The organism is Moraxella sp. 179-F 1C4 NHS (assembly GCF_045370505.1).
Classification (GTDB): Bacteria; Pseudomonadota; Gammaproteobacteria; order Pseudomonadales; family Moraxellaceae; genus Faucicola; species Faucicola tetraodonis.
Map to the genome: position 1 here is coordinate 57672 of NZ_JBIQEC010000005.1, position 57671 is coordinate 115342.

Sequence of the window (57671 nt, forward strand, 5' to 3'; positions counted from 1 at the left end):
TGCGTCGCTTAACAATGCAGGCTCAGCGATTGTGACAAACACGGTGACTGCCAGTGGCTTACCCGCTACAGGCTCTGCCATTACCGGTGTTGCGGTAAGTGCTGATAATGCCAGTGGTACAGCAGCGACAGGACAAGCTGGCGCTAAAGCTTCGATTGACATTTTTGTGAAAGATACCACCAAAATCACCATTGTCGATGCGACAGGCAATACGATTTTAGATGGTGATCAAGCACGCGGTAGTTACCAATTGACAGGTCAAGCGCCGTTTCAGGTAAATATCGACAAAGCCAGCAACGTGAGCTTAGATTTGAACAAACAACCGATTAAATTAAGCAATTATGCCCAAAACGATAAAGCCAATTTTACGTTAAAACCTTAACAGCTTATCACTTTAAAAATACGCTAAACCATTCGTTATAACAGTTATAATAATAGGAACGCCTATGTCAGCGCATAACCCCATCAAACGTAAACTCACCAAAAAAATCTACGTCGGTAATGTCGCAGTAGGCGGTGACGCCCCCATTAGTGTGCAAAGTATGACCAATACCGATACTTGTGATGTGGCAGCGACGGTTGCGCAAATCAATCGCTGTGTCGATGCCGGTGCGGATTTGATGCGCGTCTCAACGCCAACGATGGAAAGTGTAAAAGCCTTTGCCGAAATCAAAAGACAAGTTTCTGTGCCCCTAGTGGCAGACGTTCATTTTGATTATAAAATTGCACTGGCGGTGGCTGATGCAGGTGCAGACTGCTTACGTATCAACCCAGGTAATATCGGCAATGAACAAAAAGTGCGTGAAGTGATTGCCGCCGCCAAACATCATGGGATTAGTATGCGTATTGGCGTAAACGCGGGGTCACTAGAAAAAGATATCCAAAAAAAATATGGTGAACCCACGGGTGAAGCCATGCTTGAATCGGCGATGCGCCATATTGATATTTTAGATCGTAATAACTTTGATCAATTCAAAATCTCAGTCAAAGCCAGTAATGTGTTTTTAACCATGGATGCGTATCGGTTGATTTCTGCACAAGTTGACAATCCACTGCATCTAGGTGTGACAGAAGCGGGGGTATACCGCACCGGTACCGTGAAGTCTGCGATCGCCTTAGGCGGACTACTGCTAGAAGGTATTGGCGATACCATGCGTATTTCGCTAGCCGCTGAGCCAGAAGAAGAAATTAAAATCGGTTTTGATATCTTAAAATCACTGGGTATCCGTAGTAATGGGGTGAATTTTATCGCCTGCCCTAGCTGTTCACGCCAAGAGTTTGATGTGATTCGGGTGATGATGGACTTAGAAAAACGCCTAGAGGATATCCGTGAGCCAATGGATGTGTCGGTGATTGGCTGTAAAGTCAATGGTCCAGGGGAAGCCAAAGAATCGGATATCGGCGTGGTGGGTGCTAGTCCAAATAGCCTTGTGTACAAAAATGGGGAAAAATCACATTTGATTGATACCACCAAGCTTGCTGATGAGATTGAAGCCATGGTACGTCAAAAAGTGGCTGAGCGTGAAGCGCAGCGCGCCAATGAAATTTTACGGGTTAAATAATTTTTGTGTCGTTTATTTTTTTAGTTTGCATTTTTTGGGAAATTGACCATGTTAAAATCCATTAAAGGTTTTAATGATATCTTACATATTGAGACAGAATCTACGCGCCCATCGAGTGAGTGGCGCCAACTTGAAAGCAGCCTTATCGATGTGCTCAATCAATTTGGCTTTGAGCAAATTCGCATTCCCATCGTTGAAGAAACCCAGCTATTTGCCCGCGCGATTGGCGATGCCACTGACATTGTCGAAAAGGAAATGTATAGTTTTTATGACAAATCCAACCCACCTACCGCATTGACGCTACGCCCTGAAGGCACGGCAGGCGCGGTACGTGCCGTGGTGGAGCATAACTTATTGCGGGGTGACAATCCAAAACTTTGGTACATCGGTCCTATGTTTCGCTATGAACAACCGCAAAAAGGCCGTTATCGTCAGTTTCACCAATTAGGGGTTGAGAGTTTTGGCAGTGAGTTGGCGGATGCCGATGCTGAGCTCATTATCATGACCTACCAAATGTGGCAAAAATTGGGCATTTTAGACGTGGTTCAACTTGAGATTAATAGCTTGGGTGAGATAGACGAACGACTGGCGTATCGCCAAGCCTTGGTGGATTTTTTAACCGATAAAAAATCTCAATTGGATGAAGATAGTCAGCGCCGCTTAACCACCAACCCACTACGCATTTTGGATAGTAAAGATAAAAACACCCAACAAATTTTAGAGAATGCCCCAAAGCTTGCTGACTTTTTGGGGACAGCGAGCCAGCAGCATTTTGAAGCCTTACAACACTATCTTAAGGCGGTAGGCATCAATTTTGTGATAAATCCAAAACTGGTACGCGGTTTAGATTATTACAATAAAACTGTATTTGAATGGACGACTGACCAGTTGGGTAGCCAAGCCACGGTATGTGCTGGGGGTCGTTATGATGGGCTTATTGGACAAATCAAAGCCATTGGCAGTGATAAACCAGCCGCTTCCGAGCCTGCTGTAGGTTTTGCCATGGGGCTTGAGCGTTTGCTGTTACTCATGCAAAAGGTGCATCCATTTAAGGCAACGCCGGCCTGTGATGTATTTGTGGTCGCCCATCCTGATGTTTACACCGATGCGATCAAATTTGCCCATGAGCTGCGTACGCGACGTTCAAATCTTCGCGTGAAAATGGCAAGTGCCACGAGCTTAAAAGCACAAATGAAGAAAGCCGACAAATCAGGTGCGCAACTGTCAGTGATCATCGCGCAAGATGAAGTCGCCAACCAGCAAATTACCATCAAAAAAATGGCAACTGGTGACCAAATTACGGTCGCGAGTGACACGCTCTTTAGCGAAAATCCAGATTTTATCTAATCTATCTGATTGAGCCAAATTTGATGGTTAACTTATATCAGTAATTTTTTGAAAGGCTTTATGTAATGGTTAAAGACGTACAACCTAAGCTAGTAAATGATGAACAGCAATCCTTAGGCGCGCTTAAACAATATGGTGGCTATATTTTATCCGCTATTATATTGGTATTAGCGGGTTATTTTGGCTGGACTTACTGGCAAAAGCATGGCGGCAATATAGATACCGCAGCGGCGAACGATTTTGCCAAAATTCAAAGCGACCAAAACAACATTGAGACCCTAACCACCCAAGCTGCCAGCGATACCAAAGCACAAGCGCAACTGACTACGGCGCAAACCAATTTGGACAAAGACTTGGGCGAATTTGTGGCTAACCATGATAATTCGGTTTATACATGGCAAGCCTTGATGCTGCAAGCCAAACAACAAACCGATAAAAATGATTTAAAAGCGGCGGCGGCAACGCTACAAAAAGCATCTCAGTTAACGCTTAAGGATGATGGGTTAAAAGCCATTGCCATTTTGCGCCAAGCACAGGTGCTATTGTCAGACAATCAAGCGGATGCGGCACAAAAACGCTTGCAAAGCCCCTTACCCGCTGCCTTTGAAGCCAGTAAACTTGAGATTTTGGGGGACATTGCCAACCAACAAGGCGATAAAAAAGCGGCTGCTACTCATTACCAAAAGGCTTGGCAATTGATTGAGCAACGTAATCAAAACAACCCAAACCCACAAGACCGTGCATTGCTGCGTATCAAAATGGAAAGCCTAGGCCTAAGCGTCAAACAACCTGATTTAACAGGCGGCGTACTCGCTAAACCTACGCAAGCACCTACCCAAGCTGAAAATACTGCCCCTGCTGCAGCAACCGCATCTGCGCCTGCTGTTGCCTCAAGCATAAAATAGGTGCAAATTAGGTAAAAAATCTTAACCTGACAAAACTTTTAACTGACAACATTTTAAACTTCACCATACGTTACGAGATAAACAATGACTACCATAACAACAACAAAATCGACGCCTTTATCGACAAACTTAATGAAACCTGCCGTATTTGCAACCGCCTTGGTGGTAGCGATGACCTTGACAGGTTGTGATAAATTTAAAAAATCTGACAATGTCCATAAACCTGCCGCACTTGTGAAACTCGCTAGCAGTCAAAATGTGATTTCCCCGCTATTTAGTCAAGGCAGCAATGCAAAAATTAGCCAACGCTTTGGCAATTTGCGCAACAAAACTACCATCAGCCAGCAACCTACCGCGTTTCGCGTGGCATATGACAACAATGGCTATGTCAATGCGTTAGCAGACGGTAGCGTGCAAGCGTTTGATGGGCAAGGTAAAGCGCTTTGGAGCATCAAGCTCAAACAAGGCCTAATGTCAGGGGTAGCGCTAGATGAACAATCTCGCGTAGCCGTGGTTAGTGACAGCAAAGGGGTCATCATTGCGTTAGACAGAATGACTGGCAAAGTTATTTGGAAAACGCCGTTGGACACCGCAACCCTATCCCCTGCGCTAATCAGCCAAAACCGTGTCATCACCCTTGGCAATGATGGTAAAATTAGTGCACTGTCGCTAGAGTCTGGCGCGCCTATTTGGACTTTTAATACCCAAAATCCAAATTTAAGCGTTCGCGGTAGTGCCACGCCGATTTTATTCAATCGCAATACAGTGCTGGTGTCGACAGCCGATGGTCGTATCCATGCTTTAAACATCGATAATGGCGTACCCATTTGGTCAAAACGTTTTGGTATTAGCAAAGGCAGTAGTGATATGGAAAAAATTTCTGATGTGGACGCCACTCCCGTACTAGATGGCAATATGTTGTATGTAGTGTCTTATAGCGGTCAGTTAGTCGCTGCGGATATGGCTTCCCAGCAGCTTAGTTTTGTCAAAGAGTTGGCGAGCCTAAAATCAGTCGGCACAGATGCTAGCCAAGTTTACGCCACTTCGCTTGATGGCGAATTGGTAGCGATGGATAAAATGACAGGCACGGTTAATTGGCAAACCGATAATTTGTCTTATCGTGGTTTGAGTAACGCGGTGAGTATCGGTAACTATGTGGTGGTTGGTGATGCCATGGGTTATTTGCATGTATATGACCGCACTTCAGGGGCACTGGTTGACAGAAAACAAGCCAAATCCGACGTGGCAGTATTACAGTTTATCAATAACCGTTTGATTGCCCAAAGCGCAAATGGCGCATTTAGTGTTTGGCAAGTAAATCGTTAATTGTTAAACTGTTCAGGCATTTAGCAGTTTTGGTGATTGGGTTAGCAGCCCAGACTGATAAAAGTGTGAGTTTAAATGACAACCCAGCATTGCAGCGCGATGTTGGGTTTGTTAAGTTATAGAAATAATGAATTTTTCAAGCTTGTTTAAAATCTTGCTTGTTGAAAATCTTGCTTTTTGAAAATTTTGGAAATTAAATTTATGAAACCAGTTGTTGCCTTGATTGGCCGTCCGAACGTTGGCAAGTCCACCCTATTTAATCAGTTGACCCGCAGTCGTCAAGCCTTGGTTGCTGATTTGGCAGGTCTTACCCGCGACCGTCAATATGGCGATGCAACCTTTGAAGAAAAATCCTTTATCGTCATCGATACCGGTGGTATTGGCGAAGTGGATGAAGGTGACGGCACCATTGATGACTATATGTCGCACCAATCGCATACCGCTATCCATGAAGCCGATATCATTGTATTTGTGGTTGATAGCCGCGCAGGTATCACGGGCGCCGATGAAGTCATTGCCAAACAACTTCACACCTTAGGCAAGCCGGTGTTTTTAGCCGCCAATAAAATGGATGGCGTCCATGAAGCGGCGATTCATGAATTTTATGCGTTAGGTTTTGGCGAGCCATTTCCCATGGCAGCCAGTCACGGACGTGGGGTCGGCAATTTATTAGAAGCCGTCACTGCCAATATGCCCACCGATGACCAAGAAGAACAAGCACCTGATGGCTTACGTATCGCCATCATTGGCAGACCCAACGTGGGCAAATCGACGCTTGTCAATCGCTTGCTTGGTGAAGAACGCGTGGTGGTTTTTGATATGCCAGGTACCACGCGCGATAGTATCTATATCCCTTATGAGCGTGACAATAGACATTATGTGTTGATTGATACTGCGGGTGTGCGTCGCCGTGGACGTATTGACGAAAAAGTTGAAAAATTTTCTGTGGTAAAAACCTTGCAAGCCATCAAAGATGCCCACGTAGTCATCGTGGTCATTGATGCGCAAGAAGGCATTACCGATCAGGATTTGAACTTATTAGGCTACGCCTTAGAAGCAGGTCGCGCGATGGTGCTTGCCATCAATAAATGGGACGGGCTTGACCAAGACCAAAAGAATTTTGTCAAAATTGAAATGGATCGACGTTTTAACTTTATCCCTTATGTAAAAGTGCATTTAATCTCTGCACTTCACGGAACGGGTGTTGGCAATCTTTACCCATCGATTCACCGTGCCTATGATGCGGCAATGTTTGATATTTCTACCAGTCGCTTGACCCAAATTCTGCAAGATGCGGTCACTGCACATCAGCCCCCTATGGTAGGCGGGCGACGGATTAAACTTCGATTTGCGCATTTGGGCGGTCATAATCCACCGATTATTGTGATTCATGGCAATCAGACCAGCCAAGTGCCAAACAGTTATCGTCGCTACCTAGAAAACGAATTTCGCAAGGTATTTAAGCTTGAAGGCACCCCGATTCGGGTTGAATTTAAACAAAACGCCAATCCTTATGCAGGTCGCACCAATACCATGACGGATGCGCAAAAAGAACGTAAACGTCGAGAGGTGCAAAAATTCAAAAAACGCGGCAAAAAACGTTAAGGTGATGTTAATTGGCGTTTTAAGGGATGAGTGAATGGTACAGAAGACTTTAGGTTATCAAATTGGGGTAAAGCGTATCGTTGCAATACCTTTTTTATTGGTTTTATTTATTTGCCTTGCGATTTATACCTTAGTCGACTTGACCCAAACGGTGCAATATGAAATCCAACAGGCCAGTAAGATTAATTATCTACTTGCCCAGTCTACTGCAAGTAATCCTAACAGTGTGACAACCGCTAGCATTGACACACTATTAAGCGAGATGCCGCAGTACGAAAGCATTGTTTTTTTTCCATTTGACCAGCAGCAGCATCCGACCACCCATCCGATTAAAGTAACAGAGGTTTTTTTTGAGCGCTATTACGGATTGAGTGAACCTGTTAAAATTAATTTATTGACATTCAAGCCCCATCAAGACAACACTAAAGTAGAGCAGCTGATTGGTTATAGCAATATCACCCTTGACCTACAAACCATTCGCCAGCAATGGTTTTGGCAACATTTGCCGTTAGTACTGGTGTTATCATTTATTGCGCTGTTCAATTTGTGGTTTGTGTTGCAAAAGGTGCAAAATTTAACCCATCGCTTACCAAAACTTGAAAATTTAAGCCATCACATTTTGCAAGATGAATTTTTAGCGGCAGAGGCGTATAAGCTGCCAAAAAGTAATGAGGCTTGGGTATTTGAAAAAGCCTTGGTGTATTTGCTCAACAAGCACAAGGCGCAAATTGCCCAAATCAACACCCTGCGCCAAGAAAAAAATGACCTTGAAGAAACCCAAATTAAGCAGCTTGAGCACAATTCAAAATTTGAAAATATTTTGATTCATGAGTTCAAATCCTCTGTAAGTCGTATCGAATCGGGTCTACAGCTATTACACAATCAATATATCAGCGCTGAGCAAAAAGATGCCGTTGAAATTATTACTTTGGGTAAAGATGATTTAAATGCTAAGCTGGATCAAATCATCCAAATTAACCGTATCGATAAAGGTCAAACAGGGGTCAGCGCCTACCAATTTAGTCCAACGGGGTTAATCACCCAAATTGTCAATGATTATCAGCCTCTGGCTGCCGAGAAAAATATTACCTTGACAGCAAAGCCCTATCATGCCGACTATGTCCTAGAAGGCGATGTTCAAAAAATCACCCTAATTATTAATTCATTGCTAGAAAACGCGATTAAATTTACCGATAAAGGCAGCATAACAATCACCTCGCAGTTGCAACATTTACAAACGCAAGTACGATGGACGCTGCAGATTGAAGACACTGGCATAGGCATTGCAAAGGAATATTTAGAGCTAATTTTTGAACCTTTTTTCCAAATTAATCCTGAAGTAAAACATTCCTCATCAACTAATTCTGCAGGATTATTTTTGGTGAAAAAACTGTTAGCACTGATGAAAGGCAGCATCACAGTTACTAGCGAACCTGATGTGGGTAGCAATTTTCAGGTATCGTTATTGCTAAAAGATTGGAAACACAACTATGAACGCAATTTATTGCTAAATAAACATATTGTCGCTTGGTATCACTATGAGGATTTATTCGAAACGGCCAAACGCATGGAAAATGCGGGTGCTAAAGTTGAGACGTTTACCAGTAGCGAACTTCTTGAAGATTATTTGTTATTTCATACGGTGGATGCGTTATTTATCTCGCGAAATATCGATTATCAAGCGATGTTAGACTTCGTCAGCAAATTTCGTGAGCGTGAAAATAAAGCCAGGGTCACCATTATCTGCGTTTATGACACCAAAGCGTTAAATCCGCATACCATTGAATTACTAAAAATAGCTGGGGTGGATTATTTTGTGAAAAAAGAAGTAATAGACGATACACTTGATCAATATATTAAAGAGCTGTCCCATATTTTGAGTTAAAATTTGAGTTAAAAAAACCCTTCGTTTCATGTGAAGGGTTTTTTGTGATTTTTCTTTGTAATTTAGAATAAACCTTTAAAGAACACAACGATGTGTTGCCACATACGTTTAAAAATTCCTGCTTCTTGAACTTGGGTTTCAGCGACCAATGGGACAGACGCCACAGGTTTACCATTAAGCATAGCCACCAGCTTACCCACTTCTTGACCTTGCGCTAACGGCGCTTTGACATCGGCTGGCAAATTGACCACGGTGCTGATTTTTTCTTGATCCAGTTTTGGCACTAGTACTTGTAAATTGCCTTTAGTGATGACGTTGACTTTATCGACAGCACCGAAGTTGACTGGCACGCTGCCGTAGCTTTTTTGGGCAGGGGCGGCAATTTTAGTAGCAAAGTTACTAAATCCCCAGTTGAGTAAGTTGCGCGATTGGTCTGCGCGCTCTTGAGCGCTTTTAGTACCCATAATCACTGAAATCAGACGCATATCACCGCGTTTACTCGATGCTACTAGGCAGTAACCTGCTTCGTCGGTATGCCCTGTTTTTAGACCGTCTACCGTTGGATCGGTGAACAACAGCGCGTTGCGGTTACCTTGGGTGATGCCATTATAAGTAAATTGTTTTTGGCTATAGATGGGATAATATTTTTTACTGTTCTTGATAATCGCTTGGGCAAGTTTCGCCAAATCTTCGGCAGATGCTTGATGGCCTTCTTGTGGCATACCGGTCGCATTCATAAAATGGGTATGGGTCATGCCAATTTTTTTGGCTTCTTCATTCATCAAATCTGCAAACGTGGTTTCGCTACCGCCAATGTGCTGTGCCATCGCTTTTGACGCATCATTACCCGATTGGATAATAATACCTTTTAACATATCAATCACAGGGGCGGTTGTGTTGACAGGGACATACATACAAGACTCTTCACTTGAGCCTTTACACCAAGCTTCTGGGGTCATGAGGATGGGTTCGTTTTCTTTTAATGCCCCTGATAGCAGCCGCTGCTCAATGATGTAACTGGTCATCATCTTGGTCAATGATGCGGGTGGGAATGGCTGCGCGGCATTTTTTTGAGCCAATACCGTGCCTGTATCATAGTCAATTAAGATAAAAGCAGAATTGTCTAGTTCAGGCTGTTGTATGGCGGCATTTGCCTGTACAGTTGTGGCAAAAAAACTGGCGGCGACAAAAGTGCCGACCATCAGACGTTGGGTGTATTGCGGTATTACGATTGCTTTCATCTCACTCACTCTTGGCTCAAATCAAATGCGGCCTGTTGGGTTGGCCGCTTGGTAAAACAAATTGCCTATATTAGCAAAAAAAATCGTAATTCAACACTGTATTCGGTCTAAAAATCAACGATTAATCATAAATAAAACCCCCTAAATCAGTTAGGGGGTTGATAGCACGGCTTGAGTTAAACTAGTATTTACTGTTGGCAAGGTCTTTGCATAGTTCAAGATTCTCCGCTTTTGGATAACTGAGTGTCCATTGGCGGGTTTCATTCAAAATTTGCTTGTAATCTTGCTGAGAGGATAAGTACTGCACCGCTAAACGAGGATCGCTGATGGTCGGCATTAATTTTTTTAGCTCGACATTATAAGCAGTGTTAAACGCTGTTTGTTGCGATTTATTCAGCATGGGTGGGCAGATTTCTGACAACACTTGTAATACCGCAACCTCTTCTTTGGTGGTCGATAATTCTGACATATCGATTGCGATAGTATCGTTATTTTTATCTTCAGCGATACCACTCACGGTGACGCCCATTAACAGCATGCCTATCATAGCTTGACTGATTTTGCCCAGTTTAATCATACGGTGTCCTAACGTTATCTAAGTAAAATACAGCCCATATCATACTAAATAATCAAAAAAAATATAGCGAATAATCACCCTATATAGTCAGTATTTTGTGAACAAGTAAAAATTTTTGAAACAGTGTAGCAATATACTGCTAGATAAAAACTTTCATATCATCATGCCGCGGTTTAGTTTAATAGCTCAATCGCTTGAATTTGCAACATACTATCCGCTATCTGGCTAAAATGAACATCGACATTTTGATAACGCATGACAAATGTGCTATTAAGCGCTTGTTGTCGATACGCAGGTCTGGGGTCTTGGGCAATGAGTTGCTCGATGGTTTGCCAATCTGTTTGATTCAGCTGACTTTTTATTGCAATATTGGATAAATCGTGCAATAAATCTGGATGCCAATGCACAGACTTGATGACGGGTTTTTGGGCGGCATACCCAGCAATCGCATCATCGATACTATCGCTATAAGGCAAATACGGTTTGATATCAATGACGGGTGTGCCATCTACCATATCACCGCCGATGATATGCAGCCTCAAGCCCGCCTCACTGTTTTCAATATGCGAAAATTTGACCACTGACAATCCAATATTTGCCGGTCGATACATACTTCGACTGGCAAAAACCCCTATTTTTTGGTTGCCGCCAAGTCTAGGTGGACGAACCGTTGGCTGAAAATTTGACTGATTGGTATTGACTCGATTTTGATGAAATTGCCATATAATCCAAAGATGACTAAATTGGGCAATGCCTTCAAAAGCACTGAGCACATTGTAGGGCGGCAACATGCTGATAGTAGCGTTGATATCCACAAGATTGGGCTGGCGAGGTGTGCCAAACTTTTGTTTAAGTGGGGAGTTCACAATGCCGATAATCGGCAGGGTAATTTGTTGTGGTAACATAATGGGTCGTTAAAATATGATATTTTAAACTATGATTATGCCATTTTTTTACGCCCAAATTCGACTAATTCATTAAAAATTTGCTATCATATCGCCCCAGAATGTCAATATTAACCCGCTTTTTTATTCTTTATCCAGTTTTATTTTTATTTATGACCAATACAAGGTTGGGCGCTATGTCAAAATTTTATGAAGAAACCGTTACCTCTGTGCATCATTGGAATGACACATTATTTACCCTAAAAACCACCCGTAATGCAGGTTTACGTTTTAGGAATGGTGAATTTGCCATGATTGGTCTGGAAGTCAATGGAAAACCTTTGATGCGTGCCTATTCAATTGCCAGCACCAACTATGATGAAGAGCTCGAATTTTATTCTATCAAAGTCCAAGATGGTCCTTTGACGTCGATTTTACAGCATATCAAAGTGGGTGATAAATTATTGGTAAGTAAAAAACCGACCGGCACCCTGGTGCTTGATGACCTAAACCCTGGCAAGCATTTGTATATGCTAGCAACGGGTACAGGCTTGGCACCATTTCTGTCACTTGCCCGTGACCCAGAAGTGTATGAGCGTTTTGAGAAAGTTATCGTGGTGCATGGCGTACGCTATGTGAGTGAGCTAGGCTACCGTGAGATGTTTGAAAAAGACTTGTTTGAAGATGAGCTACTGGGTGAATACGTTAAAGATAAACTTATCTATTATCCCACGGTCACGCGTGAGCCGTTTCGCAATGAAGGGCGTATGACTGATTTAATGAAATCAGGCAAGTTGTTCCAAGACATCGGATTACCACCCATCAATCCAAGCGATGACCGCGCGATGATTTGCGGTAGCCCATCTATGAATAAAGACGTGGCGTCACTACTCGATGAATTTGGTCTTAAACCATCACCTCGTATGGGTGGTACGGGTGATTATGTGGTTGAACGTGCCTTTGTCGAGCAATAAAAGTTGAACAGTAAAAGTTAAACCGTAAAATCATAAAAAAAGCCCTACTTGGGCTTTTTTTATAACTCAAAATTAGTAGCTATACTCTAACATCAAATTACCACCCGCATCTTTATCATCGCTGATGCTATCTTTTTTACCCCAAACACCCAGTTTTACCGAGGTTTTGTCATTGTATTTATGTTTCCAATCGGCTTCGACAATATCCAAATCTTGCTTGGATGGAAAAGCTGAATTAATCACTTGATTAGACTGATTCACTTTGGCGTTGGCGTATTTTAACCCGAACTGGTTGTTAGCGTTAATATTACCTGATAGCCCCACACTAATGATTTCACCATCCCCACCAATCGGATGACCTAGCGGCAAGCCTTTTTGATAATAACCATCTGTATATATTGAGTGACGATAAATAATATTAGTTTTGTCTAAATCAACATAAGTATTTGCCCATTCTGCATGCCAGAGCCAAGGTTGCTGCAACAGCGGGATCGCACCTTTTAACCCCGCCAAATAAGCGTGTTTACTGGGCAAACCACCTGCTTCATCTTCCCCAATAAATTCGCCATACACACTCACCGGCAGGTTTACCAAGGGTTTTAAATTTAGCTGTGCATCAATGCCTGCGATTTGGTTTGAAGGATCTTCATCTTCGCCGCCATTATCATATTTACCGATTAAAGCCTTACCCAAAGACTTTAGGCTTTCAGACTTATTATCGCCACCCCACATCAAGGAACGCGATGCGCCGATTTGAAACGCTTCATGCGGCTGAAAACTTGCTCGCATGCCAATCAATTTGGTGTGAGGCTCTGCTTTATAGTCTTGTAATTGCCCAGCCGTTATTTGGTAATTAAAATTACCCAGTTTTGATAATACAGGAAAATTAATGGGGCTATTATTGGCACGCTGCATTAAAAACCCCGTGACAGGTCTAGCCGCATCACTGCGAATTAAACTGCCATCAACCCCGTTGCCCCACCATACCGGAATACTACCAAAGGCAAGGCGATGATTGCCTAATTTGGTACCGATATAGCTGCCATCGAGATTAGATAATTTGCTAGGTTCATCATCTTCGACATTTAAGGTGCCTTGAATTTTATAATCAATGTTCTCACCTGCATGACTATGAGAAATACTAACACCCAAAGGCGTCACCGTATTGCCTTCTGTATTAAATCCGCTAAACACAGCGCGCTCGTCACCATTGACATTGCTCACTATTTGTAGCTTGGATACATCGTTGGCTTCAAGCTTTTGCTTAACTTGACTAATTAACAGTTTGTCATTGTCTGATTTGGGCTGCGCTTGAATTAAGGCGGTCTCTATGGCTTCTGAACTAATCGGCCAGGTTGATATATCAACATTTACAACGCCATTGATTTTTAACATCTCAAGTGTTTGGCGTAGCTCACTATCAATTTGAACCAATTGACCTGCATGACTTAATTGCGACAGTCCAAGTAGTACACCCAATGAGAGATATTTAACCGTTTTATTTGTCATATGAGACTCGCAGTTTATGTATTGGCATTAAATAGAGTGGTTAGTACATCAACAGTGGTATTAGCAATCGTTTGCATTTCATTTGTTGTCAATGTCGGGTGGATTAAAAACATCAAGCTTGTTTCCCCTAATTCTTTAGCAACTGCCAATCGCGCGTTGGGACGTGATGGATGATTGTCAAATGCTTTTTCTAAATAAATTTCTGAACAAGAGCCAGAGAAACAAGGAATTTTTTTCTCATTAAGCGCATTTAAAATACTATCTCGATTGATATTCTCTGGCAAGTTTTCCGGTCTCACGTACACATAGTATTTATAATACGCATGGACAGAATCGCCACCCATGACTTGGTGAAATTCTATATCTGGTAGGCGTAAAAATTGTTGCTCACCTGCGAACTGTGTTAGAGCTTCACGCAAAATTTTGGCATTTTGTGTACGAATCTTGGTCCACTCGGCCATTTTTTTAAGCTGAATACGACCAATCACCGCTTGCATTTCCATCATGCGCCAATTGGTGCCAAAGCTGTCATGTAACCAGCGAAAACCCGGTGGATGTTGTTTATGATAAATACTATCGTAGTTTTTACCGTGGTCTTTATACTCCCACATTTTTTGCCATAAGGCTTTGTCATTGGTCGTGACCATGCCACCTTCGCCGCCTGTGGTCATGATTTTATCTTGACAAAAACTCCAAGCACCAACGTGACCAATACTGCCCACTGGTTTACCTTTGTACTTGGCGCCATGCGCTTGCGCACAGTCTTCGATGACCCATAGGTTATGCTGCTTGGCAAGTGCCATAATCGCATCCATATCGCAAGGCCAGCCAGCTAGATGCACGCAAATGATGGCTTTGGTCTTGTCGGTAATATGTGGGGCAATCGTACGCGCTGAGATATTGCCGGTATCAGCTTCGACATCTGCAAATACCGGCGTCGCGCCAGTATTGACAACCGTTGAGACACTGGCGATAAAACTGCGGGGCGTAACAATCACTTCGTCACCCTCGCCAATACCCATGGCTTGTAACGCAATATCGAGTGCCAATGTGCCATTTGCCAGTGCCACTGCATAGTCTGTCCCTGCCCATGAGGCAAATTCTTTTTCAAACTCTCGACATTCTGTACCCGTCCAGTAGTTGACTTTGTTGGACAGTAGGACTTGTGAAACGGCATCGGCTTCTTCTTGGGTAAAGCTAGGCCAAGGGGAAAATTGGGTGTTTAGCATAATTTATTCCTGATAGATTACATTTCAAACAATTTCACATTAATACCAATCTTTTTCCCATCTATAATTATATATGCTGCTTCGTTAGGGTTATTAGTCGTTAGTGCACGAAGTTTTTTTAACAGCTCAAGAGGATAAGTTTTTTCTGATATATTAATGTTTTGAATTTTTTGCAAATCCTTCTTATTGTGACTTGTTCCACTAGTGACTTGCTTATTTCTAATTGGATTGAGCGTTAATAAACTTTCAAGATTTTTATAAAATAATTCCTCTTCAAGCTTTAATGCTTGTCTATACAACTCATTCGCTGTAACTGTGGAGGCAACTTCTAATTCTTCTTGTGCAATAATATCTCCCCCATCTAGTTCTTCACTCATAAAATGCAAAGTTGCCCCATATTTACTCTCATCTAAAATAGCCCAACTAGGTGTATGCCATCCTTTATTAAATGGTAAATAAGCTGGATGCAAATTTAAAAATCCTACTTTTGGCAAGTTTATCAGCTCATTTTTTATAATATAAGGAAAATGTATACCAAATATGTAATCAACGTCAAATTTCATTAGTTCAGACAAACGTTTCGGTTCTTTGATACTTTCATTTGTAAAAATATGTTCCTCATTAAGCTTACTTATACTGATTAATTCTTGGCTATGTGAAGCATTTTTACCTTCTGCAACAATTAAAAAATTCGGCTCATAACCTTTACTTATTAGAAAATTCAAGATATTAACAGAAATTTGTCTATCTCCTGCAAATCCATATTTCACGATTCATCTCCTACACCAATAGATTCTTTAAAATTTTGAGGAAAAGAAATAAAACTTTTAAAAGGCATAAATATAAATTCCTGCTCTAAGTCCTCAATTGAACCTTCAAGTTTCTCAAATTGTAAAAACCAATCTTCCAAATGAAATATATAATCTATCACTTGTTTAATGTCATAACTAAAATTCGCAGGCTGAGATAAAAGTTTGTTTAACTCTTCATATATAGTCTTATTAGCATGATAAATATGTTTTGCGTGATGATAGTTAGGGCAAATTTTGTACTTTTGATAAGCAACTTCAGCTCTTTGAATATTGTTAATTAGATTATGTAGCACTATTACCTCGAAAATTCTCTACAGTTACATGATTGTCTGCATTAATATCCTCTGCTTTAACTACCTTTCCAATAGTTTTCAAGAGGATTTTCATATCTAACCAAAATGATTGATGCTCAACATACCAGGTGTCAAGCTTGAACTTATCTTCCCAACTTAAACTATTGCGACCATTGACCTGGGCATAACCTGTCACCCCTGGACGCACGTTATGACGCTTGGCTTGTTCAGCGCTATATAAAGGTAAATATTCCATGAGTAAAGGTCTAGGACCAACCAAACTCATATCCCCTTTGAGCACATTCCAAAGCTCTGGCAACTCATCAAGGCTACTGGCACGCAGTTTTTTACCAAATTCTGTCAAGCGTTCGCTATCTGGCAGCGCGTTACCTTCTTTATCCGTCGCATCTTTCATGGTGCGAAATTTAATCATCTCAAACGGCTTGCCATGCAAGCCTGGACGAGTTTGACGAAATAGCACAGGCGAGCCCAGTTCCTTTTTGACTTTATACGCCGTAATAGCGAGTACTGGCGATAGCACCACAAGGGCAGAAGTAGAAGCAGCGATATCAAAGGCACGTTTTAGCATTTATACTCCTAAAATTTTTAGTAGTCGCTCATTGACTTTTCGAGCATCAAATTTTTCTTGGGCTATTTTATAACTTAGTTCACCCATTACTTGAATTTGCTCTGGATTTTCGATGAAATAAATCATTTTCTCGGCTAAGGCCTGCGGATTCCACTTTGGCACCAGAAAACCATTAACACCATCAACCACTGTCTCTCGACAACCAGGCACATCTGTGGTGATCACTGCTCGCCCCACCGCCATCGCCTCTTGGGTACTGCGTGGCACACCTTCACGGTATGATGGCAACACAAATACATGACTATCAGCAATCCAATCTACGACATTCGTCACTTGCCCTGGATAATCAATCACTCCAGTCGCTACCAATTCCTGCACTTGCTCGGAATGTAACGCCCCTGGATTATCGGCATCTATATTACCAAGTACGGTAAATTTGGCTTTTGGATATTGTTGTTTGACGATTTTTGCCGCTTCGATAAAGTCAAAAATACCTTTTTCTTTGAGCAGACGACCGATAAATAGAAAGTTGGTTTCGTGGTTTTTTAGATTAACAGGCTGATGTGGATAGTCTGCTAATTTTAGCCCAATTCCACCCAATACCTCATAATGTTGAACAGGAATACTGTGTGCGTATAGTAAATCCTTAACATCATCCGGATTGAGGAAAATAATGTTATCGGCGAATGGTAAAGCCAGTTTAAATAAAGCGACTTGTACTCGTTGCACGATTTTGGCTTTTTTTGAGTAGCCTTCTGGCTGCTCGGTAAAGGCAAAACCCAAGCCTTCTATCATAGCGATTTTTTTAGGTACTTTGGCAAGTTTAGCAGCGAGTGTGCCATAGATGACAGGTTTGATAAAATAGCTAAAGACGACATCGGGCTGAATTTTTTTGATTTTTCGATAAAGGCTTAGGGTGTTAGATAAATCCTCATAAGGGTCAAGACCGCCACGACTCAGTTTATAAAATACAGGGATCGCACCTAATAATGAAATTTTAGTAAGTTCTTTTTCATCACTATCTGAAGTGAAGGCGTAAACTTTACAGCCTCTATCAATTAAAGATAAAATTAAATCTTTACGAAAGGTGTAAAGACTAGAGGCAACAGTACCAATAATAATAATTTTCATTTAATCCCCTGTTGTCTTTTCAAATTCAAAATATAAAAAAAGCTGATGTAAATAGCAAAATAATTATACATACGTAGTCTTACGGCTGTACCTAAATTGTCATTACCAATTAACCACACGCTGCCATAAATTACAAAAAATATTAACAAAAATCGTATAAAACTGTCTGCCATTCTAATATTTTTAATTACATATTTCAGCATAATAAAAAAAGGGAAAGTTTCGACTAAAAGCAAAACTATAGCCAAGGGGTTAGTAATATATAAACCAAAAAGCTGTCCTAATGCACTTAAAATAAAATTAGGGATAAACATTACGGGATTAGAGAAGTCTAAACCTAATGTAGAGCCACCGCTATCTTCATCGAAAACAGAACGATATTCTGTTAAGCTTTCAAAAATACCAATATAATTAGCTATAAATAATGCAAAAAAGTATAAAATAGCAAATAAAAAAATACGTTTTTTTGTGAGCTTAATCTTCCATAAAACTAAAGCCAGTAAAAATGCGAAACCTAGATAAGGACGCAAAGCCAATAAAAAAACACCTATTGAAACTGCAAGGATATAAAAATATGAAAAGGAAATAAAGTTTGAACTTCTTAAACATTTTTTCACAATTAAGCACCCCACTAAAAAGGAGAGCACCATAAATACATCACGGTAAATATCGAGTGTATAGAAAAAAAGTGTAGGATAGATTAAACACAGCAGAACACTATAAAGATAATATTTTTGACTTTTTTGGAAATTAAGACCAGACAATTTAGCCACTAAAAAAGGAATTATAAATAAATTTATAAACAAAAATAAATAGGAAATTCCATCACGAGAATAGAGACCAAGATCATTAAAAAACCTTAGAATGACAGGCCAAAAATTTACTGCCAAATCAGTATAACCTAAAGCATATTCATGATAATAATCTGCGTCGTTACCGCCACCTAGACCTAAAGAGATATAATCATTTTTTATTAAAAAATAAAAAAAAACCTTTAAAAAAACCAAGTAAATAACACACAAAAACAAAGCTTTATTTGATACTCTTTTTAAAATATTATTTATCATATAGATATATCCATTTCTCAATTATTTTTTCTAATGAAAAATTTTTCTCTATATGACATAAGTTTTTTATAATATTTTTATTTTTTTCTTCCTGAGAGAGGTTTAAGGCGTAATACATTTTTTCTGCTAATACATTTGAGTTTGATGGAGGCACTAAGAATTGATCATTATTTAAAACTTCAGCAACTCCTCCACAATCTGTAGCAACGACTAAAGTCTTGCATGCCATCGCCTCAGCAACAACTAAGCCAAATCCTTCGTACTTAGATGATAATACAAATAAATCTGCAGCACTCATTAAATTTGGGATATCATTGCGTCTTCCTAGTAAATGAATATCTTGCTTTAAATCCAATTCATCAATAATTTTTTCAATTTCTGAACGTAGTTCCCCATCCCCAGCAATAATTAATTTGATATCTCCAATACTCTTATTTTTTAAAATTTTAACAGCGTGCAATAAGTTTGGGTAATCCTTCTGGTCACTAAAACGTCCTACTGCTAGAATCAAATAAGAATTTGTATTTAGATTAAGTTCATTCAGAATTTTATTTTTGGCTTCTGAGTTATAAAAAAACCTACTCAGATCTATTCCATTATATGTTGTGATGATATCTGAGTCTGGTACTGCTTTTTTTTCGATAAATGCCTGTACTGCTTCATTACTAACATTAGTAGTTAAATTAGCTAGATTATGTGTAAATCTGTACGCAAGCATTCTCGATCCCCCACCTTCATCACTATTATGTGCAGTACAAATAAGTTTCTTTATAGAGGTAGTGATTCGAACAAGGCGCGTAAAGATATTAGCATGTACCATATGCGAATGAACAACATCTGGTTCAAAATTTTTAATTATTTTAGAAAGTTTAATATAGGCAAGAGGAAATAACTGTAAACTATTTAAATTAATTTTGATTAATTCAATTTCTTGGTAACGAGGCTTTGTTAAAATATCTCCAGTTAGATAAGCAATTTTAACATCATTCCCTTTTTCATACATTTTATCTGCTAAATCACAAACTACACGTTCCGCGCCACCTTGCCCTAGTCCGGTAATTACATATAGTATTTTCATAAATTACTCTATTTAATAATACTTAACCATTGTTTCACTATAGGGTTGACAGAATATCTGACACTATTTTCAACAGCATTTGATGACATTTTTTCATACTGAATATTAGATAAGTTTATTAACTCTAATAACGAATTAGTCAGTCCATTTATATTTTCTGGCTCTACTAAAAGTCCACTTATGTTATGGTCAATAATTTCTGCAGGACCAATTTCACAATCAAAAGCAACAATAGGCAATCCATAGCTTTGTGCCTCTAATAAAACCATCCCAAAACCTTCAAATCGAGAGCTCAAACAAAAAAATGAAGCCTGTCGATAAAATGTATCCATGTTCTTTTGCTGTCCTGCAAATACAATTGAATCCTCTACATGTAAATCTTTTACCATTTGCTGTAGCATTAGCTCATCTTCACCTGAACCCACAATGATAATTTTCCAATCGGGCCTTTGCTCAGCAACTTTAGTCCAAGCAGTAATAAGTAGATCAAATCCTTTTTGATGAGTTAGGCGTCCTACACACAAAATCGTTTTGTAGTCCAACGATGGCATATTTTCCTGTACCTCAAATGGGCTTGGATTTGCGATGGGTATAATCTTCGCTTTAATATTTTTAATACCCTGCTCCCATAATTCTTTATCTCTTTTGGTTAAAGTTACCACATAATCACAATATTTAGCTGCCCATCTGCGTCCAATATCGCGATACTTTACCCCGAGATTAACCTTAAAATTAAAATGCTCCCAACAAATATGTTTGACCTTTAAACCAAATAATGCAGGTACAGTAAAAATACAAGATAGACTATCCACAACTACCAAAGTATCTATCTGATGCTCTGTAACAAACTTTCGAATACGCCATATAGCGCCAAAAAAGTTTTTTTTGAATGAAATTTTTTTGGTATAAAGTGAATATGTCTTAATACTCGGCGCTAGCTCAAAAAAAGGCTGCTTTCCATCCGCAAGACTTAAAATAGATACTTGAAAGTCTTTTTGGGCTAATGCATTGGCAATTAGTGTCGTTACTCTTTCGGTGCCGCCAGAGTGATTTAAATTACCAATAAGAAAACAAATTTTTTTCATTTTTTAATACCAAATTTTCTTAAATAAAAAGTTGCACTGATAAAATATATTCCAAATAGAAAAAAAAGTTTATTCCCGCGATTTGCTATATATTTTTTATCAAATGATGATGTATATAATTGCTTTTTTAACACTTTCCATCTCTTATTTGCCACAAAAAACCCCTCCGTTTCATAGCTATTAGCTATATAGTATTGCGCTAAAGATATAAAACTTGAGCTCAATTCGGGCCTATAGTTAAAAAAGCCTATTAGCTTCTCAGCAGCTCCCCCTATATCATTTATATTTTTTATAGATTTAGTGGCAGTAATTCCATTCGGATTAATTCTATAACCTAAATATTCATTATTACAAAAATAAATATTTTTTGCCTTTAAATAAATATAAGGCGTAGTATAAGCATCTTCATAGTTCTTTCCTTCAGGAAATTTGATATCATCAAATAAATTTTTATTAAAAACTCTTAAGCATGAGAACCATGCAGATCTATTACACAGTTTTTTCCATATCTTTTGATCTAAATCATAAAAGCCATCATCAAATAATTTCGGGAAAAAACTTGATGTATTGCCATTATCATCAAAGCGAGTAGCTCTAAACTCAACAATATCCGGATTATGTTTCTTTATTATAGCCAAAATATCATTAAAAAAATCACCTTGAAGTACATCATCAGAGTCAAGAAACGCTAAATATCGACCTTTAGCATTGTCTATTCCTGTATTACGAGCGCCACTAAGACCCCTATTTTCTTGACTAAAAATATGAAAATTATTTTTTATATTATCATTTAAATTTAAGATATAATTATCTATCAAATTAATAGAATTATCTGGACTACCATCATTAACAATAATTACCTCAGTTGAACCATCACTAGGAATAATCTTTACAATTGAATTTAAGCATTCAATAATATAATTTTCCACATTATAAACAGGAACAATTAAACTTAAATTAACCATATAATTACTTCCTAAAAATACTTAGAAAAATAAGAAAAAAAACACCAAATTTATAAAATAAAAAATTGCCTCTATTTAACAGTAATTTTTTGTTCACATATTTATGATAATCAAAAAACTCATAATATGCTTTTATCATTGCAAAAATACCTTTTTTATCTTTTAAGTATGCTAAATAAGTTTGTAATGAAATTACATAAGGTATAGAATAAAAATTATTGTTTCTTATTTCATTATAAAAATAATTTATTATAAATTTATAGCTATCAATATTTTTCTGAACATTCTTCGAAGAAGCTGAAAGGAGGCTGCCATTCATATTATATCTATAGTTATAAATTTTTTTATCAGAAAAATAAATGTTATCTAATCTAAGTACCAATGAAGATAAGAACACTGCATCCTCATGTATTTTATTAATAGGAAAATAAATTTGATTGTTTACTAAGATCGACTTTTTAACTACTTTATCCCATGCAGCAGCTTTGTAAATTTTCTTTTCAATCAGATAGTCAAGATCAGCTTCAAATTCTCCACCTTTGATTTGTAATGTTGGAAAAACTGTTTCTTTGATATTAACTTCTCCATCATTAAATTGAGTATGCCCAAAAATTATGAGATCTAATTCTTTATTTTGATTTATAATTTTATTTATTTCTTCTAGAGCAAGATCATAATTCCAGAAATCATCACTATCTAAAAATATTAGATATTCCCCTTGGGCATTATCAATACCGTAGTTTCTTGCATCTGATAATCCACCATTAATTTTATCAATAAGTTTAATGTGTGAATATTTATGAGTATAATACTCGCAGATTTTTTTTGAACTGTCAGTCGAACCATCATTAACAACTATAACTTCATAGTCAGTAAAACTTTGTGCTAAAATTGACTTTAAGCATGTATCAAGATAGTCTTCAACATTGTAAACCGGTACAATAATACTAAATCTCATAAAGAACTCTTGTTAAATAAATTTTTCGAAAGTTTTTTAAAAAAAATACAACGAAAATATTTTCGGAATTTTTAAGACATTTTGCCAACTTTCTTAAAAAAATAATCTTTGTAACCTTTAGTAATAATTTTTAATTTTTTAAACTTATTACTAATAGTTTTCTCACTCCTAATTATGTATCTCATAAAACCAATATATGTTTTAAATGTATATAACTCATACACATAGTTAGTATTAAAGTTTAAATTAGCTATATTTGGAATATTTTTCATTAAATGTCGATTACGAATCGAATAATACATTGCGTTTAAAGAAGGTAATTCTTCATATGACTTCTTCTTTCTAATTATTTTGGCATTTTTTACATAAGAAACATTAGTATAGTTACTTGCTAAAAAACCATATTCTAAATCGTCACCAACAATAAAATAATTCTTATTGGGAAATCCAATTTTATTTACTATTTCTCTAGAGATTAACATACCCTCAAAACAACCAACATTTACAAAACATATGTCTTTATTATTTTTGAATGATGTATTATGTAAAGAACAAGTAACTCCTCTAAATGGATCATACCACTGTTCCCATTTAAAATTAACATTATCAATATAATATTTGTTTGGATGTAAACATTTTGATATATTTGAATATTTTAAAAGATTTTCTAAACAATCTGATGCAACCTCAACATCATCATCCATTAACCAAATCCAATCATATTCTTGCTCATAAGCTGCTTTGAGTCCAGTATGGAAACCTCCTGCTCCACCTAAATTTTCTTGATATATGATTTGAATATTTTCACCTTTGAGATTAGATAAGTATTCTTTAGTACCATCTGAAGAACCATTATCCACTATGATAATTTTATCTAAAGACCTTGTTTGATTTAACACAGCTTGTATACATTCTTTAAGTAGTGATAATCTATTAAAAGTCACTATTACACAACAGATTTTTTCCATATTAAGTTTTCCTTAAATATTTTTCGCTAGATCCAAAGCTTCAGCAATCACATGATGCATATCCATATAACGATAGGTTGCCAATCTACCTAAAAAAGTGATTTTCTCTAACTTTTTAACTTCTGCTTCGTACAGAGCTAACTTCTCCATATCTTTAGCTAATCGCTTAGGATAATAAGGTACATCATTCTCAGTTGTCTCTTTACTATACTCTTTAAAATACACCGTCTTATCATGACTCTCCCAAGGCGTAAAATGTTTATGTTCATGAACACGAGTATATGGGATATCAGGGTCAGCATAATTAATCACAGCATTACCTTGATAATCGCCATCTGTAACCCCTTTATCAAAATATACTGTTCTATATGACAATTTGCCATGCTTATAATCAAAAAAAGCATCAATTGGACCTGTATAAAAGACATGGTCATATTCTGACAAATCCCAAGTATTATCGAACTTGGTATCTAATCTAATCTCTATATTCGGTGCGTCTAACATCCGCTCAAAGATAGCCGTGTAACCATCTTTAGGAATGCCTTGGTAAGGATTTGCATAGTAATTATCATTATAGTTGAAACGGACAGGTAGTCTTTTTAAAATACTCGCTGGTAATTCGGTAGGTTCACATCCCCATTGCTTTTTGGTATAACCATAAAAAAATGCTTCATATAAATCTTTACCAATAAATTTCATCGCCTGCTCTTCAAAATTGGCTGGCGTGTCGATACTCGTATCCGCTATCTGATTGATAAAATCTTTTGCTTCGTTTGGTGATAACGTTTTACCAAAAAATTGATTAATCGTATGTAAATTGATTGGCATTGAATAAACTTGATCGTTATAAACCGACTTTACACGATTAATAAAAGGCTTCATCTCGCAAAACTGTTGTATATAATTCCACACTTCCACATTATCAGTATTAAAAATGTGGGGTCCGTATTTATGAACCATAACGTTGGTTTCTGTATCTCTCTCAGTATAGCAGTTACCGCCGATATGACTTCTCTCATCTATAACTAAAATTTTATTATTTGGATTTTTACTTAATTGTTCGGCTACGACTGCACCCGAAAACCCTGCACCAACAATAAGATATTTTTTCATACTTAACCTACTTAGCAAAAAAAGATTTAATTTCTTTGGGCTTAAAATATTTTAACTCTAATATGTGAATGTTATTTCTTTTCAACACAGTATACATTAATAACGTGACAAAACATTCAACAATGACACTATTCCATGCTGTGCCTATATAGCTATAATATTTGCTCATATAAATACTTAATATCACCCCTAAAACGCTAGCGATAAATGTAGAACGAAAGAATAGTTTATCTAATCCCATGTTTAACATTACTTGAATACCGAAAACATTAGACATTCCAATAATCAAAGGTTGAAAAGACAATATTTGCAGCACAGCAATCGCATTATCAAATGCCTTACCGTACAATAAGTGTATTACTATAGGAGCAAATAGCAACAACACCAAGGAAACCCCAAATGTAATATAAAAAACGATAGGTAATATTTGCTTTACCGTTTCTATCCCGTGTTCTCGAGAGATAGCAAAAGACTTACCAATATGTGGATAAATTGCTAAAGAAATTGGGGCAGATATAACACTTACTGCCATGCCTAACAAAGTTTGACTAACTGTATAGTAACCGACTTCTGCTTTACTAGCAAACCAACCTAAAATAATAACATTGGTGGTTGTATATAGACTAATCACAACGGTTGAAAAAAAAACCATTTTTTCTTCATTGAGTAGTTTTATAGCTTGTTTTAATTTTACTAAACGATAATTTATACCAAATTTACGTATACACAACCAACACAGTAAACAATTAATAGATATCAAAAATATACTAGACAACACAGCTAACATAATATAATCATCAGCTTGCTTAATTAGTAAAAAAACCAAAATGACATTAAGTATGCCACGGAAAAAATTTAACTTCGCAAAAATTGTCAGTTCTTCAAAACCTTGAAAAATGAATTGTGGTGATACCACAGTTGCTATGCATCCAATAAATAGTATAACTGTAACATTAATATCATCTTGAATTGGTTTAAAATATATTAAAGCTAATGTAAAGAAAAATATTGAGATGACAAAAAGTAATATTCTAGCTGTCAAAATTTCAGATACAATCTGATTGATTTGCGATGGCTGTTCTAGGTATTTGACAATCCTTCGAGTACCGGTCAAATCAAACCCATAGGCAATAAGTAATGAGAAATATCCAACGAATGTTGTGGCATAATTAATAATGCCGTAACCTTCAGGTCCTATTATTCTGGACACATAAGGCACAGTAATCAAGGGGAAAACGTAATTAACAAGTTGAACAATGCCCAAATAACTTGCATTTTTAAAAATTTTTTTTGACATTGCCTTCCTAATATATAGTTTAAAACTTAAACTTATTCAATGATTTCATAACAATATTGTTATTAGAAATTTTTTTAACAATTAATTATAATAAAATACAGTTATTTCGACATTTTACATTATTCGCCTTATAAAATATTACTTTAGTTAAAATATATTAATTGAAATGCGGTCTTATAATTAAAAATATAGCTATTCATATCTTATTTTCATACCCTTCTACATATTTAAAGAACTGCGCCCTAAGCCAATGCGTATCTTTAGTACTATTATTCTGCATTTGAACTGCATCTACTACGTTTGTTATTTCATCAACACCATAAAAACGTTCTTTGGCTTTCATAATTAAAGGATGTTGTGTCTTCTCTATATTATCCCCATCGATGATTAACTCTTCATACAGTTTTTCACCAGGGCGTAAACCCGCAATGACAATTTCAATATCGCCATTGGGGTTATGTTGGTCTTTAACTTTAAGTCCACTCAACGTAATCATACGTTTGGCCAAGTCCATAATCTTGACTGGCTCACCCATATCCAGCACAAATACCTCGCCGCCATGGGCCATCGCCCCTGCTTGGATAACGAGCTGGGCAGCCTCAGGAATAGTCATGAAATACCTTGTCACGTCCGGATGCGTCAGGGTGATAGGCCCGCCAGCTGCAATTTGCTTATTAAATAGCGGTACGACAGAACCCGATGACCCTAATACATTACCAAATCTGACCATACTGATAGTGGTTTTTGATTGGTCTGCAGCCATCGCTTGACATGCCAACTCTGCCATGCGTTTGGTCGCACCCATAACATTGGTTGGTCTAACGGCTTTGTCGGTTGAAATCGCAACAAATGTTTCAACACCTGCGCTGACTGCGCCTTTTAAAGTATTGTAAGTGCCAACAAAATTATTGATTACACCCTCGTATTCGTTACTTTCAACGATAGGGACATGTTTATAAGCGGCTGCATGGTAGATGGTTTGAACGTCGTACTGGTTGCACAACAGTTCAATAAGTTTTTGATTGGTAACACTGCCTAGATGAACATGAAGTGGCGTCACAGTTGGTAGTTGTCTTTCCTGCTGAATATTTTTGGCAAGCAGCGATATATCTGGTTTAACCGTATTTCGTTGTAGCACATCTAGCACATCAACCGGTTTAATATCTGATAATTTGATTCGACCACTGGTGATTTCTTCCAAACTTGGAATTTCACTAATTTTAACTGGTACGTTTTCTAATTGCTTGACAATACGCTCTTGGATATGACGCTGATGACTAGGTAATACAAAAAATACATGATTCACTTCCAAGTCTGTTATTAAAGACTCAAGGTTATCTTTTGGATAGACTTTAACCCCTAGTACCCTAGCACCAATGAAATTATCATTGACATCGATAATCCCAACTATTTTAAATTGGTGAGTTTGATGCAGCACGTGCATCAAATCTTTCGTGATGTGACCCACACCGTAAATTAATACATTTTCTTTTTTTTGTGCATAAAATTCAGGATGCAATGTTCTTGAAATAATAAATTGCAATACAATTCGGCTATTCCATATCCATATATAAAGCAAAAAAACATGGATAGCGGTCGCCGCTCTCGGAATCTCAGGGGTTACTCCTAAAAAAATCAGTATTTGACTAATTAATAGATAACCTAACAAAACTACGAGCGCCCAGCGCATACGCTCATCTTGAAAAACTCGGATAACATGCGAGTAAAACTTAGTAGCCGCTAGAAAGACAACAGGTAAAGCGGCAAGCAGTATAATTGACAAGATATTGGTATGAAAATCAAATTTTGCATACCTTAGAGCAATCGCTAAAATCAACGTAATAATAGATGCAATATAATCTATCACAAACAGGCTCACCACTTTTAGCCAGCGAGGCTGCTCAATCGCATTGGATAATACGGTAAAAGCTAAAGGCGCTTTAGTAGCGTTAGTTGTATTACTCATATAAAACCTAGTAGATGATATGGCTATGCTTGATTGTTATATCATTAGTTCTTTGATTTGTATTCATAACCATAGTGATAATTATAGGCACCAATTAAAGACTGCTTAGCATCGTTGAAAATAATTCCTTCTACTTTTACATTCGCACGTTGTAGTTTTTCGATTGCATAATTTACCTGTTTTATGTTTGAAACGTCATATCGTACGACAAATAAGACAGAATCCACCAACTGCCCTATCGATAGCGCATCTGAAGTGCCCATTACAGGTGACGTATCGATAATGATATAATCATAAAACTGACGATAAAAATCTAGAAGCGCTTTCATTTTTCCATTTAATAATAATTCTGAAGCGTGGCTATGGCCTTTGCCCCTAGGTATAAAATGCAGATTTTCATATAGTGTGGTTTGAATCATATAGCTGCTATTAGCCGCATCAATCTTATCATCAACCAAATAATCAACCAATCCATTGATATTTGGCAAATTAAATCGGTCTTGCAGATGACCTAACCTAGCATCTGCGTCAATTAACAGTACCCGTTTGCCTGTCAACGCCATCGCCACGGCAAGGTTGGCTGAAATAAATGACTTACCAATACCAGGTCCTGCACTGGTCACTAACAACGTATTGCCATCAGTTTTTGTTGCATTAAACAATAAATGAGTGCGAATGGACTTAAAGCCTTCACTAACAATACCTTCAGGTTCGATTTGCTCAACCAAGGGAATTTTAGTTGATTTACTTTTTAACAACCGCGTTAATCGAGGCGAATGAGGAATGACACCAATCACCGGAATATCCGTATTGTTTTCTAATTCTTCTAAATCTTTCACGCCCGCAAACAGCAATGATTTTAAGAATGCTAGTCCAATGCCTAACAGCAAACCTAAAAGAGTCGCAATTAGGACAATTTGCGCTTTTTTAGGGGCAATTGGTACATAAGTGTTAATCGGTAAATCGATGATGCGTACATTGCCCAGCTGTCCAGATTTGACAATTTGTAATTGCTCATAGTTTTTAAGCATATTTAAATAAATCTCATTGCTAATCTTAACGTCACTCGATAGTTCCAAAAATTGCCGCTGAACCTCTGGAATACGCGTGATATTTTGTTCAAGAGCGTCTTCTTTGTCTTTTAGCTCTTGTATTTGCATATTTAATTGCTTTAATACCGGATATTCATCCGTATAACGCTCGGATAATTCTGCTCGTTTTAGTTCAAGTTCACGCAGGTTGGTTTCAATCTCAGATCTTACTTTGATAGCTAATTCAGCTTCTTTATCAATATCAACTGTCGCATTTTGCTCACGAAAATTATTAAATTTTGCTTCCGCTTCGGCAAGTTTTGATTTGAGTTTAGGCAGTTGCTCTTGCATAAATGCAAGTGTTTTAGTCGTTTCCGCGCTACTTTTATCAAGATTTTGCGTTTCATACATTTTAACGATGCGCGTTAAAGTATGGGTGATTTCATCTTGATTAGCGCCTGTAAGAGAAGCGTCTAAAATGCCTGTTTGTTTACCTTTTTCAGCCACCGCAAGATTTGCTCTAAGGTTTTCTATCGCCTTAGCCGGTGTAAGTTTACTCAAGTTATAAGAATAACCGGGGGCTAATGAGGTGACTTGAATATCAATGTTACCCGCACTCGTTTTAAAACGTGATGCCGTTGCAACTTTACCGGTAAACTCTGCGCCATCAGGCGAAATCAGTTTAAAATTTTGGCTGTCAATTGCTGTCAACACGAAATTCTTGTTTTGATAAGCTAATGGTACATTAAATTCAGCTATCCAAAGCCCCACCTTTAAGTTACCCACACCATTGTCTGTATGACTAACTAGAACACTTTTCTTGGTAAGTAATTTGTCTAAAAAACTGTCTTTAAGTTGATTGACCGCTAAATCCAAATGCAATTGGTTAATGACAGGCCACAGAATCATGCGAGAATTGATGATTTCTACTTCCGTTTGTGCAGAACCATCTTGAGCGTTTAGAAGACCGGCAACGTCCGCGCCTAATGCAGAGACGCCTGAGGATTTTTTGTCAACTTGAATCAATGAGTTTGTTTTATAGATAGGCGTTGCCGATTGCGCATAATAGAGACCGCCTAATAAACCAAGTAACAGCATTGATAAAATTAATTTCCAATGATTTAACAAAGTTGCGATTAATGCTCTTAAATCAATTTCATCATCATTTACTTTCTGATCCATGCTTACTCACTTGATTCTAAACTACGATAAAATACATTTTAATTATTACAAGATAAATAAATCTTTCTTATAAATTCGAAAACTTTGCTAGATTTATAAGTTAAGCTAATTTATCCTTCCAACTTTCTACGGCTTTACTGAGCACTGCTCGACTTTCATAAAATTTTTCAATGGGTAGTTTATAAGGATCGGCTACATTTTCGTTTATCCAGTGACCAATCCGATATACTTTCCCACGTTGGCTTGAGTAATTTTGTTTTATCCAACTCTCTTGATCTTTGGACATACACAGTACTAAATCAAAGGTTTGCATCAATTCTTGGGTAAGCTGCTGGGCGCGATGACTACGCATATCAACATTCCATTCATCCATCACTTGAATGGCTTTTTCATCTGCCCCTTCACCCACTAATGCGCTTAATCCCGCTGATTTAACAATTAGATTAGGGTGCTGTTTCTGTAATAGCGCTTCACCGATAGGACTACGGCAAATATTACCAACGCACACCACTAAAATTTTTTTAAATGACATAATAAAAACCTAGCTATTAAAATTGTCTTACAACTCCAGGTAATGCCGCTGAAGGAAGAATTTGACTAAGAATACGATTCCAGCGTGTTAAACCAGTTGGGTCTACATACACCACATCACCCGGTTGCATTTTAAAGCGATTTGCTAAAGAAAAATTTGTTAGGGAAGTCATATCAACATAATAGATATTAGCATTATTCGACGAATTTTCACGTAATACGTAAACTTTTTTAGCATTTGCAGTAGTACCAATTAATCCATTCGCCTCGCCTATGACGCCCGCCAAACTGATACCGTTTTCAGGAATTTCAATATTACTGATTTTATTAAACTCGCCCATTACCGTGACTTTATGATTGGTTATATCACCGACTTTGATGGTATCACCATTTCTCAAATATAGCGAATTTGGGGAATACCCAGCGTTTTGTAGTGATTTAAAACCAAAGTTATAGCTTCTACCGTCGCGTATCAGCTGAATGTTATTGGTATCTGAGGTATTAATGGTGCCGCCTGCCATACTGATTGCGGTATAGAGATTGACTGGCTGATCCGCGATATCATACTGTCCAGGCGATTTTACCTGCCCATCAACATAGAACTTATTCCCACGATAGGAAATAACCCGTACTTGTGGGTCTGGGTGTTTAAGATAACGAGATAAACGGCTTGCTATTTGGTTGGTGAGTTGTGACACTGTTAACCCTTCAGCTTTCACTCGCCCTATCATTGGAAACTGCAAAAAACCACTCTGGTCAACTAGGTAACCATTCGCATAAATATTATTCCCTGTCGATTGCACGACAGGTGTGATTTCAGGATATCCAGGCAGGAATATTTCAATCACATCACCTTTTGCAATTGCACTATAAGTTCCAGCGGCTTTTGAGACAGGTGGAAAAGAGATTGTTCTCGGCCCTAATAGGTTAGGCATAGGAATATTATTTGCCGTTAATTCGGTCACATTAAACCGCATGCCATTATCTGCTACAAACGACACGGGTTGGTCGGGTGTTGTCGATTCGGGCAATTTACCAACATTCATACCGCTAGTAATCGCTGTTTTAGAGCTGCATCCAGCAAATGAAAGTGCAAAGATAATAGGAAATAATTTTATGAACTTTGCTAACATGTGACAATCTCGTAGAATAAAAACTCGTAGAGTAAAAAGGCAAAATCTAACAATATCAGCCAATATGATGGGTAATTGTAATAAAAGTTGAATGCTACAGGCTTGTAAATTTTGTAAATTTAAGTAACATAGCCATCTTAACAAATTAATTAATATTTTAGCTACCAAGAAAAGTGTTAGCACTTCTGCTGGTTAACATTTAATCCATTATAGCATTATAGATTTGCTTGATAAACAATTAAACATAACATCTTAATAATTTGTACAGCAATTTTTTATGCAGAAACTTTGGTTCAAAAAAAAAGCCCCTGTTATCAGGAGCTTTAATTTGGTACCAGTGGTCGGACTCGAACCGACACGCTTTTAAAGGCAACGGATTTTGAATCCGTCGTGTCTACCAATTTCACCACACTGGCATGGATGGCTATAGCTTTTTAGTTTATCTCTAATTGGCTATGTGGGGTGGTATTTTAGCAACTTTATTTTTTTTTGCAACAACTTTTTCAATTATTTTTCCCTCAGAATGAGAAATACGTAAAAAATAATTTTTCAATAAAATCGATACGTTTTTTACACACTCACTTACTACTTTGTATAGTATTCTTGCCCGCCACTTAATCATAATATCGCTAAAACTAGGGTAAAATTTGTTAATTTATGACTTTTAATCAACCTGCCTCGAACTTTTTCAATAGGATGCTATTTATTGTCACAGCATTAATGGCGGGTTGTAATTCTCCTAATAACAATCAAAATTCAACGGCGGCCAATAACCAATCTAGCAAAGAACCTGCCAAAACAATTTCAACCAATGCGCCTGTTGCCTCTTCACCCAAAGCGACTGAAACTCTACGTATTGCCGCTTTTTCCAATCTTCGCATGGTATTGCCTATCTTGGTATCAGATTTTAACCATAATTATCCGAATATAAAGATTCAAATTACTTTTGCGCCTAATACTGCGCTCTATAATACGGTAAATGCCAATCCCCAAAGCTTTGATATTTATTTATCGGGTAACCAGACTTACCCAAAGCAAATGCTTGCCAGTGTTAAGGGTGTTAAATCTTCGCCTTTTACTTATACCCGTGGGCAGTTAGTGCTTTATAGTCATAAATATCCTATGGACATTAGCCCTACTACCACGCTTGATCAGTTGATGCTCGACAATAAACCCTTTAGTTTAGCGATAGCCAATCCAGAAAATTTAGCTTATGGCGTGGCAGCAGAAGCCTGGTTGGTCAATCAAAACCTTTATAATAATATCAAGCCTAAGATTATTTATACCAATACCCTAGATGAAACTTTTGCGTTAACGGATAGTGGGAAAGCAGATTTTGGATTTGTAAGCCTCTCGCAAGTATTGAATAAACCCAATAACATTGCCCTGCAAAATGTGAATACGCTAAGCAATAACTATTTGATACTGCCTAAAAATAGTTATCCGCCAATTCTGCAAGATGGCATTATTTTGAATCAACCTTACACCAGTCAAATTTTTGTGGATTATCTAAAATCGGCAAAAGCACAAGATGTTTTAACCGATGCGGGGTTTTTGCCGATTTGTACCTCGACAACTATCTTACCTGCTTGCAAATAGGAGGTTGGGTTTTAATTATCCGCTACTTGCAAGTCGCGAATTAATTTGCAATTGCTGATTTTAATTGATTAGCCAGCGATGCTAGACGCTCATGATCGCCTTGACGATTTTCATGCAAGCCAAGATGATAAATACTGCTTGGAATCAAATGAACGTGGTAATGAAATACCGATTGTCCTGCCTCCGCATTATTTAACTGCATCTGCACAATACCTTGGCGATTAAATACCTTGCGCTGCGCTGCCATGACTTTTTGCGCGGTGCTGAAAACTGCCACAATGTAATCTGCTGGCATATCCGACAACTCAACGGCTTCACATTTTGGAATGACTAAAACATGCCCTTCTGCCATCGGCATGATATCCATGAAAGCAAGCGTTTTGTCATCTTCATAAACTTTATGGCTAGGAATCTCGCCACGAAGAATTTTGGCAAAAATATTTTGATTGTCATACTGCATTGATTACATTCCTTTTATTGTTTAAATGGGGCTAAGAAACAAGACTCAGCAATTACGCGCTAAGCAAAAAAATCTAATATGGTTTCATTCAAGATAAATTGTCGATCATCACCCAGCATAGTTACATCATAATTATGTACAAAGCTGACTGCTAATGCGCGACTAGGATCACACCAAGCCATAGACCCATTATATCCCATATGTCCAAATGCATCAGACACATCATGGAACAGACTAAACACGCGATGGTAACCGAGTCGCCATGCCATCACCGCTGGCATGATTTTGTCAAATTGCTCATTGTGAATGGTTGAAAGCGCCTTAAAAACAGCAGAATTGATTAGGGTTTTACCTTGCCAAACGCCGCGATTTGCAAGCATGGCGTAGACTGTTGCCAATGCTATCGCACTGGCTACTCCATTTGCGGCAGGAATTTTCGCCTGCAGGGTGACAGGGTGATAATAATTAAATTGTCTGCTACCGATGGGTACCAGCGCAGATTTATAGTCTTCGATATTGATATTAGCAGGTTGAAAATACAGCGCGTTAATGGCCTGCGTTGTCAAAGGAGAGCCCGATTGAGACAATGTTAACCACTCGGGGTAAAAAGGCAAGGATTGATAAAATCGTAGCGTTGAGTCGGCATCTTGAGTGAGTAAAGGCTTAACTTGAGTCTCTTTGGCACGTATTTGGCCGGCAACCTGTTCAACTTTGTCTTTGGGTACCCCAAAGTAGACTTGACCGACCAAATTAAGCGGTTGCAATAAATAATATTCTAGGACTTGCTGCAGCGGTAATTGCGTTACTTTTTCAATCAGCCCACCCAATACCCAGCCTGATACCAAAGCACTATAAGCCGCGCTAGAATCCGCATGGGAAGCCGCACTGGATTCGGTTGATTGATCAACAGGCTGCTTCTTATTAGCTGAACTATTACCTGAACTCTGCGTATTAGTTGGACTATTTAATGCCATTTGCTCGACATTACTGACCATCAATTGCCAATCTAGCATGTCTTTGGCGTGTTCGGTAATACTGACAATATTAAATAATCCCGATTCGTGCGTTAGCATATCGCGCAAAGTGACGCTATCTTTGCCATTTTGGGCAAATGCTGGCCAATAACTAGCAAGGGTTTTATCATACGCTAAAAGATTTTGACTCACTAAAATATGAATCAACGTAACCAGTATCCCCTTGCCTGTCGAAAAATTCAGCGACAGGGTGGATGGCTGCCAAGGTGTAATTTGCTGGTTAGTTTTATCAATATTTGCGATACCGTGAGCCAATTGAGTGACCGGTTTACCTTGATGAAAAATGACCAGACTGCAGCCACCTACCTTTTGATTAAGATCAAATTGTGATAACAGTTGTGCTAGGCTTTGATTGAGCGCTTGATAATCCATTAAATCCTTCATTGCTTCAATAGCATCCTAAAAAATCCTATGCTAAAAAACACCCTACTAAAAAATAGCCGCTTAACATTGAACCCTTATTGAAATTTTTCTGTCGCTATTATTTAGCCTGTGCTTGCGTGATTTTCCCAATCAAATTGGCTTTTGGTGTGACGGGATCATACACACCAAAATCCACCTGTTCGTCACGGTTATCAAATTTTGCGATAAACTCCACTTCAGAGGGCAAAAAAATCGGTAATTTAAACGTTACATCACAGGTAAAGCTCTCTGGCAAATCACCTAACGCCCCCAAGCATTTGGCTTTTGTCCACATACCATGGGCAATGGCTTTTGGAAAACCAAATGCCTTGGCAGATAAAGGATGCAAATGAATCAGATTAAAATCCCCAGAGATAAACGCATAGCGACGCCCAATATCTTCGGGAATTTCCCAGAATTCATGCATATCATTGTCATCAAGTGTGGGCTTGGATTCTACTTGCGTCGTCGATGATTTTTGAGTCGTTTTTTGACGTTTTTGGCGTGATAAATACGTCGAAGTCCCTTCCCACACCAGCTCATCTTTTTCAAAAACTTTAGTCACAAAATCAAACTGCTTACCACGATCATGGTCGCGCAAGTTAGCAAAGCTCACTTCCATTTTAAAAATTGCGCTATCTTTAATGCGCCGATATTGGGTAACACTGTTTTGCACATGAATCAAGCCGAGCATGGCAAAGGGAAATGGCTCTTTGACCATCATGTTCATCTGTAACGACTGCGACAGTACCGCAAAATACGTCGGCGGCACGTAACTATTATTTTCAAAACCACAAATTCTGCGGTAATCGGCTAAGTTATCATGGTCGATTTCAAGCGTATTGACCCTATAAATAGCATTGGGCAGCACCGCATTGGCTGATTTGTCCTGGTCGCCAATGGGTAAAAAACTTTTGATAATATTGGCATAGGTGGTGTGCGGTTTTGGCAAACGACTAAAATTTTGGTCTGACATACAGACTGTCCTTACTTTTTTACTTTTTAAGCTTGAGCCAAAAAATGGCTATTTGATTAGATAGTGTTCGGGTATATTCCATTACTTCTCGTTACCGTCAGATCTCAAAATCTGAGAACTTAGTTTATTATAATCGAATGTCACAATCTAATTGTTGATTTTTTGCATAAAGCTTAGTTTAAGTTTGACTTAGAAAAAATAATGAAAAAAAATCAGTAGCGATATTTTCGATACTGATTTTTTCAGCTCGTCAATAATTACGCACCCAACACACTTTGCCCACAGACGCGGACAATGTTGCCATTGACGCCGCCCGATGCAGGGCAAGCCAGCCAAGCAATGGTCTCAGCCACATCAACCGGCAAACCGCCTTGGCTCATTGAGTTCATCCTGCGACCTGCTTCTCGAATCGCAAAAGGTATCGCAGCGGTCATTTGGGTTTCGATAAATCCTGGCGCTACCGCGTTGATGGTAATACCGTTCTTTAACGTAGGTGCAGTCGCTTGTACCGCGCCAATCACGCCAGCTTTGCTCATGGCATAATTGGTCTGTCCCAAATTGCCGGCAATACCACTAATCGATGATACACAGACGATTCTCGCGTTTTCATTGAAACTGTCATGACTGAGTAAATAATCATCAATTTTTTCTTCCGCATTGAGATTGACGTTCATGACGGCATCCCACATGTTATCATCCATTTTCGCCAATGTCTTGTCACGTGTTATGCCGGCATTGTGCACAATACCATCTAAGCCGCCACGTTTGGCTGCCGCTGCGGCTATTTTTTCACCGGCATCGTCGGCGGTGATATCTAATGTTAAAGTAGAGCCGCCTATCTCACCTGCTACTTTTTGCAAGTCCGATTGCTGTGCAGCCACATCGACACAGATGACATGTGCGCCATCACGCGATAATACCTTTGCGATGGCTTCGCCAATACCTCGGCTCGCGCCAGTCACTACCAGTGTTTTACCTTTTAAAGGCTTTTGCCAATCAACCGTGACTGGGTTGCCTTCGCCAACTCTCACTACTTGACCTGACACATAAGCAGAACGCGGTGAGGCAAAAAAACGTAAAGTAGATTCAAGGTTTTGCGCCGCATTTGGGTCTACATAGATAAGCTGGCTTGTGATACCGCGCTTAAACTCTTTACCGACGGATTTGACAAATCCTTCTAAAGCACGCTGGGCTGCTGCCTGTGCTATACTGGTACATTTTTCAGGTGGCAAACCAATGACGATAACGCGACCTGAGCGGTCAATCGAACGCGCAATCGGATGGAAGAAGTTGTAAACTTGTTTCAGCTCATGGGTTGTGTTGATACCTGAAGCATCGAAAATAGCCACTTTAAAATACTGATTCGCGCCAAACTGCTCAGCGTCAATCTGTGCATTTTGTAAAGCATAACGCGCTGACTCATTGGGGTCTAGATAGACATCGGCTTGCACATTCGCTAATACTTTGGCGATGTCATTTGCTATGACAGCGTTTTCACTGACCCCAAAAATGACACTACCTGTCACAGGTGCTTGACCGTCTTTGTAACGCTCAAGGCTGATTGGCATCGGTAAACCCAAATTTTGGGCAATCTTACGTCCCAATGGATTTTGGACAAATTCTGAATAATGGTCTGACATGAGGACTCCTTTGAATAGTTAGTTTTGCTTAGGCTATTAGATAAGGCTCAATTAAAAAGTGAGTTAAACACTCCATTAAACACAGCTGCTAAACATAGATACTGTATATAGATACTGTGTAAATTTTATACCAATCAAACAACATTGAACAGTCATATTAAATAAAATTTTATTGGTTTTACCTATTTATATAAATTATCGTTATATATATACTTTTAGGCGATATTTTTGTCTGCGTTTTATGGTAACATCACTGCAACTTAAAAAGTTTAGTTATTTTTAAAAAATTTAGTTATTTTTAAAAAGTTATTTAGTTTAAGCTTATCCAATTTTTTTAATTGATTGCTCAAAAGGACTTTTCTATGGACAATTTTAAACACCCCACTCATCAACCTGCTGGTAAAAAGGTCGCTATTTTAGGTGGCAACCGTATTCCGTTCGCCCGTTCAAATGGTCAATATACCAATGTCAGCAACTCTGAAATGTTGACAGCTGCGCTTAACGGCTTGGTGGAACGCTATAACTTACAAGATAAACGCTTGGGTGAAGTAGTAGCGGGCGCGGTCATTAAATTAAGCCGTGATATCAATCTCACCCGTGAATGTGTGTTAAGCACGGCGTTAAGTCCGCAAACGCCTGCTTACGATGTGTCACAAGCGTGTGGCACTGGACTACAAGCGGCTTTCGCAGTGAGCAATAAAATCGCCTTGGGGCTGATTGATTCAGGGATTGCAGGCGGTGTTGACACCACTTCTGATGCCCCTTTAGGCATTGGTGATGGGCTGCGTAAAGCGCTGTTAAAACTTAATAATGCCAAAACCAATAAAGATCGCTTACAAGCGTTATTAAGCATTAATCCAAAAGACTTGATTGATGCACCGCAAAATGGTGAACCGCGTACTAAATTATCGATGGGTGACCACCAAGCCATCACCGCACTTGAATGGGCGATCACCCGTGAAGCGCAAGATGAGTTTACCTTTAATAGTCATAAAAACTTGGCGCGTGCGTACGATGAGGGTTTTTTTGATGATTTAATCACGCCATTTAAGGGTTTAACACGCGACAATAATCTACGTCCTGATATTTCGTTAGAAAAATTGGCGTCATTAAAACCTGTATTTGGTAAGAAAAATGCCAACCCAACCATGACGGCGGGCAACTCAACACCGTTGACCGATGGCGCATCTTGTGTGTTATTAGGGACAGATGAGTGGGCTGCAGCGAATGGATTAAAACCGCTTGCTTATCTCACCTACCAAGAAACCGCTGCAGTTGATTTTACAGGTAAAAAAGGTGTTAAAGAAGGCTTATTGATGGCACCTGCGTATGCTGTGCCACGTATGTTGGAACGTGCAGGATTAACGCTGCAAGACTTTGATTATTATGAAATTCATGAAGCATTTGCCTCACAGGTATTGTCTACGCTTGCTGCGTGGGAAGACGAAAGTTTTTGTAAAGAGCGCTTAGGTCTTGATAAGCCACTTGGCGCGATTGACCGCAGTAAACTTAACGTAAATGGCTCATCACTTGCTGCAGGACATCCGTTTGCCGCAACGGGTGGTCGAATTCTTGCTAGCACCGCTAAACTACTGGATCAAAAAGGGTCAGGTCGTGCGCTGATTTCTATCTGTGCGGCGGGCGGACAAGGTGTGGTCGCCATTTTAGAAAAATAATCAAGTAGCTAATACCAAGTGCTTATATTTAACTACTTAGTATTCAAGTAACTGATAAATAAGTACTCAAAAAAATAGTGTAAAAAAGGCGAGATAATGAACTCGCCTTTTTTATCGCCTAACTAAATTTAATCGGTTTTTCACCGTCCTCGTCCTGCGGTTTATTTGGGTAGTGATGATCATGACCGATATCACAGTCTTCTGCCGCTTTTTTGGGTCGATGAATATAGCCAGTGCGCTCTTCTACGCCCAAAAATTCATGCTCCCACACCATCACCGCTTGCATACAAGTTTGACGCTGTTCCTCCGTCAACTTTCGACCATCTTCCCATTTGCCAAGCGAAATCGCTTGACGAAATTTTTCAACAATTTCAGGCGTTAACGCTGATAAAATCGCTTGTTTATCCATGACTGAATTGTCCTTATACCCTTTAATAAATCACAATAGTTTAAAAAAATTTTGCTAAATAATTAAAAAATTATAGCAAATTAAGCGGATAAAATCTATTTGGCAAGTTGTCTTATAGCCAGATAGCTGCCTACAATGGCGTGATTACAAATTGGGCAATGTTAATTTGCACACAGATATTATATGCTTTGCTTATCAAAAGTTTTGAAAACTTACCTTATAAAAACTTACCTTATAAAATAGAGCACCCCTATGAATCTTCTCAAATACAGCTATCATCAACACGCTGTAACCCGTGTTTTTAATCAAAAAAAAACAGCTTTTAATCAAAAGCAGTTGGCTAAAGCAGTCTTTGTATTAAGCCTAATATCCGGCCAACATTATGCGTTAGCAGCGCCTGTATCGCCTGTATCAACTGCTCCAGTTCAGCAATTTTCGTCAGATACAGCCCCATCTACGCCGACGCCTATTACCGCTACCCAAGCATTGCAAAGGGCATTGACATCAGCCCATAAGCAAAACTTAGCTGCGCAAAAAGCGTGGCTGCGGTTGTTGTATTATCCTGAAACAGTCACCACAAAACAGCCCTTTGAAAGTCGGGTCAACAATCGTTTTAACTCACAAGCAAGCCAACGACAATTTTTTGCCAGCGCGCAAGGCGCCAAAAATCCCCAAGCAGAACTTGATGAAATCCTCACACAGTTATTTCACCCTACCCAAAAAAATAATGCCTCTGTCCAATGTCGCTTTCCCGCTCGTACACAGTGGCTCATTGAAAACTTAGCCATCGATACCTCAATCCTACCCAACCAACATTGCGATGCACTCGATTCATGGCTACAGAAAATCAATCCCCAATCCGTCTCATTAATTTTCGCCAGTGAGTATTTAGATAGCCCACCGTCTGCGTTTGCCCATAGTTTTTTGCGATTTGATAATGCCGACCTTAGCAATCAGTACTATTTGAACTTCACCCCGAAAGTTACTGACGGTGAGCATTTTTTAAAATTTGCTTACAAATCTAGTATCGGTGGCAATGCAGGCGAATTTACCATAACCAATTATCAGCAAGGTATCAAAGAATATTTGCAAGATAATGGGCGCAACGTATGGCAATATCAGCTCAATCTCAGCGATAAACAAGTTAAACAACTTGCCTATCGAACTTGGGAAATCAAAGACCAAAATTTGCCCTATTATCTGTTATCCGATAATTGCGCCTCTGAAATTTTGGTGTTACTAAATTCTATTTTTCCTAATAAAAATTTTTTAGTGACTGACTCCCCAATGGTTTCCCCTGCCCAAGTGGTACGCATGTTAAACCAAGAAAATTTGATTCGCTCTACCAATTTTAGTCCTTCAACACCGACTATTGTGCAAGCGCAATTAAATGCCCGCAACGCAGCAAATCATCCCAAGGCTTTTAACAATACCAATACCAATACCCATCAAGATCGGCCGTTAAGTCCTCAGATATTGCCTAGCCGCGACAATCCTGTACTGGCTAATCCTTTAAGTCGATTTGATATCGGGGTCAGCCAGCAGTCGTTTGACAGGGTCAGTGGACGACCTAAGTTAGAAAGTAACCAGGCTATCACTTTAAATTATCGCATGGTGTATCGTGATGCGTTGGATAAAATTGATGGCTATCCCATAGGCTCACAACTGACGGCATTGAGTATGGGTCTTAGCATCCATGACAACGCCGACCACCAAGATAGCGTGCAACTTGAGCAACTAGGATTATTTGATGTGCGTTCATTGCATCCGATTAATAGCGCTAAAAAAGGCAATTCTTGGGGTGGCAATATTGGCCTACAGCGAGTCTTTGACGGTATCAAGGGTACTAGCAGTAGCAACAAAGATGACCACAGCGCTACAGACAATCATTTGGTCGCAAATATTAGCGGTGAATTTGGTAAAAGCGTGGCAATCGGTAGCGCTGCCCCAAATACAGGCGATATGCCCGCCAATATTTGCTATGGCTTGGGCACTCTTGCAGCGCAGTTTGGTAAGGGCTTATATCATGGTTATCGTGCTGGGCTTGGCGTCAATGTCGGATGCAATGCAGAATTGCGTCCAAATTGGCGTGCGATATCGGAATTAACACTGCCATTTTGGATAAGTGGCGATAGCGATAACGAAAGCTATTGGCAGCCCAAACTCAGTATTGGTAGTCAATATGATATCAATCAAACCAATGCGATTCGGGTCACCGCTAGCCGCGAATGGCTGCCAAAGTCTGACAATATCGATAACGTTGATGAAGTTGCGCTAAAATGGCTACACTATTTTGAATAATCTACGATTAGCCAATTTTGTGCTAAGCGAGGCCAAAATGGCGCAACAATGCCATGCCGATGGCTAGACTAAACATAGAAAACACGGTGGTAAATCCTAAAATATTGGCCGCTAATATTTCATTGCCCCCCATGCTGCGAGCCATCACATAACTGGCAGCAGCAACAGGCGATGTTACCATAATAAACATCACGCCCATTTGTATCGGTGATAACTGCATCAAGCTACCTACCACGACCGCGGTGATAGGCGCCACGATAATTCGACCGATGCTAGCCTGCATAGACACGCCTGTCATATTGAGCATCGACTTGATATCGAGTGTCGCACCTGCACAAATCAAAGCCAACGGTAATGCTACCGCCGCCAATAACTCGCCTGTTTTGATGATAAATTCAGGCGGCATCGGCAGCTGCAATAACTTATAAGCAAACGCTGATACCAATGCGATAATTAACGGATTTTGCCCGATTTTTTTGGTCATGGTGATGGCTTTTTTAACCACGCCTTGGCTGTTGTTATCATTTCTGCTTAGGCTAATCACAGATAACACATTATACACAATGGTTAAAAGACCCATATAAACCGCACCGATACTCACGCCTTGGCTACCGTATGCATTAGTCACAGTCGCCAGCCCCATAATCGCCATGTTACTGCGAAAGACACCTTGTACAAACACACCTTTATCGCGGGTGTCTTTGACAAAAAAATAGGCAAATAGCTCACCGAGCAAAAACAGCCCAAAAGTGACCATAAATCCCGATTTAATCAAATCGACCTGCTCCGCAAAATGAATGTCACTTTTTAGAATACTAAAAAATAGCAAACATGGCAGACAATAATTAAAGACCATATCAGAGGCGATTTCAACAAACGACTGGTTGATGGTTTGTTTTTTTTGCATCATCACCCCCAATAACATCAGCAAGATATTGGGCAAGGTAATTTTTAGCGCAAAGAGAAAGGCAGTTAGCATAATAATTTTTTTGAGTAGAAAATAAAAAAGTCCCAAGTATGGCACATACCAATACCATGGGACTTATGGAGCATGGCTTAAAGTTAAGAGCTTAGCACTTCACGCGCTTTTTTGCTTTTTTTAATCATCATGGCCAAAAGCTGTACCGCAGCTGGCGTGACGCCGCTAATCCGACTGGCTTGGGCAAGCGTGGTTGGGCGCACTTTTTCAAGTTTTTGCACGATTTCATTGGAAAGCCCAGAGATATCATGATAAGTAAAATCGTCTGGAATCAGCGTGTGTTCAAGTTTTTTCATCTGACCGATTTCAACTTGCTGACGATCGATATAACCGGCATATTTGACACCAATTTCAATTTGCTCACCCACTTCAGCAGACACGGGCGATTCGGTCAATTCGCTAATATCATCAAATGACACATTCGGACGTTTTAACAAATCAAGCGCGTTATTTTCTTTGGTCAGTACTTCGCCGGTTTTATCGATAAATGATTGACCCAGCGTATTAGTAGGCGTTGCCCAAAGCGAGCGTAAACGTGCGGTCTCTTGCTCAATCGCTGTCATTTTATCGCTATACACTTGCCAGCGCGCATCGTCCACCAGTCCTAAGTCACGCCCAATTTCTGTCAAGCGTTGATCGGCATTGTCTTCACGCAGCAGCAGACGGTATTCGGCACGACTGGTAAACATACGGTACGGCTCTTTGGTACCATTGGTGATGAGATCATCTACCAATACACCGATATAGGCTTGGTCGCGGCGCGGTGTCCAAGCATCCAGTCCTTGGGTACGACGTGCAGCATTTAACCCAGCTAAGATACCTTGCGCAGCGGCTTCTTCATACCCTGTCGTTCCATTGATTTGACCGGCAAAAAATAGGTTATCAATCGATTTGGTCTCAAGGCTTGGTTTAAGATTTTGTGGGTCAAAATAATCGTATTCAATCGCGTAGCCAGGACGCAAGATGTGCGCATTTTCCAGCCCTTTCATGGAGTGTACCAAAGCCAACTGAATATCAAATGGCAAACTCGTTGAAATCCCATTGGGATAAAGCTCATGGGTGGTCAACCCTTCAGGCTCAATAAAAATCTGATGGCTATCTTTATCAGCAAACCGATGAATTTTATCTTCAATCGATGGGCAATAACGGGGACCAATGCCTTCAATCACGCCTGAATACATGGGTGAGCGATCCAGCCCGCTGCGGATAATGTCGTGGGTGCGTTCATTGGTATGGGTGATATAGCAGTTGATTTGGCGCGGATGCATGGACACATCGCCCAAATACGACATGACGGGCAGTGGTGTATCCCCGGGCTGCACGGTCATGACACTAAAATCTACCGTGCGCGCATCAATGCGTGGTGGCGTGCCTGTTTTGAGACGTCCAACCGGCAGCTTGAGTTCACGCAATCTATCCGCCAAACGGATAGAAGGCGGATCGCCTGCACGTCCCCCTTTGTGGTTTTCCAGTCCAATATGAATAGTGCCACCTAAAAAAGTGCCAGACGTCAACACCACTGCGCCGCAAGCAAACTCAATCCCTGATTGGGTAACCACGGCTACCGCTTTGCCGTTTTCAACCAAAATATCATCTGCCGCTTGTTGGAAAATATCCAAGTTTGGCTGATTCTCTAAGGTATGGCGAATCGCCGCTTTATATAAAATACGGTCCGCTTGGGCGCGTGTAGCACGGACAGCGGCACCTTTACGGCTATTTAACACACGAAACTGAATCCCTGCTTTGTCGGTGGCAAGCGCCATAGCGCCGCCCAACGCATCGACTTCACGCACCAAATGCGACTTGCCAATCCCGCCAATCGCAGGATTACAGCTCATCTGTCCCAAGGTTTCAATATTATGCGTCAATAACAGCGTCTGCTGACCCATGCGTGCAGCAGCTAGCGCCGCTTCTGTGCCAGCATGACCGCCACCAATCACAATTACGTCGTAGATTTTAGGGTATTTCATCGTGTCACCCATCATTCGCTTGTCAATAAAAACTGACAATTATACCATGCTTAGACGGCTATCAATTATTTTTTTATCAATGCCAATCATTGAGTATTTAGCGTGATACTTTGCTTCAACAATTACCAACGACATGACGAAAAAATCAAACTCATAAAAAAATCCAAGTCATTCGGCTTGGATTTTGATTGATTCGCGGATTCATAGTTATTGTGAATCGATTTGACTATCGCGGATGATTAGTAACTCATCTTTTAAACTTGTCACTTTGAGTTCGTTGGCATCATTAAATACTTGGATATTAGCGCCTTTGCTATCTTTATAATCTTTATGACGACGAAAGTTGTGCTCAATTTCAAAACGAACCACCGTCTCAAGCAATGCTTGTAATTCTCCTAACGTATAATGTTCCCATTGAATTTCAAGATGCGGTGCTAATTTACCTGTAATCATACGAACTTTATTATCGATTTTGACGACTTTGGTGGTCATGCTGATGCTCCAATATTTTTATTAGTAATTATGAGTTTCATCAATAAATGCGACTGGATGAACTAGAGATTGCTTTAATGCTAACGGATTAACCGGCTTTTATCAAGCAAGATTCTTAGACTGGGTAATCATCCAAACCACGCTAGCCACTGTTATAAATTGTCTGGTCACTTATCAGTCATTTAGTGAAAAAATAGGTGCGCTGAACGCTCTTGGATGCCTAAAAACAGCCTCATCTTGATAAAATGCTGGTATCACATTGTCATCACTATAGCCTGGGATACCCATCACAGGTAACGGCTGAAAGCTTTTGGATGATAGCTTAACTGCATTATCCGCCAAATCTGGCATTGCTAGCTCTCGAAACATCTTAGCAATTGCCGTATCAAGCTGGTTTCTCTGACTCGCTATAGATTGCTCAAACCAACCCTCATCTACTAAAATCAGCAAGGTATGACTGGTGATATTTTTTCTTGGCTCAACCAATTTTTCAAGCAGGGCATGACCAAATGGAAAAAAGGCAATGGTACGATGTTGACCCAACCAATTTGCTCTATGAGTGACTAAAGCCGCGTGCCATTTAAAGGCTTGTAACTGTTCAAGCAATAGTTTATCTGAGCTCACTACAATGCCGCCATTTTCATCAAATACGGTTAGCGCATTACGCAGCGCTGTTCTGGCATTATGAATACCATGTCGCAAAATATCTTTGGCATGGAGTTCGTTAAATACCGCTTTGGACTGCGGAAAATTCAGCCAAATTAAACCGTTCAGCAAATCATGGTGATTGTCACGGGTTGGAATTTTACCTGTGTTGGCAATAAAACTCTCATAAGCCTCACCCTCAGGCAGACACGCTTGCTCAACAAAGCGAATGGGTAATTTTTCAAAATTGGCTATACGGCTGGCGTTTATATCCTCAAATCTATCCAAACAAGCATTCAAATTTTCAACAATATTGATAGCAGGGGCTTGACTATGTGTTGCATAAGGATGTTTTGCGTCAAGCTTGGGAAAATTCGGAAAATAAGTCAAATAGTGATACCAAGGTTTATCAAAATCAATGCTGACGTTGGTGGGATGAGTCGCTGACATAAATACAATCTGACAATATAAGAATAAGAAAAATAAGCGTAGGCTGAACCAAAAATATTAGCACCCTTTTGGTTAACCCTATGATAGATAATTACCACCTACCAATCATTACCACCCAATCATAGCTAATGGTTTAAAGACTGTTGACCTCAATCCATAAGGATATCGCAATTTTTTGAATAGCATGCCTTGTATAACATGTTCTGCATAATAAGCGATTTTTAGCACGATGTTGCAAAACATCATATAATAAGATACAGTCATTCAAATTTTACCACCCAGTAGAAGTAGAGTTATTACATGCATATTTTTCTAGCTCGCAATAATGTGCAAGCCGGTCCTTATACCCTTGAACAACTCAATCAAATGCTTGCGACAGGGCAAGTGTTACTCACTGATTTGATGTGGCATCAAGGGATGGATAACTGGAACACGGTCAACGCGATGACGGATGGACAATTTTTTTACCGTCCAACGATTGATGAAAGCTTGCCAGTCGATACCCACCAACGCGAGCAGCCCACTTCTGATGAAGCAGATTATATTATCAACAACACGCCTAATCCTATATCGCCTTCAGAAGACTCTGAGAATGTTTGGGATCGGTATTCAGCGAATAACCCGCACAAATCCCCTAACCCTACCAAGGTCACATTGACCAAGAAACTTGGCTCGAACCAAGACATTGCTCATGCCAAAAAACAGTTAGACCTTGCCAGCATCGGTAGCCGTATCGCAGCAAAATTGGTAGATACCCTGCTTATGGTATTGGCGTCGTCGCCGCTGTTCATCTCCCTGTACAACAGCCCAAATTTTGATAAATTACTCAAATGGGCAGAAGCCGGACAAACCCGCTTGACATCTGCCCAGCAGATGGAACTTATGTCAGCATTACCTGAGCATATATTGTTGTTGACCAATATTTTGGTATGGGGCTTAATGATTGCGCAAGTCCTATTATTGATGCGCCGTGGTCAGACTATCGGTAAGATGATAATGGGCATACGTATTTTGGATCGCAAGTCCAATGCCATTCCTAGATTTTTTAACTTAATCATTATGCGTGGGTTATTTACCACATTGGCTTATTCTTTATCGATTTTTGGTTTGGTTGTGTTAGCCGTTGATTTGGTCATGCTGCTCACCAGCAAAGAGCGATTAAGCCTACATGATAAAATCGCCAAAACTTATGTGGTACGTGCCGATGACACCCAAACCACGCCTCTTGCGTTAAAACCTGACTAAAGTGAATTAAAATCATCAAACCGTGTGGTATAACCATGCGGTTTTTTTATGCTCAGTTGCCAACACGCCTCGCCACGCGCTAGGTATTTCACCTCAAAATGCGTGCGTTCACTATGATTGGGTACTTGGGTTTTCTCCACCGGTACTTGCCAAACTGTCTCTGCTTTATGCTCGGCTTCATCGATATAACTTTCAATATTACTGGCAAGTATAAGCTCGCCATCTGGTTTTAACCGAGACAGTAACCACTCAAAAAACGGCATGTTATGCCAGCGTTGGTTGGGATTATGCGGCTCTGGATTGGGATAAAGAATAAACACCCCTGATAAGCTTTGCGCGGGTACAGCATGGGTGACCCAAGCAATGGCATCGGCATGAATAGTGGTTAAATTAGACAACTTCGCTTGATTCGCCATTTTTTGCATGGCTTGATATTTTTCTGCGGTACGTTCAATCGCGATGAGATGGGCATTGGCATTATCGCTGGCAAAACTCAGCGCATGCTTGCCTTTCCCTGCACCGATTTCAAGAAAAATGGCGGGTTGCTGCCAAAACGTTGCGGCAAGTGGCTGAAAATCTCTGGGATGACGGATACGATCGGGTTGAAACGGTCTGGTAAATTGATGACTTAGCATGAACAGTCGCTTGATTCGCCCAAAAAAAAGGATTTATAGTATACTATGGCAAATACTCCGATACACCATTTTTAAGAATACCTTTTGTTTATGTCTAAAACCGAGCCCACCCCATCAAATGCACCTGTCAAAACTTACCCCTGTCCGCGCTGCGGCAAACCCACCGTTTGGGCAGATAACCCCACCAAGCCATTTTGCAGTGCACGCTGTAAGCTCATTGACTTAGGCGCATGGGCGAATGAGGACTATAAAGTCGGTGCAGAAGACACCCCGTTTAGTGACGAATTAGACGCTTTTAAATAACGTAGATTTGATTGGTTAGTGATTGCGCTGACTATGATTCGCTAACTATGATTAAAGGAATCCTCATGAGCTCTTATTTACTTCCCACCTATAAACGCCAGCCCATTAGCTTTGTCAAAGGTCAAGGTAGTTACCTTTATACCGCTGACGCAACGCCGTATTTGGATGCGTTAACAGGGATTGCTGTCTGCGGACTGGGTCATTGTCATCCGCGTGTCACTGCCGCGATTGCCGATCAAGCCGCAACGCTTGTGCATACCAGCAATCTTTTTGCTATTGATTGGCAAGAGCGCGCGGGTGAAAAGTTATGCCAAGTCGCAGGCATGGATAAAGTATTTTTTGCCAATAGCGGTGCCGAGGCCAACGAAGCAGCATTAAAGATGGCGCGACTGTTTGCATCAAATCGTGGGCAAACCCAAGCCAAAGTGATTGTGATGGAAAAATCGTTTCATGGACGTACCCTACTGACCGTATCCGCCACCGCAAATCCGATGGCTAGAGCAGGATTTTTTACCTTAGATGATGATTTTATTCGCGTGCCTTTTGGGGATATCGAAGCGATTAGCCAAGCGATTGCCGATAACGACAATGTGTGCGCTGTGATGCTTGAGCCTATCCAAGGTGAAAGTGGCGTCAATACCGCGACCAATGGCTTTGATTTTTTAAGCCAAGTTCGCAAAGTTTGCGATGACCATGACTTATTAATGATTTTAGATGAAGTGCAAACGGGTAATGGTCGGACGGGGCAATATTTCGCTTATCAACATTCATCCATCAAACCTGATATTTTGACCACAGCAAAAGGGTTGGGGAATGGTTTTCCTGTGGGTGCGTGCATGACCACGGCAAAAGCCAATGATATTTTTAGCTATGGCTCGCACGGTTCAACGTATGGTGGTACGCCGCTTGCTTGCCGTGTGGTTAGCGAAGTGATTGATGTCATTGATGATGAAAATATGATGGCAACTACCCTGAGCAATAGCGCAGCATTGATTGAGCAAATCACCAATGAGCTGGGTAGCGAAGGGGTTACTGTACGGGGTAAAGGCATGATGCTAGGGGTGGTGCTGCCACAGGATCGCGGCATTGCATTTGATAGCTTGGTCGATAAAGCGCGTGACAATCATCATCTAATCATCAATGTGGCAGGCGGTAATGCCATTCGTTTATTGCCACCGCTCAATATGAGTGCCGATGAAACCGTACAAATCGGTGAGCGCCTCATTCACCTTATCCAATCAGCCATGTAGTTTTTTTGATGGTAAAGTTAGCCGATTAGTCAATATCGGCTTTTTCATCGCAAACTTGCCAGTCAACCGTTTGATTTTGACAAGATGATATAATAGCTGTGTTTTATATTGGGGTAATTTTATGACAACCATTGCCGTTTTTGGGCACAAAAAACCAGATACCGATGCTATCGTATCCGCCATCGTCATGACCTATTGGCTCAATCAACAAGGTATAGATGCCAAAAGTTACCGCTTAGATGATATCAATCAAGAAACCAAATTTTTAATTGAACTTGCTAAAGTCCGATTACCAGAATTACTCACGCATCTTGAACCTGACCAACTCGCTGCTTTAGTCGATCATAACGAAAGCCAGCAATCGATTGGCAATCTAGCAGACGCCCGTATTTGTTACCTTGTCGACCATCATAAACTTGGCGATTTGACCACTACCGAACCTGCCTATATTCGATTTGAACCTGTCGGATCTACCAGCACCATTTTATACCATATGTTTATGGAAAAGAATTTGCTGATTTCTCAGCAAATGGCGACATTGATGGCAGGTGCAATCATTTCTGATACGCTTAATCTGACAGGTCCTACCACTACAGACAGTGACAAGCAAGCTTTAGATGCCTTAATTCACCTTGCAGGGATTCACGATATAAACAGCTTTGCCAATCAATTATTCGATGCAAAAAGCAATATCAGCGACTTAACGGATGATGCGTTAGTCACTACCGATTATAAACAGTTTATTTTCTCAAATAAAAAATGGGCAATCGCTAGTATCGAAACTGTTAAACCTGATGTGGTGTTGTCGCGCATTGACGGCATCCAACAAGCCAGTGAGCTAATCCGCCAAAGAGATGGCTTGGATTATATGCTAGTTATTATTGTTGATATTTTAAAACAGCAATCTTGGGCGGTTGGTAGCAACGATGCACAAAATAAAATCATTGAGCAAGCATTTGATACCAGACTCAATGATAAATTGCTTGATTTGGGTAACTTGGTCAGCCGAAAAAAACAATTTGTGCCTACTTTAGAAGCATTTTATGCCCAATAGTCAATTTTTAATTCACAAAAAAGGGCTAAATTGTTAGCCCTTTTTTTTATTCAAAAATATTTTTTATGCTTCAACTTTACCCAAATTTGGAAACTTTACCGATAAAATCGCTGTCACTGTTAGCACGGCGGCAATAAAGCCTAACGAGATAGCCATCGGCACATGGAACACATCAAGCAGTAGCATTTTGGCGCCAATAAACACCAAGATGACACTAAGCGCATAAGGCAATAAATGGAATTTATCCGCCAAACCCGATAACAAGAAGAACATCGCCCGCAGACCCAAAATAGCCAGCAAGTTTGCCGTTAAAACAATAAATGGGTCGGTAGTCACCGCAAAAATTGCAGGAATCGAATCCACCGCAAAAATCACATCCGACAATTCAACCAAGATAAGCACCACCGCTAATGGGGTAAAATATTTTACGCCATTTTTCACCAACACAAACCGCTCTTGACCTGACGCATCATGGCTGTTATCGCTGATTTTAAGATGTTTTTGTAAAAACTTATATAAGCCTGACTGCTTCGGGTCTGCTTGGTCGTCATGGTTTTGCCACATTTTCACCCCGGTGTAGAGCAAAAACGCACCAAAAATATATAAAATCCAGCTAAACTCCGTGACAAGCCAAGCCCCTGCAAAAATCATCACCGTACGCATGATGATGGCACCTAATACGCCATACAATAAGATTTTACGCTGCATCACTGGGTTTACCGCAAACGCCGCAAAAATCATTAACCATACAAAGACGTTATCAATGGCGAGCGATTTTTCCAGTAAATATCCTGTAAAAAACTCCCCTACTTTTTGAGTGGCGATAGCACTGCCAAAATTTTGTGATAGATACCACCATAGACCGCCTGCAAATAACACAGACACGCCCACCCAAATGGCACTCCAAATACCCGCCTGTTTCATCGAAACTGCTTCACCATTTTTTGGGGTTTTAAAGGTAAAAAAATCAACCAATAACAGTATCGCTACGATAGCAAAGAACACGGCATACAGCATGGGACTGCCAATGCTCATGGGTTCTGTCATTTGATTTACTGCTGCAAGTAACATTATCGCTCCTTAGTATGCATTTACAAACTATGGTTGGCAATAAGTCAAAGGATTTTGGAAAAATGCTAAGCACAAAAAAACCTTGACTCACACCGACCAAATATGTGGTTGTGTTAAGTCAAGGTCTGGCTTACTATTTGATAATTAGCTCAATATATGGCTAAAAAATAGCTGATTTACCGGTAAGCGGCTACTTACGTAATGACGATAAATCACAAACTGCTGAAGTGAGAAGTTACTCCCCTTGATAGCGATAATGTAGCAGATAAACGACGACTTATCAATTGAATTTATCAATCAGTAAGTTTTGAATTTATTGTTTATGTTAGCTAGCGTCTTTATGTTTAACAAGTTAATTAAATACTTTCCCCATACAGTTAGGATGGTAAACTAACAACCATGCGTAAAATTATTCATATCGATATGGATGCGTTCTTTGCCAGTGTTGAGCAACGGGATAATCCTGAGTTACAAGGTAAACCATTGGTGGTTGGCGGTGATCCCAATGGGCGCGGTGTCGTCGCAGCAGCAAGTTATGAGATACGCAAGTTTGGTGTACATTCTGCCATGTCATGCTATCGAGCCCGTCAACTATGCCCACAAGCAATTTTTGTCAAACCACGCTTTGAGGTGTATCGTGAAGTCAGTGAGCAAATTCGTGCCATCATGCACCAATATACGCCACTGGTCGAACCTTTATCACTGGATGAGGCGTATCTGGATGTGACCGATAGCCCGTATGAAAAAAATTCTGCGACACTAATCGCCAATCGCATTCGCCAACAGATTTTGCGGCAAACGCAACTGACCGCTTCAGCCGGCGTGTCTTATAACAAAATGCTTGCCAAAATCGCGTCAGATTTAAATAAACCCAACGGTATTGCAGTTATCACACCTGAGCAAGGATTGGACTTTATCGCCAATTTACCGGTAAAAAAATTTCATGGGATTGGCAAAACCACCGTCAAAATGTTGCATGACATGGGTATATTTACAGGATTGGATTTACGCAATACCCCAGCGGATGTATTAAAACAACGCTTTGGCAAACGGGGTGATTTCTTTCACCAAATTGCCCACGGTATTGATAATCGAGAGGTTAAAGCTGAGCGCAACCATAAATCTGTCGGTTCTGAGACAACGTTTGTGCACAATACTATGGATGATAAAGTCATTGTGGCTGCCCTATATCGCGAAAATAGCCAAGCGTTTAAAGATTTACAAAAAAAGCAGCGTTACGCTCGCACCATCACCATTAAAATCAAATACAGCGATTTTAGTGTGATTACCCGCTCTCATAGTATTTCCTCCCACTTTGAACAAGAATCTGATGCCCATTATTGGATTCAATGGCTATATGACCATACCCCAAAACTTTTACCTGTACGTTTGGTTGGGGTGACTTATTCAAATTTGCTGCAAGCTGAAGCCTCACCACAGATGCCATTATTATAAGCCACTATAAGCCAAATTTTGCCAATATATTTTTGTATTTGACCGTTTAAATAATTTTTATGTAAATGCTAACAACAGTAAAACCCTGCTATATTGCAGGGTCTTACTTTATTGTTATCCTACTTAATTAAAATTAGATGAGCCTAACTTAACTTAACGATTGTTAGGTAAGCTGTGCTACGTTAATTTTGTTTGCTTCTTCAGTATACTCGCTCATACGGTCGAAGTTTAAGTATTTGTAGATATCGGCTGACATGCTGTTAAGCTTACCAGCATATTGTTGGTATTCTTCGTTGGTAGGAAGTCTACCAAGTACCGCCGCCACCGACGCCAACTCGGCAGAAGCCAAGTACACGTTGGCACCTTGACCTAAACGGTTCGGGAAGTTACGTGTCGAAGTTGATACGGCGGTTGATTTTGGTGCGATACGCGCTTGGTTACCCATACACAGTGAACAACCCGGCATTTCAGTCCGTGCGCCCGCTTGTGCATAGACATTGTATAGACCTTCATCCATCAATTGACGTGCATCCATTTTAGTGGGTGGTGCAATCCATAGACGTGTGCTTAAGCTACCCGCAGGTACTTCTTTTAACAACGCACCCGCTGCACGGAAGTGACCGATGTTGGTCATACATGAACCGATGAATACTTCATCAATCTTGTCGCCAGCAACGTCTGCCAAGGTTTTGGCGTCATCTGGGTCGTTTGGACAGCAAAGAATTGGTTCTTTGATGGCGCTCATATCGATAGTGATGTCAGCGGCATATTCTGCGTCTGCATCAGCACGTAATAATGTTGGGTTGGCAAGCCATGCCTCCATACCTTTGATACGGCGTGCAATCGTACGGGCATCGCCATAACCTTCAGAAATCATCCATTTGAGTAGGGTGATGTTTGACGTTAGGTATTCTTTTACTGATTCTTCAGACAAGGTGATAGTACAACCTGCGGCTGAACGTTCGGCAGAGGCATCTGACAATTCGAATGCTTGTTCAACGGTTAAGTCTTCTAAACCTTCGATTTCTAAAATACGGCCGTTAAATACGTTTTTCTTACCGGCTTTCTCAACGGTCAATAAACCTTCTTTGATGGCTTGGTAAGGAATCGCATGTACCAAGTCACGCAAGGTGATACCAGGCTGCATTTCACCGACAAAACGTACACGAACTGATTCTGGCATATCTAATGGCATCACACCGGTTGCTGCAGCAAACGCCACTAAACCTGAACCTGCTGGGAATGAAATACCCATTGGGAAGCGGGTATGTGAGTCACCACCTGTACCAACGGTATCAGGCAATAGCATACGGTTGAGCCATGAGTGAATAATACCATCACCTGGACGTAATGATACACCACCACGGTTCATGATGAAGTCAGGAAGTGTGTGCTGAGTTTCTACATCGATTGGTTTTGGATACGCTGCGGTATGACAGAATGACTGCATGACCAAATCTGCAGAGAAGCCTAGACAAGCCAAGTCTTTTAATTCGTCACGGGTCATTGGACCTGTGGTATCTTGCGAACCCACGGTTGTCATTTTTGGTTCACAGTAGGCACCAGGACGAATACCTTCTACGCCACAAGCTTTACCGACCATTTTTTGCGCTAAAGTATAGCCTTTACCAGTGTCTGCAGGTTGTTCTGGTTTTGCAAAAATGTCAGACGCGCCCAAACCTAGATATTCACGGGCTTTGTTGGTCAAGCCACGACCTACGATCAATGGAATACGACCACCGGCACGCACTTCATCGAGGAGCGTTGGTGATTTTAATTCAAAAGTTGCAAGCACTTCGTCAGAATCATGTTTGGTGATTTTGCCGTCATGTGGGTAGATATCAAATACATCACCCATGTTAAGTTTGCTAACATCCACTTCGATAGGTAATGAGCCCGCATCTTCCATGGTGTTGAAGAAAATCGGTGCGATTTTACCACCCAATACCAGACCGCCGGCACGTTTGTTTGGCACGCCTTGGATATCATCACCCATTAACCACAATACCGAGTTGGTCGCTGATTTACGGCTTGAACCGGTACCGACCACGTCACCCACGTATGCCAGTGGAATACCGTCTTTTTTCATCTCTTCGATTTGTTTCATCGGGCCAATCACGCCGTCTTGGTCTGGCACAATACCTTCACGCGCATTTTTTAGCATGGCTAATGCGTGCAGTGGGATGTCTGGACGTGACCATGCATCTTGTGCAGGTGACAAATCATCGGTATTGGTTTCACCGGTGACTTTGAAGGTTTTGTAAGTGGCTTTTTTTGGTACTTCTGGACGGCTGGTGAACCATTCGGCGTTTGCCCAAGATTGTAACACTTCTTTGGCTACTTCATTGCCCGCTTCCGCTTTTTCAGTGACATCATTAAAGGCATCAAATACCAGTAAGGTTTTTTTCAGCGCGTCGCCCGCAGCTTTCGCCAATTCTTTGTCGTCTAATGCTTGAATTAATGGTTCAACGTTGTAACCGCCTTGCATATGACCCAGTAACTCAATCGCTTTTAGTTTTGAAATCAGGGGAGAAGTGGTTTCGCCTTTAACGATGGCCGCTAGAAATGCCGCTTTAACATACGCTGCTTGGTCAACCCCAGGTGGAATACGGTTTTCTAATAAATCTACAAGTGTTTCTTCTTCACCCGCTGGTGGATTTTTTAATAGTTCAACCAAATCAGCCGTTTGCTGTTCGTTAAGTGGCTGTGGCACAATACCCTGTGCCGCACGATTTTCGACGTGTTTACGATAGTTCTCTAGCATGAATCGTCCTCATAGTCATGTAAGATTATTGTGTTAACCATGCGTCTGAAAGCCCTCTTCACAACACAGTTGAATTTTGAAATGGCTACTAGCCAGCATGGCTTTGGCTAAAAAATTTAACCCTTCTAATATACTTGAAATGTGATGAAATGTTAATGAGAAAATACGTTTTTGTTAACATAGCCATTATTTTTTAAAAAAATAGCCCAATAATTTTTAATAAATGCGTTTGAACCGATTGTCGCTTTTTTTACTAGGATGAAAATAACTTTGGCTCTGTACTTTAAACAACAAAGCTTATCCCAAAATAGTTTAAATTCGTCAGCATAGATTTCTGTTATAATAACCCCCTAAAATCTGCTAAATGAATTCAAGGATTAATCATAGCAATGACCGACACTGTACAAACTTTTGCCCCTTCAACGCCGCGCACCGATAGACCCATCACTCGTGACAAATCAAATTGCGACAAGCCAAAACGTCCTGAAGTGGGTGAAAAACTACGTGGCCATGATAAAGTTGCCCGTATTCCGATTAAAATCATCCCAACGGTAGAAACCCCAAAAAAACCTGACTGGATTCGCGTCAAGCTGTCATCGCCGAGTGAAGTGGCGCGCA

50 protein-coding genes and 1 tRNA gene (2 of these 51 cut by a window edge) are annotated in these 57671 nt (G+C 39.9%); 17 read left to right on the forward strand and 34 right to left on the reverse strand.

The genetic code is table 11. From position 1 onward, the window contains the following. The 7 genes from ACH0AB_RS03730 to ACH0AB_RS03760 all read left to right on the forward strand — a co-directional run. Nucleotides 1-382, forward strand: the 3' end of a protein-coding gene (locus ACH0AB_RS03730; RefSeq protein ID WP_099808110.1) for a helix-turn-helix domain-containing protein. Its footprint begins 527 nt before the window's first position; only the last 382 of its 909 coding nucleotides appear in the window; its start codon lies beyond the left edge, outside the window; the stop codon is at nucleotides 380-382. 64 nt (nucleotides 383-446) lie between these two features. After that, nucleotides 447-1562: a flavodoxin-dependent (E)-4-hydroxy-3-methylbut-2-enyl-diphosphate synthase gene (ispG, locus tag ACH0AB_RS03735; protein WP_406877222.1), complete on the forward strand. Its 1116-nt coding sequence runs from the start codon at nucleotides 447-449 to the stop codon at nucleotides 1560-1562. A 48-nt stretch (nucleotides 1563-1610) separates the two neighbouring features. Beyond that, nucleotides 1611-2909 carry a histidine--tRNA ligase gene (gene hisS, locus ACH0AB_RS03740; protein WP_406877224.1) on the forward strand — a complete coding sequence of 433 codons (1299 nt, stop codon included), beginning with the start codon at nucleotides 1611-1613 and terminating at the stop codon, nucleotides 2907-2909. Nucleotides 2910-2974: 65 nt separating this feature from the next. Further along, the gene (locus tag ACH0AB_RS03745) at nucleotides 2975-3814 is read left to right on the forward strand and encodes a YfgM family protein (protein WP_406877225.1); all 840 of its coding nucleotides are present in this window, start codon (nucleotides 2975-2977) and stop codon (nucleotides 3812-3814) included. Nucleotides 3815-3898: 84 nt separating this feature from the next. Then, the gene (bamB, locus tag ACH0AB_RS03750) at nucleotides 3899-5140 is read left to right on the forward strand and encodes an outer membrane protein assembly factor BamB (RefSeq protein WP_406877226.1); all 1242 of its coding nucleotides are present in this window, start codon (nucleotides 3899-3901) and stop codon (nucleotides 5138-5140) included. A 201-nt stretch (nucleotides 5141-5341) separates the two neighbouring features. Beyond that, a complete protein-coding gene (gene der, locus ACH0AB_RS03755; protein WP_007115378.1) occupies nucleotides 5342-6745 on the forward strand; it encodes a ribosome biogenesis GTPase Der in 1404 nt (467 codons plus the stop codon). Nucleotides 6746-6779: 34 nt separating this feature from the next. After that, the gene (locus ACH0AB_RS03760; RefSeq protein ID WP_406877227.1) at nucleotides 6780-8630 is read left to right on the forward strand and encodes a sensor histidine kinase; all 1851 of its coding nucleotides are present in this window, start codon (nucleotides 6780-6782) and stop codon (nucleotides 8628-8630) included. A 62-nt stretch (nucleotides 8631-8692) separates the two neighbouring features. Here ACH0AB_RS03760 and ACH0AB_RS03765 read toward each other — a convergent pair whose 3' ends face one another. The 3 genes from ACH0AB_RS03765 to tsaA form a co-directional block, all read right to left on the reverse strand. Further along, complete coding sequence (locus ACH0AB_RS03765) at nucleotides 8693-9832, reverse strand: D-alanyl-D-alanine carboxypeptidase family protein (RefSeq protein ID WP_406877302.1); 1140 nt, start codon at nucleotides 9830-9832, stop codon at nucleotides 8693-8695. 220 nt (nucleotides 9833-10052) lie between these two features. Next, entirely contained in the window at nucleotides 10053-10448 is a 396-nt protein-coding gene (locus ACH0AB_RS03770; RefSeq protein WP_406877228.1) for an MCR_0457 family protein, read from the reverse strand. A gap of 173 nt (nucleotides 10449-10621) precedes the next feature. Beyond that, nucleotides 10622-11353: a tRNA (N6-threonylcarbamoyladenosine(37)-N6)-methyltransferase TrmO gene (tsaA, locus tag ACH0AB_RS03775; RefSeq protein ID WP_406877229.1), complete on the reverse strand. Its 732-nt coding sequence runs from the start codon at nucleotides 11351-11353 to the stop codon at nucleotides 10622-10624. 176 nt (nucleotides 11354-11529) lie between these two features. Between tsaA and ACH0AB_RS03780 the strand changes: the two genes are divergently transcribed. Further along, on the forward strand, nucleotides 11530-12306 hold the full coding sequence (locus ACH0AB_RS03780) for a ferredoxin--NADP reductase (RefSeq protein ID WP_406877230.1): 777 nt from the start codon (nucleotides 11530-11532) through the stop codon (nucleotides 12304-12306). Between the two features lie 72 nt (nucleotides 12307-12378). Here ACH0AB_RS03780 and ACH0AB_RS03785 read toward each other — a convergent pair whose 3' ends face one another. From ACH0AB_RS03785 to ACH0AB_RS03875, 19 genes are all read right to left on the reverse strand, one after another. Beyond that, a complete protein-coding gene (locus ACH0AB_RS03785) occupies nucleotides 12379-13815 on the reverse strand; it encodes a capsule assembly Wzi family protein (RefSeq protein WP_406877231.1) in 1437 nt (478 codons plus the stop codon). A gap of 14 nt (nucleotides 13816-13829) precedes the next feature. Beyond that, the gene (locus ACH0AB_RS03790; protein WP_406877233.1) at nucleotides 13830-15044 is read right to left on the reverse strand and encodes a DegT/DnrJ/EryC1/StrS family aminotransferase; all 1215 of its coding nucleotides are present in this window, start codon (nucleotides 15042-15044) and stop codon (nucleotides 13830-13832) included. A 17-nt stretch (nucleotides 15045-15061) separates the two neighbouring features. Beyond that, the gene (locus ACH0AB_RS03795; RefSeq protein WP_406877234.1) at nucleotides 15062-15814 is read right to left on the reverse strand and encodes a formyl transferase; all 753 of its coding nucleotides are present in this window, start codon (nucleotides 15812-15814) and stop codon (nucleotides 15062-15064) included. After that, nucleotides 15811-16149: a hypothetical protein gene (locus tag ACH0AB_RS03800; protein WP_406877236.1), complete on the reverse strand. Its 339-nt coding sequence runs from the start codon at nucleotides 16147-16149 to the stop codon at nucleotides 15811-15813. Before ACH0AB_RS03800 ends, ACH0AB_RS03795 begins: the two co-directional genes overlap by 4 nt. Beyond that, entirely contained in the window at nucleotides 16139-16738 is a 600-nt protein-coding gene (locus tag ACH0AB_RS03805; RefSeq protein WP_406877237.1) for a sugar transferase, read from the reverse strand. The genes ACH0AB_RS03800 and ACH0AB_RS03805 overlap by 11 nt, the downstream gene beginning before the upstream one ends. Beyond that, on the reverse strand, nucleotides 16739-17869 hold the full coding sequence (locus ACH0AB_RS03810) for a glycosyltransferase family 4 protein (RefSeq protein ID WP_406877238.1): 1131 nt from the start codon (nucleotides 17867-17869) through the stop codon (nucleotides 16739-16741). Next, nucleotides 17866-18936: a hypothetical protein gene (locus ACH0AB_RS03815; RefSeq protein WP_406877240.1), complete on the reverse strand. Its 1071-nt coding sequence runs from the start codon at nucleotides 18934-18936 to the stop codon at nucleotides 17866-17868. The genes ACH0AB_RS03810 and ACH0AB_RS03815 overlap by 4 nt, the downstream gene beginning before the upstream one ends. Beyond that, entirely contained in the window at nucleotides 18926-20014 is a 1089-nt protein-coding gene (locus tag ACH0AB_RS03820) for a glycosyltransferase (protein ID WP_406877241.1), read from the reverse strand. The genes ACH0AB_RS03815 and ACH0AB_RS03820 overlap by 11 nt, the downstream gene beginning before the upstream one ends. Nucleotides 20015-20022: 8 nt before the next feature. After that, nucleotides 20023-21099: a glycosyltransferase family 4 protein gene (locus ACH0AB_RS03825; RefSeq protein WP_406877242.1), complete on the reverse strand. Its 1077-nt coding sequence runs from the start codon at nucleotides 21097-21099 to the stop codon at nucleotides 20023-20025. Next, nucleotides 21096-22064, reverse strand: a complete 969-nt coding sequence (locus ACH0AB_RS03830; RefSeq protein ID WP_406877243.1) for a glycosyltransferase family 2 protein — start codon at nucleotides 22062-22064, stop codon at nucleotides 21096-21098. The genes ACH0AB_RS03825 and ACH0AB_RS03830 overlap by 4 nt, the downstream gene beginning before the upstream one ends. Before the next feature lie 4 nt (nucleotides 22065-22068). Beyond that, nucleotides 22069-23022 (reverse strand): glycosyltransferase family 2 protein, encoded by a 954-nt coding sequence (locus ACH0AB_RS03835; RefSeq protein ID WP_406877244.1) that lies wholly within the window; start codon nucleotides 23020-23022, stop codon nucleotides 22069-22071. Between the two features lie 71 nt (nucleotides 23023-23093). Further along, nucleotides 23094-23990 (reverse strand): glycosyltransferase family 2 protein, encoded by an 897-nt coding sequence (locus ACH0AB_RS03840; protein WP_406877245.1) that lies wholly within the window; start codon nucleotides 23988-23990, stop codon nucleotides 23094-23096. A 12-nt stretch (nucleotides 23991-24002) separates the two neighbouring features. Beyond that, nucleotides 24003-25103 carry a UDP-galactopyranose mutase gene (glf, locus tag ACH0AB_RS03845; RefSeq protein ID WP_406877246.1) on the reverse strand — a complete coding sequence of 367 codons (1101 nt, stop codon included), beginning with the start codon at nucleotides 25101-25103 and terminating at the stop codon, nucleotides 24003-24005. 7 nt (nucleotides 25104-25110) lie between these two features. Continuing rightward, complete coding sequence (locus ACH0AB_RS03850) at nucleotides 25111-26400, reverse strand: flippase (protein WP_406877247.1); 1290 nt, start codon at nucleotides 26398-26400, stop codon at nucleotides 25111-25113. 196 nt (nucleotides 26401-26596) lie between these two features. Beyond that, nucleotides 26597-28366 carry a polysaccharide biosynthesis protein gene (locus ACH0AB_RS03855; RefSeq protein WP_406877249.1) on the reverse strand — a complete coding sequence of 590 codons (1770 nt, stop codon included), beginning with the start codon at nucleotides 28364-28366 and terminating at the stop codon, nucleotides 26597-26599. A 44-nt stretch (nucleotides 28367-28410) separates the two neighbouring features. After that, nucleotides 28411-30579, reverse strand: coding sequence for a polysaccharide biosynthesis tyrosine autokinase (locus ACH0AB_RS03860; RefSeq protein ID WP_406877250.1), 2169 nt, complete (start codon nucleotides 30577-30579; stop codon nucleotides 28411-28413). A gap of 100 nt (nucleotides 30580-30679) precedes the next feature. Next, nucleotides 30680-31111, reverse strand: coding sequence for a low molecular weight protein-tyrosine-phosphatase (locus ACH0AB_RS03865; protein WP_282849625.1), 432 nt, complete (start codon nucleotides 31109-31111; stop codon nucleotides 30680-30682). A gap of 16 nt (nucleotides 31112-31127) precedes the next feature. Continuing rightward, entirely contained in the window at nucleotides 31128-32243 is a 1116-nt protein-coding gene (locus ACH0AB_RS03870; protein WP_406877252.1) for a polysaccharide biosynthesis/export family protein, read from the reverse strand. A gap of 329 nt (nucleotides 32244-32572) precedes the next feature. Next, nucleotides 32573-32659: transfer RNA gene (locus ACH0AB_RS03875), tRNA-Leu, on the reverse strand. Between the two features lie 241 nt (nucleotides 32660-32900). Between ACH0AB_RS03875 and modA the strand changes: the two genes are divergently transcribed. Beyond that, on the forward strand, nucleotides 32901-33842 hold the full coding sequence (modA, locus tag ACH0AB_RS03880; protein ID WP_406877253.1) for a molybdate ABC transporter substrate-binding protein: 942 nt from the start codon (nucleotides 32901-32903) through the stop codon (nucleotides 33840-33842). A 40-nt stretch (nucleotides 33843-33882) separates the two neighbouring features. Here modA and ACH0AB_RS03885 read toward each other — a convergent pair whose 3' ends face one another. From ACH0AB_RS03885 to ACH0AB_RS03900, 4 genes are all read right to left on the reverse strand, one after another. Beyond that, a complete protein-coding gene (locus ACH0AB_RS03885) occupies nucleotides 33883-34302 on the reverse strand; it encodes an HIT family protein (RefSeq protein WP_406877254.1) in 420 nt (139 codons plus the stop codon). A gap of 59 nt (nucleotides 34303-34361) precedes the next feature. Next, entirely contained in the window at nucleotides 34362-35720 is a 1359-nt protein-coding gene (locus tag ACH0AB_RS03890; protein ID WP_406877255.1) for a serine hydrolase domain-containing protein, read from the reverse strand. 97 nt (nucleotides 35721-35817) lie between these two features. Next, nucleotides 35818-36714, reverse strand: coding sequence for a MaoC family dehydratase (locus ACH0AB_RS03895; RefSeq protein WP_406877256.1), 897 nt, complete (start codon nucleotides 36712-36714; stop codon nucleotides 35818-35820). A gap of 257 nt (nucleotides 36715-36971) precedes the next feature. Next, nucleotides 36972-38354: a 3-oxoacyl-ACP reductase gene (locus tag ACH0AB_RS03900; protein ID WP_406877257.1), complete on the reverse strand. Its 1383-nt coding sequence runs from the start codon at nucleotides 38352-38354 to the stop codon at nucleotides 36972-36974. Nucleotides 38355-38716: 362 nt separating this feature from the next. Here ACH0AB_RS03900 and ACH0AB_RS03905 point away from each other — a divergent pair, with 362 nt between their 5' ends. Next, nucleotides 38717-40030, forward strand: coding sequence for an acetyl-CoA C-acetyltransferase (locus ACH0AB_RS03905; RefSeq protein WP_406877258.1), 1314 nt, complete (start codon nucleotides 38717-38719; stop codon nucleotides 40028-40030). A 118-nt stretch (nucleotides 40031-40148) separates the two neighbouring features. Here ACH0AB_RS03905 and ACH0AB_RS03910 read toward each other — a convergent pair whose 3' ends face one another. Further along, nucleotides 40149-40439 carry a YeaC family protein gene (locus tag ACH0AB_RS03910; protein WP_036595824.1) on the reverse strand — a complete coding sequence of 97 codons (291 nt, stop codon included), beginning with the start codon at nucleotides 40437-40439 and terminating at the stop codon, nucleotides 40149-40151. A 252-nt stretch (nucleotides 40440-40691) separates the two neighbouring features. On the opposite strand from ACH0AB_RS03910, the gene ACH0AB_RS03915 reads away from it, so the two are divergent. Continuing rightward, nucleotides 40692-42740, forward strand: coding sequence for an Lnb N-terminal periplasmic domain-containing protein (locus ACH0AB_RS03915; protein WP_406877259.1), 2049 nt, complete (start codon nucleotides 40692-40694; stop codon nucleotides 42738-42740). Between the two features lie 22 nt (nucleotides 42741-42762). Here the strand turns inward: ACH0AB_RS03915 and ACH0AB_RS03920 are convergent, their stop codons facing one another. From ACH0AB_RS03920 to ACH0AB_RS03935, 4 genes are all read right to left on the reverse strand, one after another. After that, the gene (locus ACH0AB_RS03920) at nucleotides 42763-43719 is read right to left on the reverse strand and encodes an AEC family transporter (RefSeq protein WP_406877261.1); all 957 of its coding nucleotides are present in this window, start codon (nucleotides 43717-43719) and stop codon (nucleotides 42763-42765) included. An 83-nt stretch (nucleotides 43720-43802) separates the two neighbouring features. Then, nucleotides 43803-45689, reverse strand: a complete 1887-nt coding sequence (gene mnmG, locus ACH0AB_RS03925; RefSeq protein ID WP_406877262.1) for a tRNA uridine-5-carboxymethylaminomethyl(34) synthesis enzyme MnmG — start codon at nucleotides 45687-45689, stop codon at nucleotides 43803-43805. A gap of 207 nt (nucleotides 45690-45896) precedes the next feature. After that, the gene (locus tag ACH0AB_RS03930) at nucleotides 45897-46181 is read right to left on the reverse strand and encodes a hypothetical protein (RefSeq protein WP_406877263.1); all 285 of its coding nucleotides are present in this window, start codon (nucleotides 46179-46181) and stop codon (nucleotides 45897-45899) included. A gap of 174 nt (nucleotides 46182-46355) precedes the next feature. Further along, the gene (locus ACH0AB_RS03935) at nucleotides 46356-47276 is read right to left on the reverse strand and encodes a DUF3025 domain-containing protein (protein WP_406877264.1); all 921 of its coding nucleotides are present in this window, start codon (nucleotides 47274-47276) and stop codon (nucleotides 46356-46358) included. 300 nt (nucleotides 47277-47576) lie between these two features. On the opposite strand from ACH0AB_RS03935, the gene ACH0AB_RS03940 reads away from it, so the two are divergent. Continuing rightward, a complete protein-coding gene (locus ACH0AB_RS03940) occupies nucleotides 47577-48521 on the forward strand; it encodes an RDD family protein (RefSeq protein ID WP_406877265.1) in 945 nt (314 codons plus the stop codon). Here ACH0AB_RS03940 and ACH0AB_RS03945 read toward each other — a convergent pair. Then, nucleotides 48518-49156, reverse strand: coding sequence for a methyltransferase domain-containing protein (locus ACH0AB_RS03945; protein ID WP_406877266.1), 639 nt, complete (start codon nucleotides 49154-49156; stop codon nucleotides 48518-48520). The genes ACH0AB_RS03940 and ACH0AB_RS03945 overlap by 4 nt on opposite strands. A gap of 90 nt (nucleotides 49157-49246) precedes the next feature. Between ACH0AB_RS03945 and ACH0AB_RS03950 the strand changes: the two genes are divergently transcribed. From ACH0AB_RS03950 to ACH0AB_RS03960, 3 genes are all read left to right on the forward strand, one after another. Beyond that, nucleotides 49247-49459 carry a DNA gyrase inhibitor YacG gene (locus ACH0AB_RS03950; RefSeq protein WP_040404327.1) on the forward strand — a complete coding sequence of 71 codons (213 nt, stop codon included), beginning with the start codon at nucleotides 49247-49249 and terminating at the stop codon, nucleotides 49457-49459. A gap of 65 nt (nucleotides 49460-49524) precedes the next feature. Then, complete coding sequence (locus tag ACH0AB_RS03955; protein ID WP_406877267.1) at nucleotides 49525-50709, forward strand: aspartate aminotransferase family protein; 1185 nt, start codon at nucleotides 49525-49527, stop codon at nucleotides 50707-50709. 121 nt (nucleotides 50710-50830) lie between these two features. Continuing rightward, entirely contained in the window at nucleotides 50831-51763 is a 933-nt protein-coding gene (locus tag ACH0AB_RS03960; protein WP_406877268.1) for a manganese-dependent inorganic pyrophosphatase, read from the forward strand. A 63-nt stretch (nucleotides 51764-51826) separates the two neighbouring features. Here ACH0AB_RS03960 and ACH0AB_RS03965 read toward each other — a convergent pair whose 3' ends face one another. Next, nucleotides 51827-52834 (reverse strand): TerC family protein, encoded by a 1008-nt coding sequence (locus ACH0AB_RS03965; RefSeq protein WP_406877270.1) that lies wholly within the window; start codon nucleotides 52832-52834, stop codon nucleotides 51827-51829. Nucleotides 52835-53233: 399 nt separating this feature from the next. Between ACH0AB_RS03965 and dinB the strand changes: the two genes are divergently transcribed. Beyond that, entirely contained in the window at nucleotides 53234-54289 is a 1056-nt protein-coding gene (dinB, locus tag ACH0AB_RS03970; protein WP_406877271.1) for a DNA polymerase IV, read from the forward strand. A gap of 163 nt (nucleotides 54290-54452) precedes the next feature. On the opposite strand, the gene acnB is transcribed toward dinB, so the two are convergent. Beyond that, nucleotides 54453-57053 carry a bifunctional aconitate hydratase 2/2-methylisocitrate dehydratase gene (gene acnB / locus ACH0AB_RS03975; RefSeq protein WP_406877272.1) on the reverse strand — a complete coding sequence of 867 codons (2601 nt, stop codon included), beginning with the start codon at nucleotides 57051-57053 and terminating at the stop codon, nucleotides 54453-54455. 389 nt (nucleotides 57054-57442) lie between these two features. Here acnB and lipA point away from each other — a divergent pair, with 389 nt between their 5' ends. Continuing rightward, nucleotides 57443-57671, forward strand: the 5' portion of a protein-coding gene (lipA, locus tag ACH0AB_RS03980; protein WP_406877274.1) for a lipoyl synthase. Its footprint extends 860 nt past the window's final position; 229 of the gene's 1089 nt are visible here — the first part of the coding sequence; the start codon lies at nucleotides 57443-57445; the stop codon falls past the right edge of the window.

Coding starts and splice junctions, on each gene's coding strand:
- ACH0AB_RS03900 (WP_406877257.1), bottom strand. CDS start 38,354: ATGTCAGACCATTATTCAGAATTTGTCCAAAATCCATTGGGACGTAAG.
- ACH0AB_RS03910 (WP_036595824.1), bottom strand. CDS start 40,439: ATGGATAAACAAGCGATTTTATCAGCGTTAACGCCTGAAATTGTTGAA.
- ACH0AB_RS03890 (WP_406877255.1), bottom strand. CDS start 35,720: ATGAAGGATTTAATGGATTATCAAGCGCTCAATCAAAGCCTAGCACAA.
- ACH0AB_RS03930 (WP_406877263.1), bottom strand. CDS start 46,181: ATGACCACCAAAGTCGTCAAAATCGATAATAAAGTTCGTATGATTACA.
- ACH0AB_RS03855 (WP_406877249.1), bottom strand. CDS start 28,366: ATGAGTAATACAACTAACGCTACTAAAGCGCCTTTAGCTTTTACCGTA.
- ACH0AB_RS03770 (WP_406877228.1), bottom strand. CDS start 10,448: ATGATTAAACTGGGCAAAATCAGTCAAGCTATGATAGGCATGCTGTTA.
- ACH0AB_RS03960 (WP_406877268.1), top strand. CDS start 50,831: ATGACAACCATTGCCGTTTTTGGGCACAAAAAACCAGATACCGATGCT.
- bamB (WP_406877226.1), top strand. CDS start 3,899: ATGACTACCATAACAACAACAAAATCGACGCCTTTATCGACAAACTTA.
- acnB (WP_406877272.1), bottom strand. CDS start 57,053: ATGCTAGAGAACTATCGTAAACACGTCGAAAATCGTGCGGCACAGGGT.
- ACH0AB_RS03935 (WP_406877264.1), bottom strand. CDS start 47,276: ATGTCAGCGACTCATCCCACCAACGTCAGCATTGATTTTGATAAACCT.
- ACH0AB_RS03825 (WP_406877242.1), bottom strand. CDS start 21,099: ATGAAAAAAATTTGTTTTCTTATTGGTAATTTAAATCACTCTGGCGGC.
- ACH0AB_RS03940 (WP_406877265.1), top strand. CDS start 47,577: ATGCATATTTTTCTAGCTCGCAATAATGTGCAAGCCGGTCCTTATACC.
- ACH0AB_RS03780 (WP_406877230.1), top strand. CDS start 11,530: ATGTCAAAATTTTATGAAGAAACCGTTACCTCTGTGCATCATTGGAAT.
- ACH0AB_RS03870 (WP_406877252.1), bottom strand. CDS start 32,243: ATGTTAGCAAAGTTCATAAAATTATTTCCTATTATCTTTGCACTTTCA.
- dinB (WP_406877271.1), top strand. CDS start 53,234: ATGCGTAAAATTATTCATATCGATATGGATGCGTTCTTTGCCAGTGTT.
- glf (WP_406877246.1), bottom strand. CDS start 25,103: ATGAAAAAATATCTTATTGTTGGTGCAGGGTTTTCGGGTGCAGTCGTA.
- ACH0AB_RS03965 (WP_406877270.1), bottom strand. CDS start 52,834: ATGTTACTTGCAGCAGTAAATCAAATGACAGAACCCATGAGCATTGGC.
- ACH0AB_RS03860 (WP_406877250.1), bottom strand. CDS start 30,579: ATGGATCAGAAAGTAAATGATGATGAAATTGATTTAAGAGCATTAATC.
- ACH0AB_RS03840 (WP_406877245.1), bottom strand. CDS start 23,990: ATGGAAAAAATCTGTTGTGTAATAGTGACTTTTAATAGATTATCACTA.
- ACH0AB_RS03745 (WP_406877225.1), top strand. CDS start 2,975: ATGGTTAAAGACGTACAACCTAAGCTAGTAAATGATGAACAGCAATCC.
- ACH0AB_RS03850 (WP_406877247.1), bottom strand. CDS start 26,400: ATGTCAAAAAAAATTTTTAAAAATGCAAGTTATTTGGGCATTGTTCAA.
- ACH0AB_RS03945 (WP_406877266.1), bottom strand. CDS start 49,156: ATGCTAAGTCATCAATTTACCAGACCGTTTCAACCCGATCGTATCCGT.
- ACH0AB_RS03790 (WP_406877233.1), bottom strand. CDS start 15,044: ATGCTAAACACCCAATTTTCCCCTTGGCCTAGCTTTACCCAAGAAGAA.
- modA (WP_406877253.1), top strand. CDS start 32,901: ATGACTTTTAATCAACCTGCCTCGAACTTTTTCAATAGGATGCTATTT.
- ACH0AB_RS03760 (WP_406877227.1), top strand. CDS start 6,780: ATGGTACAGAAGACTTTAGGTTATCAAATTGGGGTAAAGCGTATCGTT.
- ACH0AB_RS03815 (WP_406877240.1), bottom strand. CDS start 18,936: ATGATAAATAATATTTTAAAAAGAGTATCAAATAAAGCTTTGTTTTTG.
- ACH0AB_RS03820 (WP_406877241.1), bottom strand. CDS start 20,014: ATGAAAATACTATATGTAATTACCGGACTAGGGCAAGGTGGCGCGGAA.
- ACH0AB_RS03830 (WP_406877243.1), bottom strand. CDS start 22,064: ATGGTTAATTTAAGTTTAATTGTTCCTGTTTATAATGTGGAAAATTAT.
- ACH0AB_RS03835 (WP_406877244.1), bottom strand. CDS start 23,022: ATGAGATTTAGTATTATTGTACCGGTTTACAATGTTGAAGACTATCTT.
- ACH0AB_RS03905 (WP_406877258.1), top strand. CDS start 38,717: ATGGACAATTTTAAACACCCCACTCATCAACCTGCTGGTAAAAAGGTC.
- ACH0AB_RS03895 (WP_406877256.1), bottom strand. CDS start 36,714: ATGTCAGACCAAAATTTTAGTCGTTTGCCAAAACCGCACACCACCTAT.
- ACH0AB_RS03885 (WP_406877254.1), bottom strand. CDS start 34,302: ATGCAGTATGACAATCAAAATATTTTTGCCAAAATTCTTCGTGGCGAG.
- ACH0AB_RS03915 (WP_406877259.1), top strand. CDS start 40,692: ATGAATCTTCTCAAATACAGCTATCATCAACACGCTGTAACCCGTGTT.
- tsaA (WP_406877229.1), bottom strand. CDS start 11,353: ATGTTACCACAACAAATTACCCTGCCGATTATCGGCATTGTGAACTCC.
- ACH0AB_RS03785 (WP_406877231.1), bottom strand. CDS start 13,815: ATGACAAATAAAACGGTTAAATATCTCTCATTGGGTGTACTACTTGGA.
- ACH0AB_RS03865 (WP_282849625.1), bottom strand. CDS start 31,111: ATGTCATTTAAAAAAATTTTAGTGGTGTGCGTTGGTAATATTTGCCGT.
- ACH0AB_RS03950 (WP_040404327.1), top strand. CDS start 49,247: ATGTCTAAAACCGAGCCCACCCCATCAAATGCACCTGTCAAAACTTAC.
- mnmG (WP_406877262.1), bottom strand. CDS start 45,689: ATGAAATACCCTAAAATCTACGACGTAATTGTGATTGGTGGCGGTCAT.
- hisS (WP_406877224.1), top strand. CDS start 1,611: ATGTTAAAATCCATTAAAGGTTTTAATGATATCTTACATATTGAGACA.
- ACH0AB_RS03920 (WP_406877261.1), bottom strand. CDS start 43,719: ATGCTAACTGCCTTTCTCTTTGCGCTAAAAATTACCTTGCCCAATATC.
- der (WP_007115378.1), top strand. CDS start 5,342: ATGAAACCAGTTGTTGCCTTGATTGGCCGTCCGAACGTTGGCAAGTCC.
- ACH0AB_RS03765 (WP_406877302.1), bottom strand. CDS start 9,832: ATGGTCGGCACTTTTGTCGCCGCCAGTTTTTTTGCCACAACTGTACAG.
- ACH0AB_RS03955 (WP_406877267.1), top strand. CDS start 49,525: ATGAGCTCTTATTTACTTCCCACCTATAAACGCCAGCCCATTAGCTTT.
- ispG (WP_406877222.1), top strand. CDS start 447: ATGTCAGCGCATAACCCCATCAAACGTAAACTCACCAAAAAAATCTAC.
- ACH0AB_RS03810 (WP_406877238.1), bottom strand. CDS start 17,869: ATGAAAATTATTATTATTGGTACTGTTGCCTCTAGTCTTTACACCTTT.
- ACH0AB_RS03805 (WP_406877237.1), bottom strand. CDS start 16,738: ATGCTAAAACGTGCCTTTGATATCGCTGCTTCTACTTCTGCCCTTGTG.